Origin of the sequence: Pannus brasiliensis CCIBt3594, from assembly GCF_036688125.1 — a bacterium.
Lineage (GTDB): Bacteria > Cyanobacteriota > Cyanobacteriia > Cyanobacteriales > Microcystaceae > Pannus > Pannus brasiliensis.
Map to the genome: position 1 here is coordinate 1 of NZ_JBAFSM010000037.1, position 54,474 is coordinate 54,474.

The window sequence follows — 54,474 nt, forward strand, 5'->3', positions numbered from 1 at the left end:
TATCATTTTAGAGGCTTTTTTTATCGCTTTGTTTCTATCGTTCAACACTTCTGGGAAATTATATCAATTATAAACGTTATTGGGAAGGCACGATTTTTGCCGTACAGACGATAGACTTCAATATTCTCTCGCACACGCTTCCCATGAAGCTATCCCGCTTATTACTCGATGGAAATAAACAGGAGCTACAGAGGACGCTCGACAGTAACTTTGGTAAGTTCGGATTGGTTGTTACCGATTGTCAAGAAGCGACCGTCGAGTGTGACGGCCAGAAGATGATCGCTTCTACCGACTCGAAGGAACGGTGGAAAAGCGAGTTAACGATAGAGTTGTTAAAAGAATATGATTACGATATTCTTCGCGATCCGCCGCCCCTATTAGCGGAAAAAAACTATCGAAGCCCCCGAAGCGATCGAGGAGAGATTACCGGTTGGAAAAATCAAGGGACGATTATCGGACGCGTGTATTACGTCCGAGGAATTTATCCCACCTTCCCAGAGTCTTTAAGAAATTGGTTAGGACGGCCGTTCGGAGCAGGTACGAATAATATTTATACGATGATGGCTCTCATTAGCCTTTTCGGGGTCGTCGCTTCCGCTTTGAGTATCGAGTTCGTTTTGTATAGAAAACGTTTACGACTAGAGCGGGAAGAATCGGAAAAACGGCTCTTAGAAAACGAGTCCGAAAAACTTAAACGGGAGTTGGAAGAACGTTCCAATCAGATTTCCGCTTTAATCAAGTCCGAACAAAGTTTACTAACTCGATTGCAAGACTACGCCTCTCGCCAGCGAGAACGTGAATCCCGCCTACAACAGGAACTAAATTCTCTCGAAAATGAAGTCGGTACGAGTCGAGAATTATTGAGCGAGAGAGAACGAGAGCTTGAAATAATCCGACAAAGCCTTCGAGAAACCGAAAGAACGATCGAGGAGCAGAGACAATCGATATCAGTTCACGAAGCGGAGAAAGAAAGCGTAAAGCGAGACTTAAAGCGAACCGAACAAGAATATATCGATAAAGTAAACGCTATACGCGAGAAAACCAAGGAAAATGTTAACTTTTACCGAATATACGCTGAAGATGTCGATCGGAATTCGAGTAATTTACGACGGGAAAAAGAGCGATTACAATCCGAGAACGAGCGATTACAATCCGAGAACGAGCGATTACAATCCGAGAATGAATCTTTAAGAGGAGAGCGAGCGGAATTCGATCCCGATTCCACTACCGCTCGAACCGGGATCGATATGTCCTCTATCACTCTCGTTCTCGCGGGCGGAGGCTCGAGTATGCGTTTGAAAATTATTTCAACATTGAAACAAGATTATAATTTGAAGGAGGCGATCGAGATTCCCTCTTCTGATGAAAGAAGACTTGATAAAAGAACGATCAAGCGAACAGCGCGTCGAGGAGATCTGATAGTAGTAATCACGAGATTGACTGGACACGATCTTTCCGAGCCTATCGCTCAATTAAAACGTCAAAGAGCTATATCTGGAAAAGTTTTAATGTTGCAAAGTCCAGGCGTGCCGAGCGCAGTTAATGAAATCGTCAATTATCTCGCTAGACAGAATGATGAACCCCTCGTCAGATAAATGCTCATGATAGTTACACTTCGGAGTAATTTTTGATAATTTACGCTAATTTACCGTAAACTGTATTAAAACTTGTCGGTAAGCTCCGAAGGTAAATAAATCCAGCCGATCGAGTAGGTTGGTTTGACGGTTGGAAACCCAACAACATCTCATGAAATTCACGAGATGCTACTATTATTAATAGTGCGATCGCCGATCGGGTAGCACTTGCCGTAAGGGTTAGCCAATCAACATCATCCCTACTCTTTGTCGGTTAAAGGTGGTAGGATTGTAATGATGCTCTCTGAATCATTATCTTTTCGTCAAAAACGATTCATTAGGGGAAACTAACATGGCACCCAACATTTCTGTAGAGGAACGCCTTGCCGCGGTAGAAGCGGCGATCGCCGAGTTACAGAAGCAAATCGCGACCCCTCAACCGACGAATTGGTTACAACAAATTACAGGGTCTTTCAAAGGTGAACCGGCCTTTGAGGAAGTAATCGCTTACGGACAGGCGATTCGCCGAGGGGATGAGTCTATCCTCGAAGCACGAGACGAACTATGAAATATTTGCTGGATACAGACCATTTGAGCGTTCTTCAGCGCCAAGCGGGGCAAGATTTCCGCAACCTTTCAACGCGAATGGCCCGGTATCCGCTATCAGACTTTGCTGTATCAACCGTGACGTTTCACGAACAGATGCTCGGTAGCCACGCTTACATTAATCGCGCTCGTAACCTAAATGACGTAGTGAAAGGATATGAAATGATGGCGCGACTCGTCACCGACTTTCAGGTGTTGCCTCTCATTTCATTTGATGCGGGTGCGGCTACGACATTCGATCGATTACAGTCACAACGAATTCAACTAGCAAAGATGGACGCGCGGATCGCGGCGATCGCGCTGTTCCGTGGATTGATTTTGTTGACCCGTAATCATCGAGATTTTGGCAAAGTGGCAGGTTTACCGATCGAGGATTGGACAGTTTGAAGCATCTATAAAAATACTCGTGATGACTAGCGGCCGAACAACTTCACGGTTATACCGAAGCGACGATTCGGTTAAGGTTGTCTGTTTTTAGCCGAGATTAGGCGATCGAAAAGGGTCGCTTTCGTTGTCGAGTTCGGGGAAGCGATCGCCGCCGGGGTACGCCAAACCGCTAATCTTGATGAGTTTGATTCTAACTCTCCTTCTCATCGGCTAGAATGGCTGAACTCCTTCGACGGGCGATCGAGAAAATCTCTCCGGCGGGGGGGTCGATCGAGTTCGGGAATTTCTAACATGAAAGTCAGAATAGAAAATCCTGAATAAAAATCGGAAAACGGCTTATGTCCCTGCATAAAATTCAAGATTTCGATCCCGATTATCACGATCGTTTCGAGGGAAAAGATGTGATCGGCTATCCCGTGTACGCGCGGGATGAAAAAGTCGGCTCGGTGGAAGATATTTTAATCGAGGATAATGGAGAGTTTCGCTATCTCGTCATCCATACCGGTCTCTGGGTGTTCGGGAAAAAGATTCTCCTCCCGATCGGTTGCACTCGAATTAATTACGAGCGCAAAGAAGTTCACGCCGATACTCTCGATGAAGAACAGGTAAAAGCTTTACCGGAATATAACGAGGGAATGACCGTCGATTTCGACCACGAAGAAACGGTTAGAAACGTGTATCGATCGCGCGGTTCCTCTTCCGCGGTGGGGGTTCCCGCGGGTATGGGAGTGGGCTACGGTGGTGCGGATACCGCCCCGACGACGAACAATACTCCCCCGCGGGTCGATACGAGTGTCGGTTATGACGGGTACGATCGAGATACCTATTGCTACGATCGAGATCCCGATCTCTATACCCTAGACGATCACTATCATTCGGGATTTAAAAAATATAAAACCCGTTATCAAGAGTCGCGGGCTACCGGTTCTAGCGTGTGTTAAAGGTCGTTTTAGCCGGTTCGATTTAATCCGAGATTTATGGGGACGCGAGCCTCGCGCCCCCACGATATTATTCCTTCTTCTTAGGTTCCCACACCCTACACCCCACACCCTTATGAATGTTTCCGCGCTGACACGACAAACGGCCTTTCGATCGATCGAGGGGTATCAGAAATATATTTCGCCGAAAAAGGGGTTTTCCTGTCCCCATCGACTGCTACACGGGGGGGTATCGTGTTCCGATTACGTCAAAGAACGGATTCTATCGGATAATTTGGGCGATATCGTTCGTTTTTCGGTGCGGCGGTTTCAAGACTGCGCTAAAACCGGTAGAGCCTTAAAATCTTCCGCGTCGGGGGGGTGTATTATCGTTCCCTGCTGTCTGCCGATCCCGCTTTAGGCGGGAGGTTTCCGTAAGCCCGCGCATTTCGGTTTTTTGCCGTGTTCTCGGTAGGATCGCCACTCGGTCTGTGGAAGAACCCGTGAAGAGGTTGTCCCCTCACAGCCATTCGCGAGGGGTTTCGACTTCTGACTTTATCTAGTGTTCTTGGATGCCAAGAGCCGGAATTGAACCGGCGACACGAGGATTTTCAGTCCTCTGCTCTACCAACTGAGCTATCTCGGCGCTTTTTTTTGTCCTTGTCTAGAATAACACGCGCCCCCGAGAATTGCAAGCGATTTTCTAGTAACTCGAAAACTTTATTCGATCGACCGGCAACAAATCGACCTCTACTTTACTAATCCACGAGGATTTTCAGTCCTCTGCTCTACTACAGGGGCAAAGTGAGGGTGAATACCGTCAGGCGATCGAGACTGGAAACCCCGATCGAGGCGTTTAGGCGATCGACCAATTTGCGGACGAGGGCTAACCCTAACCCCGTTCCCCCGTAGCGCCAGGGATCGCGCTTGGGAACCCGATAGAAGGGGTCGAAAATCCGCGATAACTCGTCCGCGGGAATTTCCGCGCCCCAGTTCCGCACCTCGATCGAGATCCCGTCCGGCACCCGACTCGCCACCAGGGCGATCGCTCCCCCCGACGGCGTGTATTTACAAGCGTTGGTGAGCAATTCCCGCAAAACCCGATCGAGCGTGACGATATCCGTCCGAATACAGGGCAGATCCGCCGCGATATCGATCACTAACTCCTGTTCCCGTTCCCGCGCCATCTCCCGGAACCCCTTCGCTAACGGGGGAAGCCACGAGAGTAAATCCGCCTCCTCCCGCACGATCGAGACGGTTTCCGCGTCCAGATACGTCAACGTCAGTAAATCCTCGATGATCTTGCCCTGTCGCCCGCATTCTTGATGGAGAATCCGCAACAGTTCGCCGATCGAATCGTCCTCGTCCGGAAGAATCCCCTTCAGTTCGAGAAAACTCTCTAACGTTTCGGCCGCTAACCGGATACTGGTGATCGGGGTTCGCAATTCGTGGGAGATGGTTTTCAAAAACTCGTTCTTCAATCGTTCCAGCTTTTCTAACTCCCGGAGTTGGGTTCGCGAGGACTCGTAGAGACGCGCCTGCCGGATGGCGATCGCGCACTCGTCCGCGATCTGCCGGACTAACTGAATCTCCAGATCGTTAAAAATCATCGCCGCCGGTCGAACCAGCCAGAGATTGCCCAAAAATCCCCGATCGTCGAACATCGGACAGGCTAACCACGTCACCCGATCGAGATCCGGATGATCGAACGGCGAGAGGTTGACGAACTGTAACACCTCTTTGCGGAGGAGCGAGCGATAGATTTCCGGACAATCCGCCACCTGTCGCGTGATTCCCTGACAGGAAGGCGGTTTTAAAATGGTCTCGTAGGCGATCGTCGCGGTGGCCCGATCGGGGCTGTAGAGTTCGATGCGCGCCCGTTCCACCTGGAGAACCTGTACCAACTCCCGCGTCGCCGTTTGCAGGATCTGCCGCTCGTCGAGACTATCGCGAATTCTCTCGGTGATCCGTTTCACCATCGCCTCGTATTTCCAGCGCATCTGGATTTCGGCCGTTCTCTGCTGTACCCGAGACTCCAGCGCCACGTTCAAACATTTCGCGCGGTGGTGTAATTCCGCGTGTCGGATGGCGATCGCTACCTGAAGCGCCAACTGTTGCAGGAGATCGATCTCCGGTTGTTGCCACTGTCGCGGTTCCCGACAGTTTTGGGCGATCAGTAACCCCCATAGATGCGGGTTCGCCGCGTCCGTTTCTAGATATCCCTCCAGATCCGAGACGATGGGAACCACCAGATTCGCGCGCACCTGAAGGGAGGTTAAAAAGTCCCGATAACAGGGATGCAATCCCGCGACGCGCACGTCCTCGATCGCCTGGATATGCCGTTTCCGGTAACTATCCACCCGATCGACGGAGAGACTGAAACAGGGATCTTGAACGGTGGTTCCCAACACCGAACGCGCCTGAATATCGTGAGATTCGACGACGATCGCCCCGCTACCGTCGGGAAAAAACCGGTAGATCAACACCCGATCGCAGTTGAGAAACTGCCGCACTTCCTTCACCGTTCTCTGCAAGATGCGATCGAGATCCAACGATTGCCGGATTCTCTCCTGCATCACCCCCAGTAATTGTTCCCGTCGCGCTTGTAGTCGTAATACTTCTTCGGCTCGCTTCCGTTCGGTGATGTTGATACTGGTTCCCACCAATCGGTAAACGCGTCCGCGCGCGTCCGGGAGAGGGGTTAGGGTAGTCAGCCACCACTGGGGAATCCCCCGCACGGGTAAATACTGTTCGTAGGAGATCGCCGTCCCGAAGCGGAGACAATCGTTGTAGTGTTGCCGTACCGCGCGCGCCGGTTCGGGGGGGAGGATCTGTTCCGGGGTTTTGCCCTTGATCTCGCTCGATCGCTGTCCCGTCCAGCGTTCGTGTGTCGGGTTGGCGCTCGCGTAGCGGAAATCCCGATTTTCCAGCACGTCCACCACGACGATCGATGCCTCTACCGCGTTAAAAATACTCTGGAGAAATGCCGCGCTATCTTCTTCCTCTCTCTGTTCCCGGAAATTCCGGCCGGTGTCGGATGGATACTGTTGCATGAAAACATCCCCGCTTTCGCTAACTCCTGAATAATCACGGACATTCGCGCGAATTGCCGGAATTCAGAAATCATCGTCGAGAAAGGAGTCAGGAGTCGGAGTTTAGAATTGTTTTACGCCGAGAAATTCCATAATTTCGGTAGCTGACCGTAAAAACCCTAGATCGTGACTTTTCTGTCAAGGATTTATGAATCGCGCGCTCCGCCCATCGATTCGATCGACCCCCCCGAAAAATTAACATTTTTTTAAGATTTTCTCATAAAACCTCTCGCCCGCGTCGGTTTTTACATATTTCTTTGCACGAACACGGGAGCGATCCCGGAACACCGAGATCGCTATTTTTCGGGATATTCTGCCAAAAACACCGGCGATTAGGCTTCTTGGTTAACGAACGGCAGTAAAGCCACGATCCGGGCGCGTTTAACGGCCGCGGTCAGATCTCTCTGCTGTTTCGCCGTCAGGCCGGTAATGCGTCTAGGGAGAATTTTGCCGCGCTCGGTGATAAATTTACGGAGCAGTTCGGTATCCTTGTAGTCGATCGGCTGACTGGGGGGGATGGGAGAAAGACGTTTACGGTAGTAACTCATAGGTTTCGGGGGATTGGGTTGACAATTCGGCTAAAGGGCGCTTACTTAATTTCTTTGTGAGTCGTGTGCTTGTTGCAGTGGGGGCAAAACTTTTTCAGTTCTAATCTAGCGGTGGTGTTGCGACGGTTTTTGCTCGTCGTGTACCGGGAAACGCCGGGGGAACGCTTGTCCGGATTGCTCCGGCATTCCGTACATTCTAGGGTGATGATCAGGCGAACGCCTTTTTTACTGGCCATAACAGGAAAGGTCGGTTGGATTTAAACGCGATCTCTCATTATCGCGTATCGATCGCCTTTCTCGCAAGACCGCCCGTACAGAAGTCAGGAGTCAGGAGGGAGAACCCGGAATAATCCGTTCCAAAACTCTTCCTAAAACCGATCTAGCTTGGTAAACCGTGATTTTTCGCTTTTTTAGATTATCAAGCCCGAAGGACGCGAGAAATCTATTTTCGACCTCTTCTTTAGAAAACAACGGGAATACGGCAGGGGTAGCCCGGTAGGATCGCGCCCTCTCGCGGTTACGGGTGCCGGGTAATTCCGTTGGCCGGGAAAAAGCGAGGGGGAGAGAATCCATCCATCGGACGCGACCGAATAAGACTTCTCCCGTTCGGTAACTTTTCCGTCTCGGTTCAACCGAAACCTTCCTAAAAGTCGAGCTTAGGTTATGACTTTTGTAGTCGCTCGTTCCGGTCGGAAAATCTCCCCTTCGACTCTCGATCGATAATCGGAAATCGCTTTTCGCTCTATCGGCTAAAATTTGCCGAATATTATCGCTCGATCGTGCTGAACGCGGGGAACGTGTCGGATCGTTATCTTTTTCGGGAAAATCTTTTCTTTTTGACCGTGATATTCTATCTCAGGCTCTGGTTTTAGCTCATGCAAAAGCGGTAACTCCCCGTTGTACCGAGTCTTCGACTAATACAAAGGCAATAGAACTAGAGCGATGTATTCATTTATTTCTTTAGGGGGAAACTATTAATATCTCGGCTTTTAAAACCTCACAAAAACTTCACATTTTTTTCTAGAGATCGCATATTTAATAAACTTTGGTGTATTTTAAAAATAGCGAGCGTAAAATGGCGTTTACAAAAGTGTATAGGCAAAAATCTCGAAAAATAGACTATTCAACTCCAAGCACTTTGTTTCAAGACAAAGTAAAAATCTGCCAAAATGGCAGACTGGAAAAAACAAAACCGTTTATGTTGTATGAGACCACCGAATTAGTTCGATCAATATTCAAAAAATAGAGAGAAAACTATGATGATTAACGACCCGTTTTCTGTTGAATTTGCTGACACGAATAAGGTCAAGGTCGGATTATTATCTCTATATTTACGCGTCCTAGCTATTCCTATACAATCTCCGCTTTCTATAAGGATCGGCAACACCGCGTTAGACCGCGACTAGCCCGGCCACGATAACCGAAGACAGGAGCGATTTAATTAAACACCCTTTACCTAAAACCGGACGAATGTTTTCTCGGACAGCCGGAACGACGATCGCTCGATCGCCCCGACAATCGAGAGTCGATCGATATTTAAAATCCCTTATCCCTTTATCCTTAACTTCGCTCTTACTTTATCGAAAATGACCGATCCGATCTCCTCTAACTACAATAATCACCGGCCCGCTTTTTTCGCGAGCGATCGCGCGAGAGCGTGTTGATTGATGATGACCGCGCTTTCCCTCGATCGAGTACCTTTCTAGCGCGAGAACTTCAGGAACCGAAATCGAGTGTATCGTTCGAGCGATCGATAGTTCTTCGATCTAAATAGATCGGTTAGTTCTCGGTTGACTCTCCAATTCGATACCAAACCGAACTTCGATCGATGGGGACTCCTCACGAAAATCTTTCGATCGAGCGCCCTAGTGACAAAAACGAGTATTAAATCAAGCGAACTTGTCTACAGTTTTCGCTTAAAAACTGGCATTATAATAGGTATTGCCCCTTAAGTGGTGTGATAAATAATCGTAGAATTTTGCCGATCGAAAGCGTTTCAAAGCGGTCTTTCGAGGGAAAGATAACGAGGTGAATAATCTTATCCGACACGTATATAGAAAAGATTTCCCGTCGATCTATCTTTCGATAACAACCGCAAGAATATTGATAGATCGAGAAAATTTTTGAGGTCGACGAGAATCTATTTAACGAGCTAGATATAGCTCGTGTACGTTTAAATACCAGTAAATTTTCAGGCTAGAGATTCAAAACCTTAGCTAAAATTTACTCATTTAAAAACCTCTAGGATTTTCAGGAAATCATTTGATTCTTTTAAATGACAAACATCTAACAGATCGAGCTTGATAAAAATTCAGATCCGTTAAAAGTATGTATCGAGAGATCCATAAAAATAACTTATAAATATTCGATGATTTTTTCCGAATAAAAAAACTGAAATCTGCCAAAATGGCAACCACGTAAAAGCAAAAATATTTATGATATAAACATCAACTGAATCACAGTTGTAAACACCAAAAACTACAAGGAGAAAAAAATCATGTTTATTTCTGATCTCAGCCACTTACAAACCGTCGAAACCAACGAAGTTCAAGGTAGCGGTCGCTCCCGCTTAAACGTCGGTGTCAACGTCGATGTCTCTAACGTTACCCAAGTCCAAAACGCTGTTGCTAATTCTGTGGCTTTATTCGGTAGTGCATCGTTAGCCGCAATTGGACAGAGTCAGGAGACGACTATCCGCCAATAGCGATCGCTTAAGAATCGACAGTAATCACGACTTGGCAATTTTTCTGGTTATTCCAAAAAAATGATCGTTCCCGTCACGAATACAATCATCTAAAACCCGATTGTTTCGTGATGGGTAATGGATAAACCTTGCCAAGTCGTGTTTCTCTCCGATTCTCGTACTTTTCCCAAGAAAAACCTTTTTTAACCGAAGGTTCGCGGACGGTCTGTATTTCCAGATGTTAGAAGTGCGGTAAATATTGATTCTCCCGATCGAACGATCGCGATCGAACGTTTTTCGAGCTAAATCGCGCTGTCAGTTACGGCTCGCCTCTCCAGAGCGATACCCGATCGAATCGCGAGAGGTTAAAGTTTCCACCAAGTTCTGGCTCCGGGTATTTCTAGTAAAAGTTTACTTTTTCCTAGAATCTCCTGATTGGGGCGTTTTTCGATCGAGAAAGGAACACTCGAACGGCCGGGGTGTCCTCGCTTTCCCGAAAAACGCTCTTTTTCCTCGATCGATCCCGGAAACCCCGGATCATTTTCCCGGAGAACTTCCGCTCGATTCCCGATTTCCGTCGGGAAGTTTTTCGCTATCAACTTTCAGGGAGAGAATTTTCGCGGGTTCGTTAACCGATAAGGGTTATGGACGGATGGCACCCGGAAAGGTCGGTGGGTGGGAAACGAGCGATCGCTTTTCCCGCGAGCGTTCGGCGATCGATTCCCCTACAATAACGGAAGACCTTTTCGCGGAGATGGAAAGTTGCGTCGATTCCTCGGTTTCTTGGTTCTGTTCCTACTGCTTCTCGGGTTAGGAACACCGGCAAGAGCGGACAAACCCTTTATTCTGGGCTGGTTCGCTTTAATATTCTACGGCGGTGAGGGAAAAACCTATGACACGACCATACCCGCCCGGGCCGCGGCGGAGGGGTATAATACCCTTTTCGTGTACTACGCGCAGATCGTCTCGGAGGGAACCTTTACCGGGGTTTCCGCGGACAAGCTGGACGAACTTTTAGAAAACGCTCGAATATCGGGGGTTACGCTGTACCTAGAAATCTCCCGAGATGCCATTTTGTCCGGGAAAAACCTGGAAGGGATCGTCAGTTTCGTCCGCAAATACAAGAATCATCCCGCCGTTGGCGGTTGGTATTTAATAGACGAACCGGAATTACAAGAAGTAAACGGGGAACACGTCCTCCGAAAAAATCCGCAATACGTGTCGGACGCTTACCGGGCGATCCAAGCGGAAGACCCCGATCACCCGGTAATTATCGCGTTTTACGGACGTTCGATTCGATCGGGCATCAATATCGGGCCTTTCGTTAACTCGGCGGATCTACTGGCCGTAGATTACTACCCGATCTTGATCCCGCCGTACTGCTCGAATACCCGAGAGTTCGCCTGTGACTTATTCCTTTCCCAAATGTACCCGGATCTACAGCAAATGTCGGGGCTTTTCGAGCGCGAGAAAAAGCCGCCCATGTTTCTCATCCTACAGGGAAGCGGGTACAAAAAGTACGACCAGCGCGAGCCTACGGTAGCGGAAACCCGTTACTACGTGTTGACGAGTCTACAAATTCCTACTTCCGGTGTTTTCTTTTTCATGTGGGAACTTTCTTCCCCCGCTTGGCGAAACGAGGTACTGAATCCGATCGTGGCCCAAGTGAAACCGTATTTACCGTACCTATCCCAACGGGTGAACACTGGGATTAAAACGAATAACTCGAATCTCGCGTATCAGGTATTCCGGAAAGAGAACGAGTATTTCATGTTCGTGACTAACCCGAACAAGACGAGTAAAAGTACCACCTTCACCTTCACCGGTAGCCCGTTCCAAAAAGTGCCGAGTACCGTAACTTGCGACGGCAAAACCATTCCGGTGAAGAGAAAACAATTTACTTTAAATCACACTAAGTTCGGGGCGAACATTTGCACTTTTTAGGAGCGAGCGACCGCGACCCATTCGCGGAATTTCCGAACCAGAGTTAAATAATCCGTATCCGCGACCCGCTCTAGAAATGTCCGAACTTCTAGTATCGGTATATTCGGAAAAATTGCACTTTCCGTCGTCTGACAATATCCTCCTTCCCCTAGCTGAAAAAGTCGCGATCGCGTTCCATCGTCAACCCAAACTTCCCGAACTCCTAATTCCGCGTACACATCCAGACGAAGTTTAGAACCGCTCGTAATATCGATTTCTAGAACTAAATCGGGCGCGGGGTCGCGTTCGAGGTCGATTCTCTTTTTCCCGCGAATGAGCGCGATATTTTTCGGGTTCGTATAGAAACATTCATCGGGTTCGTCCCCGCTCGAACTTGGACGTTTAAAAGTCGTGGAACCGAGGGGATGAATTTCTACCTCGAATTCTTCGGCTAATGTCTCCACGAAGCGCCCGAACACGGTTTTATAGAGTTCGTGTTCGGGGGAGGGGGCTATTATTTCTAGAATTCCATGATAGTAGGTGAGGCGAAAACGTCGATCGCTCAGTTCCTCTAGAAGTGTCTCGTAGGTTTCTCCAACTAATCCCCGAGAGGAGGATTTTTTCCTCCGGCGGGGTGAGAACAACGCCTGTCATGGAAATCGCCTCCCGTTCGGAACTTCACCCGAAAGTTCCCGTGAGTTCAGGATTATTCTAACGGAACCGCGGTGATCCAATCGCGATACTCCGGTACTTGATTGTTGACGATCGCTGTTAATTTTTCTTTCAATTTTTGCGTGATCGGCTTCTCTTGCGGTAAGACAAAAGTTTCGATCTGTTTGACGGGGGTAATTTTCGCCGCCGTCCCGCTTAAAAAAACCTCATCGGCCACGAATAATTCCGTTTTATCGACCGGTCTTTCCACCACCGGAATCCCGAGATCCCGCGCCACGGTGAGAATACTATCGCGGGTGATCCCCTCTAAAATATCCTGATCGAATCCGGGGGTAATTAACTGTCCGTTTCTAACCACGAAAATATTCATCCCCGTGGCCTCGCAGATTTTGCCCTGGGTATTCATCAGAATCGCTTCATCGAAACCCGATTCCACCGCCTCCGTTTTCGCCAGCGCCGAGGTAATATACGCCGCGCTAATTTTTCCGCGCAGGGGTAAACTTCTATCCTCCTGCCGGTACCAAGAACTAATCCGACATTTCACCCCGTTCTCGTCGAGATAATCGCCCATTTGTAAGCCGTAAACGAGAAAATCTTTCTCGATATTATGGAGGCGGGGAGCGATTCCCAAGCCAGAACTATAGGCGAGCGGACGGATATAAAAAGGAACCCGACATTTATTGATTTTGACAAAATCGAGAATAATCTGATAGATTTTGTCGGCGGGAAGATCGAAATTGAGATACTTCGCGCTCTGGCTCAATCGTTTAGAATGTCGATCGAGACGGAATAAAAGAACTCGATCGCTATTTTCCGGGTCGGGTGTCCCTCTCAAACCCCCGAAAGCCGCCGTCCCGTAGTGTAACGCGTGGGTAGCGACCGATAATTTCGCATCATCGAAAGGGACGAACTTACTCTCGAAATAGGCGTAAGGAAGAAAAGGAATCTTGTTACTAGACATTTTTTTAGACAGTTTAGGCGATAGTTTAGAGGGATTTCACCCATTCCGAAAAGTTCTGTTTCTGACGATTCGACGGGTTCTCTATCGAAACGATCTCGTAGCGAGCCGGTCGCGGTTCGGCTAACGTTACCGGAACCGTTCGCAGTTCATCGAGATGAAAGACGGTAACTTGAATAATATCACCACTCCGGTAGTCTTTGAGCCTTTCGGGTAATTGTTCCGCCGTCACCCGCAGTCCGTCGAGCGCCAGTAACTCGTCATCGGCCCAGATTCCCGCGATTCGCGCCGGGGAATCCATCTCGACGAATTTAACGATCTCTTTCCCCTTCTCGCTCTGTACCCGCGCGCCCCAATAGGGAACCGTGTCCCCGTTCGTCACGCCTTTTAAATACAAGCCAAATGGTTCTAGATACTCGTTAAACGGCAATTCTTCCAAACCATCGATATAACGGTCGTAAAAATCGCTTAAATCCGTCCCCGCGACCGATTCGATCGCCGTTTTTAACTCCGCGTCCGTATAACCGATCTCTTCTTTCCCGAAATTCTCCCACATCGCGCGGAGAACATCATCGAGGGAACGTCGGTTCTCGCTTCGCGCGCGGATGAGTAAATCGAGGAGAAGGGAAACGAGTTCACCCTTGAGATAGTAGGAAATCTGATTATTATCGCTATTGTTGTCCCGGCGATAGAGTTTAATCCACGCGTCGAAACTCGATTCGCTCAACGGCTGGACTTTTCGCCCCGGCGTGGCTAGATAGCGGCTAATTTCCTTGCTTACAAGGTCTAAAAACGTCTTAGTATCGTAAATTCTCGCGCGCAGGGGAATCACCATATCGTAATAGCTGGTCGTCCCTTCCGCGAACCAGAGGGCGTTCGTATAGTTCTCCGCCTCGTAATCGAAGCTTTCGAGGGCTTTCGGGCGAATTCGCTTGATATTCCAGAGGTGAAAGAACTCGTGGGCGACTAATTGCAGGAAACGGTTATATTTTTCCCGATCGCGCAGTCCGAAGCGCGCGTAGTTCAGGGTACAGGAATTTTTATGTTCCAGTCCCCCGTATCCTCCCGCGGATAGATGCAGGAGAAATAGATAGTCATCGTAGGGTAAATCGCCGAATAACGCCGATTCTACCTCGATAATGCTCTTGGTATCGTTCAGGAGTTTCGGCACGTTGGCGTTATTGCCCTTGCCCCAGATCGCGAACCGATGGGGTTTTCCCTCGACCTCGAACTGGTGTACGTCGTGAATGCCGACCTCGACGGGACTATCGACGAGGGTATCGAAATCGGCGACATGAAAGGTGTTTTCCCGGCCGGGTACGGGGGGTAACGCGGTGGCGACGCGCCAATCGGGACGCGGGGGAACGATCTGTAGGGTGAGGGGTTGTCTCTCGAAACCGGGGATAAAGAAGAATAGCGCCGCGCCGTTAAAATAACCGTGGGTATCGTCGAGATGGTTGGTTCTGACGGTGAGATCGTTGGCGAAAACGCGGTATTTCACGGTAATTTCGCTCGTGTCGTCGGTTTCGATCTGCCAGTGATTTTTGCTAATTTTTTTACTTTTCAGCCCGATCGCTTGAAAATCTTGGACTAGGCGCGAGTATTCCCGGACGAGATACGATCCGGGTGTCCAGACGGGCATTTTTAGGTCTAAAACGGGGGATTGCCAACCGCGAACCTCTAGCGTGACTTCAAACAGATGCGAGGTCGGTTCGGGCATTGCTACCTGATAGGTGAGCGCGACGCGGGAGGAGGGGATAGAAGGCCGGGGAATAAGACTGGTCATCGGGGATCGATCGAGCTTTCCGATACATTATAGGCGATCGCTCCCCGTTCAGTCCCGCTCTCGTTTCCGTCCTCGATCGCGTCCGGTCGGTTACTGTCGGGGAGTTTCGGGGGATTATTAGCGGTTCGATCGTTTTCTACCGATTCTAGAATTTTTTTTACAAGTTTCTCGGTCGATTGCCTGAAAAATCTTTTCTAGTAGCTCGATCGCCAAAATCTAGAATAACGAGCTAAACTATCATATATATCGGAACTCGATTCCCGATCTGTAATCGATCAGTCACTTGCCCTACCTAATCTAATTGGAGTTTGTGAAATGAGATATACCTCGTTCACCATTTGTAATTTTAAAGGAATTCGAGAACTAACACTAGATCTTGGTGGAAATCCAGCATCTAAAGTATTTATATTGGTTGGTCTAAACGAGAGCGGAAAGACAACTATCATGGAAGCTCTTTCATTTTTTTATGAAAACATCAAAAACATAGACGAAGAATACTTAACCCTTTGTCCTAGCGGAGTCATTAGCAAAGATTCATTGATCCCTAAAAACAGAAAAGACAATTTTACAGACAAAACAAGTATTAAAGCACATTTTGAGCTTGACAAAGAAGATTTAGAGTTTTCCAGAAAAACCCTTAAAGAACATGGATTTGTTTGTGAAGAATTCCATCCAAGAATGAGCATAGAACTGAAATTAAATTTCGAGAATTCTTTGTTTAAGAATACGGTTTTTCGCTGGGAAACTAATATTTTTGGAAAAGAATCCAAAAAAAGAAATCAACAAAAATTAAATCCAGAATGTAAAGCATGGAATTCTTTTTCTAGTTTTATTAGAAAGAATATTCCGCCTATTATTTACTATCCTAATTTTCTATTTAATTTTCCAGATGTTATATATTTAGAAGAATCGGATGGAGAGGGTATAGAGCAAGCTTTTTATCGGAGGCTTGTTCAAGATATTCTCGATTCGTTGCCGAATCAACTTAATGTAAAAACACATATAATAGATAGGGTTGGGCAGGGAACTCGTCAGCAAAAAGAGGCCGTAAACAGTGTTCTAAATAAAATGGGATCGCAAATCACAAAGCTTGTTTTTTCAGAGAACCTTAGTGTTTTTAGAACAGATATAACTAACAAGTCAATTATTGTCAGTTATCCAGAAATAGATGAAGAACATGGTATTTTTATAGAATTACAACTCAAGGATGGTGAAGACAGCTATTATATTCGTGAAAGAAGTTTGGGTTTTCGATGGTTCTTCACGTTTTTGCTTTTCACTCAATTTCGAGTTCTTAGATCACAAGGTAATACAAATTTAGTTTTTTTGTTTGATGAGCCAGCTTCTAATTTACATCAGGCGGCTCAACAAAGGCTTGTAGGTGCCCTCGAAAAATTAACGAAATCTGGGGTGTCTGTAATTTATTCGACTCATAGCCATCATTTAATTAATCCAAAATGGCTCGAAAATACTTATATTGTCAGAAACAAAGCTCTTGAATACGAAAAGGATGATATTGACAATTTTGAGCCAACTAATATTGAGGTGGCAAAATATAGGAATTTTGTTACTAATCACCCCGATCAATATACTTATTTTCAGCCAATTCTAGACATTCTAGAATATCGACCTAGTAATCTTGAGCCAATACAAGATGTTGTTATGGTAGAAGGGAAAAACGATTTTTATACTTTGAGTTACTTTCAAGATGTAATTTTACAGTCAGAGAAAAAACTGGCACTTCTTCCGGGTATGGGTTCAAGTGGTCTCGATACCGTGATTCGACTCTATTACGCGTGGGGTAAGAAATTCACGATATTACTAGATAGTGATAAAGAGGGACACAGACAGAAAAAGCGTTATCAGGAACTTTTTGAAAATATTGTTAAAGATCGTTTATTCGTTCTTGAAGATGTTGATCCATCGTGGTCAGGTTATGCTACAGAAAAGCTTTTTGATGATCGAGATCGAATCGCCATTCAAAATTCAATCGATGTAACCAAGGATAAATTCGATAAAAAATACTTCAATTTAGCCATCCAAGAAAATCTTGCTAAAGCTCATCCTGTTTCTATTTCTCAATCGACAAAAGACCGATTCAAAAAGTTATTGAATGTTCTTCGCGATTCTTTAGAGGCACAAAAATGATCTAAACAAAAGTTGGAACCCTCGCGAGTCCCAACTTTTGAAAAATCGAAAAACGATCGCCCTACATTTATCGTCGGGTCATCGCGCCATCGGCGGCGGCGCGGAAAGGTTCCACGGCTTCGCTAAAATCGATCGGTAGGATGGCGACCACGTTATCGTGGGGACGGGGGATAATCACCCACGTCTCTAGAGCGGCACCTTCGGTTTTATTGACCGCTTCGATACCCGCGGCCATCGCGGTTTTCACCTCTTGCACGTCACCGCGGATATTGAGGGTGAAACGGGCGCTACCCGCTCTCAGATAACCGACGATCGTGATCCGTCCCGCTTTTACCATCGCGTCAGCGGCCGCTAAAATTCCAGGAAAGCCTTTTGTCTCGATCGATCCCACGGCGGGTTGGGCTGGCATAAGAAACTCCTATAACGACAATCGAATACGCTTAATTGATAGATTTCAATCTCTTTTTCAGTCTTTCACTATAATCTAGTTCGCGCCCGATCGCTATAGGCACTAACTCCGAAACGGCGCGGACTTATCCGTGTACTGCACCGGTAGAACCGCGAGAACGTTTTCCGGGGGGTTGGGAACGATGTAATGGCTGACCACGTTACCGCCGTAGCCCTCCTGTGCCGCCGCTAATCCCGCCTCGACCGCCATATTCACCTCGGACACGGGACCGCGAACGGCGACGAGAAATTCCCCTCTCTCGGCGAGGTCGAAATAAACTAGCGTCACGCGTCCCCCTTTCACCATCGCGTCAGCCGCCGCTAGAACCGGGGGAAAACCTAGCGTTTGAATCACTCCGACCGCCTCGGGCATCGTTTTTATCTCTCCTGTGAAAGCAAGCCCTAATTATACCGGTTTAGGGGGATGGGGAAATGAGGGGATGGGGAGGTGAGAGAGATGGGGAGGTGGGTATCCTAGAAATCCCTTAGACTTTGTGAAGTTCCCGAAGGCTCCACGGGGATATACGGAGATAAAGTACCTGCCAGGAGATTGTAACCCTCGATCGGGATCGGAAAACCGCGCGCGAGTCGCGCCTCGCTCGGAGATCTTGCCGGCGGCGCACTAACTTTGCACTCTTTCCCGTGTGTGCGAGTGCGGGGCTTCCTGTGACGAGATTTCTAGGCAATTATGCAGGGAAGTTCCCTGAATAACGACCCATAACCCGGTTTTCGGGTCTCGATAACTTAAAAAAGGATTTGGCTGTAAGGGTTTCCCGGACACTTTCGCCATAACGTTTATCTTCGATCGATTCATTAAAATATATTGTAGGGCAAGCGATTCGACGGATCGTGATCGGTTCCCCGAAAAAAAGGTGATCTAGATCACCACCCGCTTTCGAGATCGGTAGAAACACGTACACGGCCAGCGATCGCCGCTAATCCCAAAAATTTCTTTAAAATCCGCGAATCGATCGAAAAAAGCGGGTGATTATATCATGTAATTGACTTGATTGTTCCGAACTAGCGAAGGAGTTTTCATTTGGTCTACCCCCGCGTTTCTAGCCGAATTTACTGTTTTCGAGCCGATTACGTGGTATCGAGCGCGTTTAATCGCCAGAATCTTCCCGCCTGGCTCTCCCTGGAAACCGATTGGCGAGGTTATCGCATCTATACCCTCCCGTGGGTCGCGGACGTGGCTAGGGTCTTGGGGTTACTCTCGATCGAGGACACGATCGAGGATTGGATCGAGTACCTACAAAGTCTCGGACTGGAGGCGATTACCCCCATCGATAGCGAGGAGTTTTTCGAGGACAAGTTCTCGTCGGGATGCTAACCGAACCGTTATAATCATCGATCGCAAACCCATCCCCCGCTCGAATATGGCCTATCAATTACTGTTCGTCTGTCTGGGAAACATCTGTCGATCGCCCTCCGCGGAAAATATCATGAATTACCTGATCGAGAAAGAGGGACTCGGCGATCGGATTCACTGCGATTCCGCGGGGACTTCCAGTTATCACATCGGTTCACCTCCCGATTCCCGCATGAACGAGGCCGCCGCCCGACGGGGAATCCCGTTAAAAGGACAGGCCAGACAGTTTATCAAGGAGGATTTCGAGGAATTCGACCTGATTCTGGCGATGGATAAGAGTAATTACGACGATATTCTCTCCCTCGATCGAGCGGGAAAATACCGCGATAAGGTGAAATTGATGTGCGACTACGCGCGTCACCACCGGGAAAAGGAAGTTCCCGATCCCTATTATGGCGGTCGCGAGGGATTCGATCGGGTGATCGAACTTCTCCTCGATGCCTGCGGGGGACTCTTAGAAGAGGTGAAGGAAAAAATCTAGAAAAAACCGGTCAGCGGATCGCTCTTAAATAGTAGCTAACGCTGAAAAACTAGCGCCTTGAAAGCTGATAGCTGAACGCTGATAGCTAAGCCTCCTGCCTCCTGCCTCCTGCCTCCTGCCTCCTGACTCCTGACTCCTGCCTCCTGCCTCCTGCCTCCTGACTCCTGACTCCTGACTCCTGCCTCCTGACTCCTGACTCCTGCCTCCTACTCGATCAACCCGTGTTCGATCGAGTAGCGAACCAATTCCGCTCGATTCCCGGTCAGGGTTTTTCTAAATAAGCTACTGACGTATTTCTCGACGGTTCTCGGACTTAGATGCAGTTGATGACCGATATCGACGTTCGAGAGTCCCCGCGCGAGATGTTCTAACACGTCCCGCTCGCGATTGGTGAGCGTGATTTCCTCCAGTACGGGGGTGGAAACGCCGGCACTCCTGCCGGGAATCTGTACGGGATCTTTTTTATATTGCCACTCGCTCTGAATGATCTGCGATCGCTCCAGAAGATTCCGGATCACCGCTTTCAACTCCTCCATCTCGAAGGGTTTCGGTAAATACACGTCACAACCCACCTGATAGCCGCGAATCCGTTCCTCCGTCGTCCCCCTCTCGGTGAGAAAGATCACCGGTAAGAGCCGGAATTCGGGACGTTGACGCACCCTAGAGACCAAAGTATAACCGTCCATCCGGGGCATCTTGATATCCGATACCAACAGATGGGGATGATAGGTATCTAATCGGGATAAAGCCTCCTCACCATTACTCGCCGCCACTACGGAATAGCCCGCTAGTTCTAAATAGTCTTTAATCGCCAGACGGATGCCGGGATCGTCATCGGCGATCAGGATCAAAAGAGGCATGGTAAGTCATGAGAACAGGAACTTTCACTACTATTAGCCTATCACTCCCGACTAGATCCGTTCGCGATCGACGATCGACCGGCCCGACAGAATTCCCGATCGCTCGCCGGTAACGATCGGGAGTTTCGACGCGGGAAAACAACCCGGTTCGCTCTAACGCGCTACCGGGACGGACGCGAGCGCGTGACATCGCGCCAAAACCTCGCGCGCGGCCGCCAGATCGTAGGGAAAGGGCGGTTTCATCGGTCGGTAATCTTTGGAAATCGTTTCTCCGTGGCGGATCACGGCGTTAACGAGAAAACAGGGCTTATTTTCTAGGTTAATCGCCCCGTGGGGAACTCCCGGCGGGATGGTGACGACTTGGGGTTTATGCTCGCCGAGGGGAATGTAGCGGTAGCGTCGATCGCTTAAAATAACGAGGACGAAACTGCCGCGCGCCACCAGTAACTGATCGGTTTGGTTGCGATGGACGAACAGATCGTCGATCGTTCCCGCGGGAATCTGTACCAACATCGTTTCGTTACAGGATTGGGGCGTGTAGAATCTCGCCATTCCTCCCTGAATCGATTCTAGTGGACGGAGGGCAATGTCTTTTACCAAGCTCATCGTCGCTATCCTCGGGCTAGTTTATGATTATCCTTACCTTCATTTTACGGAAACTTTTATAAACAAATGTAATGCAAACGACATAATTACACCAAAGTGTGATATAGAGAAAAAACCCGATCGAGCGAGGTTGCATGACGGATTATCTGGTTTCACTGACGATTTGGGCGGGACTGTACGCCATTTTCGCGCTCGGGTTGAACCTACAATGGGGATTCACGGGCTTAATTAACTTCGGTCACGTCGCTTTCGCCACCCTGGGAGCCTACACGACGGTTCTCTTGACCTTACAGGGCGTACCGATCCCGATCGCCGCGATCGCCGGGGCGATTCTGGCGGCCTTGCTGGGACTGGCGATCGGCGTTTCTACCCTGCGATTGCGGGAGGATTATCTAGCGATCGTGACGATCGGCGTGTCCGAGGTGATCCGTCTGGTGGTTTTGAACGAGGAATGGCTAACGAAAGGAGCGTTCGGGGTGCAACGCTATCCCCTGCCCCTCGATTTCACCCCGAATCTCTTCACGAAACTGGTAATTATCGCCCTGTTCACCGGGATCGCCATTTTCGCGAACTGGCAGTTATGGCGGGGTATCCGGCGACAGTGGCGCGAGAGCGGGGAAATCGCGGGGAAAAGCTATCAACCGCGAACCCCGATCGCGTTAATCGTCTGGGGAGTGCTGGCGGCGATCGCTATCCTCGCTCTCTACATTAACGGGACGATCGCCCTGAGCGATTACGACTACAAAGCCGGGTTAATGGTCGCGGTGTTAACGGTTCTCGTTCTCGTGTTCAGTGGCTTGGAATTTCTCGCTCGATCGCCCTGGGGACGCGTTCTCAAAGCGATCCGGGAAGACGAGCAGATCCCTAGGGCGCTGGGAAAAAATGTCTTCTGGTACAAACTACAATCGTTCATGCTGGGGGGCGCGATCGCGGGGTTAGCGGGCGCGTTTCTGGCGTGGCAGTTAACCACCATTTACCCGACCAATTTCGAGCCGTTATTGACCTTTAACGCCTGGATTATCGTTATTCTCGGCGGATCGGGGTCGAACGCGGGAACGCTCCTCGGCGCGGTTATTTACTGGGCTTACGACTCGTTAACCCGTTTTATCCTGCCCCAGTTGACGATTTTCAACGATAGCCAATTAGGAGCCTTACGCGTCATGATTATCGGCCTGATCCTGATGGTCTTGATGATCTGGCGACCGCAAGGGATTCTCGGCAAGAAAGAGGAATTGACGTTAGGGAAGTAGGGGAGTGGGGAGATGGGCGATTTTTTGGGGGAAAAGGGGAAGGGGGAAAGGGAAAAGGCGGCTTTTCATTCCTTTACCCTTGGCCTTATTCTCGTGCCTCTTGTTGTGTGGTGGGTTACGCTTCGCTAACCCACCCTACGGTCTGCTTCACACCGCGAAAATTGTTGATTTTTAGAAAAAAACTTTATGACACAGGAATTATTGCTATCGGCGAAGGGATTATATAAGAGTTTCGGCGGGATTCGGGCGGTGAATGATGCCTGTCTGGACGTGCCGAGGGGGAGTATTACCGGACTGATCGGGCCGAACGGGGCGGGAAAGACGACTTTATTTAACCTGCTCTCGAATTTTATCCGGCCCGATCGAGGGGAAGTGTATCTCGAAGGCCATTCTATCCAGAATCTGCCGCCGCACCGGATCGCGCTTCAGGGATGCGTGAGAACCTTTCAGGTGGCGCGGGTGTTGTCGCGGTTGACGGTGTTGGAGAATATGCTGATCGCCGCCCCGCACCAGACAGGAGAGGATTTCCTACAACTGTGGTTACAGCGGCCGCGGGTTCGGCGGGAGGAACGGGAAAATAAGGAGAAGGCGCTGGAAATTCTGGAATCGATCGGATTATCGGCGAAAGCGATGGATTACGCGGGCGCTTTATCCGGGGGACAGCGGAAGTTATTGGAAATCGGCCGGGCGTTGATGACCGATCCGAAGTTGATTTTACTCGATGAACCGGCGGCGGGAGTGAATCCCACGCTAATCGGGCAGATCTGCGAACATATTACCGAATGGAACCGTCAGGGGTTAACTTTCCTGATTATCGAGCATAATATGGACGTGATCATGTCCCTGTGTCATCACGTTTGGGTTCTCGCGGAGGGGACGAACCTCGCGGACGGAACCCCGGAGGAAATCCAGCGGAACGATCGAGTTTTGGAGGCTTATCTAGGAGAGTAGGCGAGTTCGCGCACCCCGTTGACGAAGTTGGCGAGGATCTGTAAGCCGTTTTCCGAGGATTTTTCGGGGTGGAATTGGACGGCGACGAGGTTATCGCGGGCGATCGCGGCGGTAACGGTCTGACTGCCGTGGGTGACGGTAGCGGCGGTTACGCGGGGATCGAGGGGATCGACGTAGTAGGAATGGACGAAATAGACGCGGGGATCGATCGCCAGTCCGCGCCACAGGGGATGATCCGGCCCGGTGAAGTGTAATTGATTCCAACCCATGTGGGGGATAGTGATGCCGGGTTCCGATCGAAATCGCCGGACTTTCCCCGGAATGATGCCTAAACCGGGTTCCTCGCCTTCTTCGGACGCGTCGAAAAGAATCTGTAACCCTAGACAGATGCCGAGAAAGGGTTTTCCGCTCTCGATCGCCTTTTTAATCGGTTCTTCGAGATGACGGGCGCGAATCTGCCGGACGGCGGGATCGAACGATCCGACACCGGGGAGAACGATCGCGTCGGCTTTTTCTAAATCCGCGAGGGAATCGGTGATTTTTGGAGTCGCGCCGACTTTTTCCAGTCCTTTACAGGCGGAGTGGAGATTGCCCATGTCATAGTCGATGACGGCGATCGAGGTCATGGTTACGGGATTGGTAGGTGAATCGGTGAATATTTTTATTGTACTGTTTGACCGGGGTTTCCCGTCCTCTCTGTATTTTTCGATCGAGATAGATCGCGTTACCGTGAAAGGATACGATCCTTTACCCCGAACGCTCATGGTTCTTCATTTCTCGAATACCTCCCGCGAGACAGAAACGATCGAGCTACGCTACGTGATAGAAAAGACCGAATCCGGACAGATTAGTGCTTACGCGCTGGAATTTCCGGAATATCGGGTAGAGGCGGACACGGAAGAGGAGGCGATCGAAAAACTGGACGCTTATCTCGATTCTTTTCTGTCCGAGAGAAAAATTATTTTCCGACAATTTCAAATCCCGCCCGCGAAACCCGAAAATCCGTGGATGAAATTCGCGGGTGTTTTTAAAGATAGCCCGATTTTCGCGGAAATCGCCGAGGAGATCAGAGCGGAAAGAAGATCGATCGAAAATGATGTAGAGGATGAATAGACTCTATGAGTATTTGGATTTTAGCCCTCTTTCATCAGAGTAGGATCGGTTCCTGTTGGCAATCCGAGCCGAAACGATTGTCTATCAATGGTTTCACGAGAATTGAGCGTTGTTACGACCCGATCGAGGGAAACTGTCAGCAACTCAATCCCGAAATCCTTGCCCAGTAAGGGAATCGTTCGATCGCGGGATCGACGGCATTCCACCTCTGACAGAAAAGGGTTAGATACCGATCACGTTACGGAATTTTTGGCGGGAGACCGGAAGGTTATGGCTAGGCTCGCCACGCTCGATCCGAACGAGATAGCGACTACCATTATCACCGTACAAGAGATATTCAATGGTTGGATTCCTAGAATTAATGATTGTAAACAGGATGCTCAACTACCCTATCTTTATGGAGAGCTACTGACCTCGATGAATTTTTTTAAAGCGATCGAGATATTACCCTTTGACGATCGTGCGCTTCTTCATCAACAACGATTATTAGCGCTCAACTCTCGATTAAGTAGAAATAGATTACAAAAAGATTTACGGATCGCCTCGATCGCTCTCTCGGTAGACGCGATTCTAGTCACTCGAAATCGGCGTGACTTTTCACAAATCCCCGATTTAAGAATCGAAAACTGGCTAGACTAAAGTAATGTCTTCTATAAACAGGTTAAACGTGGCTAATTTGTAAGAGACTCGTACAGGATTTTTATAAATAGGAGATGTGATAGAGCGGATTTTCGCTATCACGATTTCCCGACAAATACATCGATCGACATAGGCAATTATTTCCCCGTCTATCTCCCAAAGTCTACACAAAAGTGAAAAGATTAGCCTTAAGCGATATTCAAAGGAAGTTCTAGTTGGTATACCTCGCTGTCAAGAGAGGTTTTTGGTGAAGTTGTAGAACTGGGAATCGTATAATGTGTTATTCCATTTCTTTTGTAGCTTTGTAGCAAATTCGCAAACAATATCCAAGAGGTGAATCTAGATCGATAATCACTTAAAGTTTTATCTTTTCTATCTTCTTTAGAATTCAATAGGTTCGATTGGTCGTTTATTTTCTGCATAATTTCCTGTAAGCGCCATTGGGTAATAACTTTTTCAATCTCTAAAGACTTATAGATTTCTTGTACGAGAATATGATCTTTTAACACCTCGTGTAAATAGTTCGCTATATCACTTTCGCCCGTATCTAAAAGATCAGGATGAACAGTTACTCGATTTCTAGAATATGACGCAATCTGAAACTTCTCTAGATCTAGAATAATACTTTGAGTAGTTTTCTCGGTCTTTCCAAGCTTATTAGAAAAATCATTCCTACTTATACCTTTGAATCCCTCTGCTTTAAGAATTTTAACGGCCAAGAGTATTACGGGAATAGTATTTCGGATCATAAAGCTTAAATGTTTTTTCTTTTCAGGCCATAAAGATAATTGTTGGTATCGCTCACGAGAATACGATCCTGCATTAGAAGAATAGGCTCGATCCAGACGATAGCGATGGAGGAAATTCTCTATTGTCCAGATTGGAATGCTATTTTCAATACCAGTATATTTTTGAGGCAAGTGAGTGACAATAGCATCAACCTTAAGTTCACGACCACACTCGATTTCGAGTGCAGATTCAAAGTCTAAGTCATATCGTCGAGCTTTTTCAAGAATATCGCGCGATATTTCCCCTATCTTAAACTGAAAACGTTTTAGATAATCGTATAGATCCTTTTCCTCGGAGTCTGGCAACATTACCTGTTTGATGTCAATAAGGTTTTTAAAACATCGGATAGTTATGTAAGGTTGTATTCTAGGATTCTCTTGCCTCGCGTAAATTGTGTTGAATAGTTGCTGTACAGACGAGGACACATCACTTTGACGACCTAATAACCAATCTTCAAGTATACCAGATACAATTAAAACCTTCATTAGTTACATTCCTCCATATCGGGACATTCTGAATTAGATTTTTTCTTGATTACTTGAACTTGTTCTTTGAAACCCATCAGTTCCCAGGGTTTATCCTGACTTTTTGTTTCTTCAGAATAAGAATCGACAACTCTAAGCTCTTGACCCGAAATATTAGGCAATAGTCTGGCAACAGCGTCCAGATACTCCGCTAATTCCATACCGTGAGCTTTCGCTAATAATTCGAGCGTATTTACTTTTGTTCTCTCTCCAGATTCGATGCGTCTAACCTGTCGTTCTGATAGCCCGGCTATCTCGGATTGTTTCAATTGATGTTGTTGGCGTAAAGCTTTAATTGCCTGACCGAAAAGCTTATCGTGATTGAGTCGTAAAGCCTCGAATCTCTGTTTTTCCACGGGATCTATCACGCTACGAAAAGCATCTATATCGAGATGGATATCCGCTCCCTGCCAGTAAATATAGCCACCTTCTTCCGAGATAATAAAATCATCACGCTCGTTTTCTGGAATACATTGTAAGGCTGGCATTGCCTGAAAAGGGATCTCGAATTCCTCCATACTACAGCTTACTACTAACAAACGATCGCCGAGAACGGTAGCCTTGGCAATTAAATGATCCTGAGCGCCGATTCGCCAAGCTTCAAACACTCTTTTAGGAATCTCCGAATCTGTATGCACTATCGTATTTCTCATCGTCCGCAAATTAGCCTGATCGAAGATCTGCGGTAGCCATTGAGAATCGATATCTTCCCGAATAAACAAGACACGCAGATGATGCTTTTGATTGGCCGTTCTCACGATATCGGCTACCTCCGCTAAACCGGTTAGAGAAGTAAGGATAAATAAATATTTCGTGGATTCAAGGTTTTCTAAATTATCTTTTAAATTAGGAAAATTTATCGTCTTCAAAGATTTCGATCGAGGGATAACTCCTTGGCTGTCTCGATCGTGAAGTAAGATAAACATGGGCTGTTTCTCTAACATTAGTAGTTCTCCCTAACGCGAACTTTGTTCTCCCATTCGATCAGGAGAGCGGCACGATATTCTAAAACGTACTTTAGTATTTGCTTTTTTTCCTTACTGGATAGAGCGGGATCGGGTGGCCATTTAGGCTCGAAATCTAATCCTTTTTCCTGACTGCAACTGAGAAAAAAGACTCGGATTTCCCATGCACCGCGCTTATAAGCGTGAAAGTGGGGTGGCTTATGATCGTGGGAGTTAAAGAATAGCTCTAAGCCGTCTATTTTAAAAGCATCCACCTTACCCAAGCGGTCACCTCACTACCCGAAACTCGATCGACTCTACCCCCACTATACACTCGATCGGACATTTTTGCAATAAAGTCTGAAATAAAAAATGTCCGCCATCGAAGTTCGATCGAACCCTTCCCTATCGCCCGCGAGGACACGCTACAGACGGCAAAATTCCCCCGGTTGTCACGTTTCACCTCGTTTCACGCGACCTACGAGAAAAGATTTCGTCAGTTAGTAAGATGTTAGGTTAAGCGGCCGTCTTCCATGTTGACGATACGATCGGCTATGTCCAGAATCCGATTATCGTGAGTGACGAGGAGGATGGTGCATCCCTGTTCTTTCGCGAGTTTCTGCATGATTTCCACCACGTCGCGACCGGATTGTTTATCTAGTGCCGCGGTCGGTTCGTCGGCGAGAACGATTTTCGGGTGACTGACTAGCGCGCGCGCGATCGCTACCCGTTGTTTCTGTCCCCCGGAAAGATCGTGGGGGTAATAATCCACGCGATTTCCCAATCCCACGGCCTCTAACATTTCGGTGGCTTTCGCGTTCATATCCCCCCGTAGATACTCGTCGTGGAGTTCGAGGGACATCCGAACATTCTGTTTCGCGGTGAGGAATTTTAATAGGTTGTGCGCTTGGAAAATATAACCGATTTTCCGGCGCACTTTGAGCATCTTTCCCTTCCCGATGCCGTGCATTTCCTGCCCGAGAATCTTGAGACTGCCTTCTTGCACCGATCGCAATCCCCCCATCAGACTCAATAAAGTCGTTTTCCCCGATCCGGAAGGCCCCGTCATGATCACCACTTCCCCGGCTTGAATTTCGAGGTTTATATCGTATAAAACCTGTTTTTTCAGATCTCCCTCGCCGAAATAGTGATTCAATCCCCGGATAGCGATCGCCGGTTCATTCTCGGCAAAGGAAACGCGTTCTCGATCGGTTTTAAAAATCTGCATGGTTCGCCCCTTTTTTACATAACTTTGACGGTAATTCCTGCCTTCTGTCCCCTGCCTCCTAAAAAATATCGGCGGGGTCGGCGGTTTGTAGGCGACGCATCGCGACGATCCCGGAGGCGCCGCACATGATCACCGTGAGAACGAACACATCGATCGCCCGTTTTGTCGTCATGGCGATGGGGAGTAACGTCCCGGCCGCGGCGAGATTGTATACCCCTACCGAGACGATAAATCCGGGGATAAATCCTAAAATCGCCAGTAATAACGCTTCCTGCATTAAAACGCCGATGAGATAACTATTCCCGTAGCCCATCGCCTTCAAGGTCGCGTATTCGGGCAGGTGATCGGACACGTCGGAATAGAGGATCTGGTACACGATAACGATCCCGACAATGAACCCGACCGCGGTTCCCAATCCGAAAATAAACCCGATCGCCGTCCCGTTTTCCCAGTATTTTTTCTCCCGTCCCGCGAATTCTGCCAGCGTGAGAACTAGAACTTCGTCTTTTGGAAAAAGGGATTGTAATTGGCTTTTTATCCCCTCGATATCCGCGCCGGGTTGGACTTTGATTAACCCGATATCGACCTCGTGGGGTTGGCGATCGGGAAACAGGTTTAAAAAGGTAGAATCGCTGACGATCGCGTTTCCGTCCGCCGCGAACGACGCACCGAGACTGAAAATTCCCACCACGCGAACTTCTTTCTGGCTGAGTTGGACGGTGAGATCCGGATCTTTTTTGAGTAAATCGGCGATCGGCCCGAATTCCGGTCTACCAGCCCTGTCGTACAAAACGGTATTCAACATCTTTAAATCGTTGAGATGTTGATTCACTTCCGGGATTTTGAAAACCGGACGACTCGGATCGAAACCGAAGACTAAAATCGTTCTTTCTAGTTTCGTTTCCGGGTTGCGCCATTGAGCGGAACCGATATACAACGCGTCGAGCGATCGAATTCCCGCCACCCGTTCGGCTTGGTACAGTCGATCGCGCGAGAAACTTTTCACCGCGAACAGGGTATTAAATTGGGGGTTGATCATCACCAGATCCGTATCGATCGCGTAATGGGGGAGGACGGAGGCATCGAATAGCGCGTCCCGGAATCCCAATTGGGTAAAGATGAGAAAGTCGGCGAAGGCGATCCCGGCGAGGGCGACGAGGAGACGGGTTTTCTCCCGCGTGACCTGTAGCCAGGAAAGGGGCGTTTTTTTGAAAAAATTTAGCATTTTTATTTATTTGTCGCTGGCTGGCTAGGGCTGGGGCGGGAAGAATCCGACTCTACGGATTTATCGATCGATACCGTCACTTGGGAATTCGTCAATCCGGCGACTTTCTGACTGCTTTCCGGGGTGAGCGCGATGCGGACGGGGATGACTTTGCGATCGAAGTTTTCCCCCGGCTGATTGCTGAACACGTCCTGTCGATCGACCTGTAACCCGATCAACCGAACGTTACCTTTTACCTCGCCCGCGAAGGCCGATCCTCTCACCGTGGCGGTTTGTCCCACGCGCACGTCGCGGATATCGGTCTGGTAGATCTCGGCGATCACTTCCATGCGATCGGTCTCGGCTAGGTCGAAAATGCCGTTATCGCTGATTTTCTCGCCGACCCGGGTACGCACTTTCACCACCCTCCCGGATAGGGGCGATCGAATATAGGCCTGTTCCAATTCCGTCCGCGCCTTTTTCACCGCAACTTTAGCCGAGTCCACTTCCGCGAGCGCCGCTCTCACGTCCACCCCGCGCACTTCCGAAACCTGGTTTAAAGTGGATCGCGCCTCGCTCACCTGTTGCCGGCCGGTGGACTCGATGCGCGCGAGGGTGGTTTTCGCCTCCTTAATCTGCTGGCGGCCGGTTCGATCGATCCGCTCTAGGGTAGCTTTCGCCTCGTTTACCTGTTGGAGAGTGGTTTCTAAACTTAACCGTTTCGCGTCGAAACCGGACGCGGAGATCGCGCCTTCCTCGTATAACTGTTTATTGCGATCGAATTCCGCCCCGGCGTTACGGTATTCGGCGGTTAATTTAGCGATCGTCGCCTTCTGCGCCGCGATATCTCCCTCTAACTGCGCCTCTAACCGTCGGATCGTCGCCTGTTGCGTGTCCCGATCGCCGAACCACTGCGCCTCTAATTTCCGCACGTTCGCGGCGTTCGCCTCGATCTCTCCCTCTTTCGCCCCCGCGCGCACCTGTTCGAGCTTCGATTCGGCTACTTTCACCTGTTCCTCGGCCTGCCGGAGATTATCCTCCAAACGATCGCGACTCTCTAAAATGGCGAGAACCTGACCGGTTTTGACGCTATCCCCTTCATCCACGAGTAATTTCGCCACTCGATCGGAATTCAGTAACATCGGCGCGGAAACGCTGACGATCTCGCTTCTCGGTTCGATCCGTCCTAAAGCCGTGATCTGTTTCGGCGCGGTGACGGCGGGCGCGACCGGCGCGGGTTCGGGTTTCTGACTCGCCCTAGATAGGCTATATAACACCGTAGCCCCGGATACCGTCGCTCCCACGAGAACGAGCGCGATTATCAGCCGATTGGGGGATTTAAAAGAAATTTTGCTGGTCATACGGTCTTTTTCCTATCGCGGTTAGGGGGGATGGGAAAGGGAATCATTCGATCGATGGCGTTTTAACCGCTCCGGACGGGAAAACCCCGCTCCTACGGTTGATTCTGGGTTTCGAGATAGGGGGTGAGAATTTTGCCGAGAAGTTCCAACTGAGAGTCGGGGGAAATCGCTTCATTGCACCAGAGGCGCTCTAGCAGTAACCCGTTGATCACGCTCACCACTAACCAGGCGACCTCGGGATCTTGGATGCCCAAAAGCTCGATCACCGCTCGTTGGTAGCGTCGATCGATCCGCTCGAAAAAGCGACTCCGGCGTAATTCTTCCCGGCCTTGCTGTTGGCAATAGTCGATCGAGAGAAACAGTTGTTTGATACAGGTGTCCTCCCGCTCGGCCATGAATCGCGCGAGGATGGTTAGCTTTTCGATCAGCGTTTTCCCCCGATCGATCTGCGCTTTCGCGACCAGGACATCCTGTAAGCACATTTCCTCGACTAATTGCTCGAAAAGGGCTTCTTTGCTGGGAAAGTAGTGGTATAGCGTCCCCGTGGACACTCCCAGACCCCGCGCCAGTTCCCTCGTCGTCAGATCGGCGTAGCCTTTCTCGGCGAAGAGTTCGGCGCTTTTGAGGAGGAGTTCTTTGCGGTACTGCTCTACATCTACGATCTTGGGCATCGGTTTTATATCGAACGCTCGTTATGTTTAATCTAACATAACTTCATAAAGTTTCGTGCGGCGATCGGGAGTCGGGAGTCAGGAAGCGATTCACTTTTCCGTTCGCGTTTCCGGGATCGATACCGGGGTAAAAGCCACGATCGGGAGGGTATGGTGGAAATCGGGACGAGAAAAGAGGTACCGGGAACGAATGGAAAGCCTCCCGATCGGCGAAAACTCGCCCCCTGCCTCCCGCCCTCTCTAACGGTAGAGCGATCGAAAGAGAGATTTCGCTGTATAATAGAATTGAGGTAGTATTCGCCTTAAAAAAGCTAATTTACAGTCAAATTTTTCCCATGAGCGATATTAAAAGCCAATTAACCGAGGAACTGGCGGAAGTGGCGTGGAGCGATCTGGTCCCTCACGCGCGGAGGGACGCGCTGATCGTGGTTTCCGAGTCGCTAGATCTGTTGGAAGTGGGAGAGGCGATCGCCCGCGATAACGTTCCCGTCGTGCAGGGGTGGATCGGGGAACGACTGATCGGCAAACCGACGACGGATCAGTTAAGCGAGTGGAACGATCGACCGACTAGCTCGTTTAACGCGCTGATCGTTCAGCCTTTCGTGTTGATCCAAACGCTCTAGATATAGTACATCAAACCTTTTTGGCGGTACGCTTCCCGTTCCTGATACAAAGACTGAAGGGTGTGTTGTTCAAGAACGGCCTGAGCGGCGAGATTGGCTTTCTGCCAGGTTTCCCGGATCAGTTGCATCTCGATCGTCGTGTCGTCGCCGTGGTCGAGGGCTTCCCGATCGCCCTCGATCGAGGTCACGACATCGAGTAAAGTGATCTCTTCCGGAGCCTTAGCGAGAATATACCCCCCTTTCGCCCCTCTCTGACTTTTTAACAGACCCCCGCGCCGTAGATTGGCGAGAATCTGTTCGAGATAGCGTTCGGGGATGGGGTGTTTCGCGGTGATCTCGTTGACGGTGACGGGGGTTTTGCCGTCCGCTTGACCGGCCATTTCCAGCAGGGCGAGTAAAGCGTACTCCACTTTAGAGGGAAGTTCTAACAGGATATAGTGTAGAGACTTCAAGGGCGACCTCTCGGTAAACGATAGCTCCATTTCCACTGTAGCCTGTTTGGTGTCGTTTCCCATCCCCGCGGGTTCGGTCTCGCGTTCCGTCGCGGGGGTGGAAAGGGTTATCAGGAAGAGAGCGCGAGAGAATTCACCCTTTCAGGGCCACGATCGCTGATAGTGTCGCTCGATCGCCCCGACCGCTTCGAGTAAGGGAGAGTCGAGAGCATCGATCCAGTCGGCCACGTCCCTAGTCAAACCGAGGGTGGTGGTTCCCCCCGAGGGTTCGAGTTGACCGGCCAGAACCCGTTCCCGGAGTGTCCCTAGGACGCGGATGAGGTTTTCTAATCGATCGGGCTGTTCCGTGGTCACGCGTTCGGCCACCTCGATCGCCCGATCGATCGATCGGATAAATTCGGCTGTTTTCGGTTCCATACAATCCTATGGGCAACTAAAAGGTTGAATCCCCATATCCGGCCCGTCCGTCCATTGTATGGCCGAATCTTTGGAGTTCACGATAAAGGTTTGTTGACCGCCACCGGGATAACAGGAGGCCGGTTCTTGAGGGGCGACAATCCCCTGATACACTACCGTACCCGCGGGCAAGGTCGCGGATAACATTTTTTCGGCCTTGTTTCCCCAGGCTTGGTTCAGGGCTAATTGGGCGATCGCTTCTACATTCGTTTGATATTGATTCGTGGTTAAATACCGACCGAATTTATTATTATCGGCATTGTAATAGCGATAAAATGTCTGGGGCATTCGTAGGGTAACTTTCTGACATTTCCCGTTGAGAAAAGTGGCGGCGATGCTCGGATCGACATCGGCGGGAAGGGGACAGTCGGGATTGACAGTTTGCGCGTTGATCGTTCGCGGATCGCTTTGGGATAGGGCGATCGCTAATAAGCTACCGCAAATCCCGAGACCGAGATACTTGGGAAATCGTTGGGCTGTCATGGTAGATGAAAAGTTTTTCGAGAATGATACGCTCTTTATTCTAGAGTTTGATAATTACTCATTCTCTCGGAATTCATGATTCTTTAAAATTGTCTATATCTCGAAAAAAGAAAGTATCGGAATAATAAGCGATTCCTTCCTTCCCTCGAATTCGATAGCGATCGGGCGCGGGAGAGAACGATAAATATCTATTTTTCCCGTCGATCTTTTCGGCCCGATCGTGATGCCGATCTTCTTTCGGTGTCGATCGAGGTAATCTTAACCCGTCCGTCGATCGCGCGGGGGATCGATCGAACGGGTCTTTTTCGGTTCCCTCGCGCTCAACGCGGTAGGGAGACGAATTGATAGCCCGAAGAAGAGGGCTGAACCTGGAGTAAAACCGGTTGACCGACCCGATCGCCCGTACCGGGATCGAAGCGGATCGTTCCCGTCGCGCCGTCCGCTCGGAAGTTCGGGGAGCGGAGGACGGATTGTAAACCCCCTCGGGTGGGATTCTGTTTCAGCCCGGCCGCGATCGTCTTGGTAGTGTCGAAACTGGTGGCGGTGCGCCAACTGACGGGGCCGCGCCATTGTTCCTTCATCTGGTTGGCGAAAGTGGGATTCACCGAGGGATGCCAGGGAGCGACGAGGGTTAATCCTTTGGCGGCCTCCCCTCCTTCCTGTAGGGTTTTGATGTTGTAAAGGGTGGGACTGCTAAAGAGGGCTAACCGCCCGCGATCGGCCTGGATGACCTTGAAGACGGGATCGAGTCGATCGACGTGCGCGCTGACGAATAATCCGGTCGCGCCGGCGGAAATCGCTTTCTCGACGGCATCGCTCGCGTCGAAATTGGGCGCGGTGACATCGCAGACGATCGGCACGATCTGACCGCCTTTTTTCGCCACGGAAGCCATTAATTCATCCTTGAAGGAGACATTATCCGCCGCCTGGGAATCGTAGCAGAAAGCGATTTTCCGGATCTTGGCGGTATTGACGATGCGGGCGCCCAGGGCATCGGCGATCGTGCTACTCGGCGGGACGACACGAAAGATATAGTTTCCCGCGCCGGAGAGATTATTGGCGAAAGAGGTGGGGGAAACCATTACCAGACCGCCTTTTTGATAGACGGGAGCGGCCGCCAGGCTGGCATCGGAGGCGTTATGACCGATGACGGCGACAATATCGGGATCTTGGACGAGTTTTCCGGCCATCTCCCGCGCGATGTCGGGATTGTTATCGTCGTTGACGATCGTGACCGCGAGTTTTCGCCCGTTGATTCCCCCCTGGGCGTTAATCTGTCCCTGCGCGGAGGCGACCCCGCGTAACATCTCCCGCGCGATATTGCTATTATTACCTACGGGGACAACGACAGCGATTTTTAGTGGATTATCGCCAGTTTGCAGGTTATTGAGATAGATAACGCTCTCGGGATCGTTGGGATCGCGGGCGAGGGATTTTTGTAGGAATTCCTCGCCTTGTTTCGTGTCTCCCTTGGCGATCGCGGCGATCGCTCTCTCTTTGTCCGGATTGGTGTTGTTTTTATCCAGTTGAAGAGCGCCGGTACTGACGCGGGGATCGTTCCCGGAAAGGGGAAGCAGTCCCCCGAGTTTCGGCACGAGAATAAAGAGTAATAATCCCGCGAAAAGATAGAAGATAGGCGGTAATCCCGCTTTTTGGGAAGACATGGTTTTCGTCATCGGTTTGGCTCCTAGTTGTTTCCACTAAGTTCGGCTAAACGACGGGTGATTTCATCGTCGAGGGTTAATTCATCGAGTTGAAGGCTGATTTTCTCGCTCTGGTTCTCGCCCAGTTCCGCGCGCGCGTTTTCCTGGAGATAACGGCTCTGGATCGCTTCCCCCGCGTCCTCGAAGCGATCGCGCGCGCCCCCGAGATCGAGGCTACTGTCGAAGTCGTTAATGCTGGTCAGTGCCTCGTTAATCGAACCCATCGCTTTTAGGTTGCTCATTTCTAGCTTATAAAGCTCGATTTTTTCCTGTTCCCGCCGTAATTTATCTCTCGCCGCTTTCACCACCGCTTCCGCTTTACTCACTCGCTCTTGCATCGGGGGAAGGATTTTTTCGACGGCGATCGCTTTGGTCATCGCCAGTCGCGCGGCTTCCGGGTGGCCTTTCTGGTGGGCGAGCGTGGCTTGTTGCAGTAATTCGGTATGTTCTTTCTGTTTCTCGCCGTATTTCGCCAGCGCGGACTTGTGGGCGGCTTCTACCTTGGCGACGGACTCGGTTAACTCGGCCACGGCTCTCTGCATCGATTCGAGGGATTCTTTCGCGGCTTCGACGGCGATCTTACCCCCGGATTCGATGGGAATGCCCCAGAGCCACTTCCAGACGGCGACGAGGGTGGTGCCGGCTTTCGCCCCGAGTAACCAGTAGACTAGGGCTTTCGGGTTCAGTTCACGCGTGAGTTTCATGGTTTCTCTCTCCGTAGTCGGGATACCCGCTTATTCGGAGAGAAACGCGATTTGATGCAGGGGGGAAAAGATTACTTTTTGTGAAGCGATCGGGGATCGCCGGGTGTACAGTTCCGCGAACTCTTCCCGAGGGGGACGAATTGCCCGTCGCAGATCTGTAGGAGGAGAAAACGGCGATCGGGATTATTGTCCATTTTTCGGATGCCGTCCCGGGTGAATTGCACGGTTCCCGTCATTCCTTCGATTTTAAAAGCGGGATGCCGCAGAACCTCCGCTAAAGATTCTCGATCGAGAACTTTCTGGACTTTATCCTTGGAAGCTCGATCGGCGGAACTCTCCGGCGAGGATAATTTTTTCAATCCCTCAACAATTACTTCGGTAGCGTCATAAGAGGAGGGAGTACGCCAGACATTAAATCTCTGTCTACATTCTCGCTCTTTTCGAGGATCGCTGTTCTTACAATAAGTATTTTCTTCCTTCAGTTCGTACCAGGGGACGGAAGTTACTAAACCCTCCACGTTCTTCTGTCCCTTTTCGAGCGTTAGATTGGTTTGAAAAGTCGGGGAACCGATCAGAACTAGATCGCGTAAATCGGACGGGCGTTTTACGAGAAGGTCGATCGCTCGGTCGAGATCGTTGACATAGGGAGCGATCATAAAAACATTAACTCGATTCGCTTTCATGCTTTCATACACATTCTCGTAATTGATTCTCGTTTTCGGATCGATATTACAATCAGAAAATTCATCTTCAATAATGCTTTGAAAATTCTGACCTAAAATAATACTCCTATAAGTACCCGCGAGATTGTAATTATCTCCAGAACGACCGTCATAACAGATAAAAGTCCTAGGATTAACCACGTTTGACTTTTCTCGAATATACTCGCTGAGAGTGGCGGCAAAAGTTCCGATATTGGGAACCATTTTATAAATATATCGCTCTCCCTTTACTTCCTCGGAAAAACTAGTCGGACTGATCGCGACGATTCCTCCCTGATAATAAATATCTCTCGCCGCTTCACTCGCGTCGGAGGCATTATGGCCGATTACCGCCAAGATCGATTTATCTTTAACGAATTTACCCGCTATATCCTTAGCCATCTCTCGGTTATTATTATCATTCGCGATCACGACAAGAAGAGAATGGAAATCGGGATTTTTGGATTGCTCTTCGTTTAGTTCCTGTTGGAACAGCGCGACACCTCGCAGGATTTCCCGCGCGATCTCCGGATTGTTTCCGAGAGGAACACTGACCGCGATTTTCAAGGGATCTTTATCTTGGAGCGCGCGAGCGTTATTATAATAAATCCGAATTTCCGGATTATCGGGGAAATCTTCGAGGGCTAGAATAAAATAACGCGTCGCCTCTTTATAATCCTTCCTCTTAAAAGCTTGGATTCCCTTCTCGATCGTCGAGTTACTCCTGTTGAGATTTCTCTTATCATCAAATAAGATTTCCTCCCCTACACTAATTCCTCGCGATCTACTGGCATCGAAAGATTCGGTAGGGATAGGATTGAGACCGGGATAAGCCAGAAAGCCGAGAGTAAATCCCCCGGCCACTAATCCTATTGTTTTCAGAGATTTTACGATTTTTTTGCCGATCGATCTCCTAGATTTTCCTCCTAAAGATTCCCAGGTTAACAGAGGAACGGTCGCGTTCTGGCAGAGAACCGGTAGCCAGGTCGCGTAAGGGTATTCGTGTTCTAATCCTTCTAAACTCTCGCGCGATCTTCGTAGGGCGATCGGTAAAGAATCCCCGCGAGCGAACGCGTCTAAAAAATGTTTTAAAAATTCTACCGCCACTTCATTGGGAACTTCCTCGCGCATGACGATCGCCCGCGGTAAGTTCCAGTCTAATAGTTTTCGCGCGAGACCGATTCCATTACAACTATTAAAAATCGCTAATTGTAGCCCATTTTTAATACTATTTCTTAACGCGGTTTCAATTCTCGTCAGTCGCAAAGGGGTATCGGGATCGAGTTGAATGATCTCGTTATCCGAATCCGATGTCACTTCCGATGAGCTACTATGCCCCGCGAAAAAAAGGACAGACCATCCCATCCTATCCCGTAGAGCCTCGACGATGGAACGGACATCTAGAGCCTTGACGTTCAATTTCTTTTTCAAGTCGAGATAGTCTACCCCGCGCTTTTTCAACCGCTCTAAAAGGATACTATCTCTCTCGGTATCTATTCCCGTATCATCCCCGAAAATAGCCAGTAATCGGATGCGATTCCTTTTCGGAAAGGTAACGGAAATATTTTTCAAGGGACTCAAAATCACTTCAGCGCGTCGGAAATCCTCTAGAAAATTCCATCGCGGCCAGGGTAAAAACCATAAGTTCGGATCGTCGGTTTGAATATTGATGAGAATATCCTCGTCGGTATTTAAATAACTGCGGAGGGAGAGATCGATCGCCGCGAACGAGGTTTCCCCCAACCAGCGATCGAGTTCCTGTTTCAAATTCTTCCAGAGATCGTCGAACTCGGTGTGGGATACATTCGTGATTCCCGATTCATCGATCGCGATACCCTCGTTAGACGAGCGAGAGCGATGAAAGAAGACTTGATAGAGAGCTTTCCAGCGACGATAAGTGTCGAATACCGAGCTTCCTAAGGATAAAGTTCCTTGCAATTGGAGAATTTGGCTATTATCAACCCATAATTCCGCCAAAACTCGATATCCTTCCCCATTATTGTTCAGAAATTTCAGCAAGATCCATTTATTCATCGTCACTGGAAACATCTAGCTAAAGAGGTATGTTTCCTGATTTTAGACGATAAACTCCTCGACGACACTGAAATCGTTCCAGAAGACCTTCAGGGTGAATTTTTGTCCCTCGTGACAGTGAAACGGACGTAGTTGAATCCAGTTATCGTATTGTCGGGAGATAACGGTCTGTAATTCTTGCCCCGACGGGAGGAATTGCGCGATCCCCAAGTTCGGGGGTAACACGCTATTCGCGGAGACGGGGTAAATCTGCGCGATAATCCGATAGGTTCCATTGTCTTGAGAGGCGATCGCGATTAACAATAAGACGGAAACTTTTTTCAACTGCACCTGTAGATCGATCAGTTTTATTCTTTTTTTCATATCTCCCGTTCGTTTCCGGATCTCCCGCGATCTCACCGGTTCTCGTTGCAGAAATTGTTCGACATCTAACCATTCTTTCTCGAACTGTTCTTCTAACCAGTTCCGCAGGAAGATAAATCGCGATTGAATTCGCGAGCGATAAAGTTCCTCGCGCCATTTTTTATCGTTCAATAACGCTCCCCATTTTTCAAAATGAACTTGTAAACGAGGAGAGTAAAGGGAAGGGATACTAAGAGATTGTATTAACTCGCGAGCCTCGGTTTCCGATAGCGCCGGCAACGGTTCGATCGCTCCCTTCTCGCTCTCCCCGAATCGGCAACTATCCCACAGGATATCGAGGCTATCGATCGGCCGATCTTGATCGAGTAAATACTGACGGTAAAGCGGCTCTAGTTCGGCGAACTCTCGAACTTCCTCTCTAGAGATAAATCCCCAAAAGTGTAGTATTTTTTCGTCTAGATCTACCTGTATCGCTAGGTAAAAATCCGCCGCGAGATCGGGAATATCGACCCATTCCCGCTGAACGGTAAATCCCTCTAGATCGTTAGAATCGCTCGGGATCGCGACGATCCGCTTATCCTCTACTTGAAGAATAAAACCGTGAATAAATTCCCATAATTCGGAAGACTTATCGGGAATATCGACCCGATCGAACCCCGCTCGATCGAGTAGCCATTTCTTCAGGGAATTCCGACACAGGGAATTCAAAAAAGCTTGCTGTCTAGCGATAGAATTCGAGTAATCCGATGCGAGCGATCGAGCTTCCTCGATCTCGTTTTCCGATACTTCTAACCAGAGGTGATTAGGATGGATACTTCGTAAAATGGTCGGGTTGAATTTCATAATTTTTTCGAGTAAACTAGCCTGGAAATTAGGAATAATAACATTCGAGATAATCATTGATATCTTTCCTTTGCCTCGCGGTCAATCTGATTTTCTCGGATGTATTCGGATCTCGATCCTCATTCCACGCGAGGGTTGTTAGATATACTTGTTTTCGGAAGGCATCGAGACGATGGCTGATCGTCGATTGATCGATCGAGAGCTTTTCTTCTATCCTAGCTTGCGCCATTCTCCGTTGGTAGTAAAATTCTACAATTTGTCGCGTTTCTTCCGGTAGCGCGTCAATGATTGTTTGAATTTTCTCCCGAATTTCCTCAAGCGATCGAGCGGTTTCTCCCCCGCTTACCGGAAGATTTTCCCAGATCTCCTTTTTTCCATCTTCCCCGAGCGGAGGCTCGAATTTCCGAAACGGTGGATCGAGATAATTCCTAATCTCCCGCCCGATCCGATCGAGCGTTTCGGTAAGCTCTTCAATGGTGATCTCCCGCTCGTTTTGAATTTCCCGATACCGCGTTAACACCGCTAAAAAATGCTCCTCTTTCCACCGATCGATCGGCAGTTTCCCGGCGTTCCTCACCTCTTTAAAACAACTCACCAAAGCGAGAGAATCCGCGCGATCGAGTTCCGAACCCCGCGAGATTTCCCGAATCATCGAAAGGCTAGAAATCGCCACCAAACCGAGATTCGATCGACCGATCGACCGATAGTTTTTCCGAAGAGAATTATAGAGAATATGTCTTAATTTCGTGTCCGTCCAATTCAGAAGCGTCGGGTAGAAAAATTCGGCTTTCGGTCGATCGCTATCGAACTCGCGAAAAAACTCGATCGGTTTGGCGATTCGCGGATCTGCGATGAGTTTATAGAAAACCGTCTCGTAATCGGGGATAATCGCTCGATTCTGTTCGTAAATCGGTTTCGCTACCCGATCGCAACGACGCTGTAAAAAAGCCCACCAATGACAGAGTATCGAAGATCGATCGTTCGCGACGGGCAAGGAATCGAATAAATAGCGGTAAATAGCCCTCGGTTCGCTTATTTTCTCCCGGATCGACTCGATCGAGCGTCGTAATCGCGGAACCTCGATCCAGTTCACCCGATCGCCCTCGATCCGTTCTTTAATGGTATAAAAATACTCTAGGTGCATAGAGTCCGCGCGGTGACAGTGCCAACTATGGATTCGGATCGATCGATCGATCTTACGCGTCCGGGTTGGAAATTTCTAGTCGGGAAAAACTCGCACCGTTTCCGGCATCACCGATAGTGTAACCCGCGCGCCGATCGCCAGTCGCGTGTTTATCGTCGCGCGCGCGTGGAGTCGCTTACCGGAGGGAGTCTGTAGACAATACCGATATTCCCGACCGAGAAACTGTCGATCCACGACCGCCACCTCGCCCCGATCGTCCGGTTTTAAACCGATATCTTCCTCTCTCAGCATCAACTCGCCTTTTTCTATCTCCAACTCGTCGGAAATCTCCCAATCGCCGATCTCCGTCTGCCAGCGGGTTCCCTCCCGTCTCGCGGGGAGAAAGTTCGCCTGAGTGACGAACTCTGCCACGAAACGCGACGCGGGAGCGCTATAAATCTCCTCGGGTGTGTTAATTTGCTCTAATTTTCCCCGACAGATCACCGCGATCCTATCGCAGATCGCCATCGCTTCCTCTCGATCGTGGGTTACGAAAATCGCCGAAATTCCCGTCGCTTTCAGAATCTGCCGGATCTCGTGACGCAGACGTTGCCGCACCTGAACATCGAGATTGCTTAACGGTTCATCTAGGAGGATTAAAGACGGTTTCGGGGCGAGAGCGCGGGCTAGGGCTACCCTTTGCTGTTGTCCTCCCGATAGCTGGTGCGGGTAGCGTTTTTCGAGTCCATCCAATCCGACGAGATGCAGGATCTCCCCGACGCGCTTTTGAATTTCCACTTTCGATAACCGTTCGCGTTTATTTTTCAACCCGAACGCGATATTCTCCGCGATAGTTAAATGGGGGAATAAAGCGTAATCTTGAAAAACCATCCCCGTATCCCGTTTTTCCGGGGGAATAAAGCTTTTCCCGTCGGCTACCACCCTTCCGGCTAATTCGATCGAACCGCTAGACGGTTTCTCGAATCCCGCGATCATCCGTAATAACGTCGTTTTCCCGCAACCGGACGGACCCAAGAATCCGAGAATTTCGCCCTCGTCGAGCGTGAAACTGACGCTATCGACGGCGGGATAGGTAGAAGACGGAAAACGCTTACTTACCTCGGATAATTCTAGAATCGGGGGCTTTTTCATGGTTCGCGATTGCTCGTCCCGAACTCGATCGAGACGGTCTATTTAAGAATAATTCCTATTAATGGACTCCTATTCGTTATATCATTAAATCCGGTAATCAGGAAATTCTCTCGAAGGCTATGTTGAGATCGCGGGATATCATTCTCGTCCCCAAGGGCGCGGAATACGGCGCGGTGTGTCGGGGTGTCGCGCGACGGACGGCGGAAAAACCGCGGGTAGTCGCCATCGCCATCGGTTCGATCGCCCTACGGGATTTCCTCCAGGAATGGAAACAATCTATAGATTTTCTTGATAAGCCGGAGCGACAGATCGTGCTAGTGGGGTTGGCGGGAAGTTTATCCGATCGCTACGGGGTGGGGGAAGTGGTGAGTTATCGAGGCTGTGGACGGGAAAACGGCGAATATTTCCCCTGTAGCGCGGAATGGACGGAATACCCGAGGGTAAAGGGACTGACGGGCGATCGGGTAATCGATCGAGCGATCGAGAAACGGGAACTCGGACAGCGCGCCGGCTACGATGTGGTCGATATGGAGGGATCGATCGTTCTAGAAGCGTTAAACGGCTTAAATGTGGGCGTGATTCGGGTAATTAGCGACGCGGTGGGACAGGATCTCCCCGATCTCCAGGGCGCGATCGACGCGAACGGCGATTTACAGCCGATTCCCCTAGCTATCGCGATGATACAACGCCCGATCGCCGCCTTTCACCTGATCCGTGGTTCCCTCCGCGCTTTAAAGGTTTTAGAAGAGGTCGCGAGAATTCTTTAAAAAATTCTCTTGCATTTTATTTATCCCCGTGTTATGATGGATAAGCTGAAAATCAAGCGGATGTGGTGGAATTGGTAGACACGCACGTTTGAGGGGCGTGTGGCTTACGCCTTGCGAGTTCGATTCTCGCCATCCGCATTTTTAATTACCTCGACAATCCTCGAAAAATCCCGATCGATCGCGGGAAAGTTATTATCCCTCAGTAGGGGAACGTGGAGGAAAAGCGCGCGCCGGTGATGTTTTAGGGTTTGGTAGTACAATCCCTCGCAGACGAATCGCCCCGCGTCGTGACTGATACTCGTGTATTCCAGTTTCGCGATGAGGTTTTCTAGCGCGATCGGGGGGTGGAGTCGATCGAGATCGCCGCGCGCGTTCGATTCCAGGCTCAGCCGATAGCGATCTTCCGCCATGCCACAACAGAGAACGAAATCGATAGTTAAACGATCGATCGCTTTGAGTACCCTTTCACTCGATCGCGCGATATCCACCGGGAGACGACGCAGGTAAAACAAGGATTCACTCGATCGACCCTGCCAATAGGCTAACAGATCGTCGGACGCGTTCGAGGAATGGTGGGGCAACCAAGTATCGAAAGAAGTTAAGAGAACACGAGAATTCATTCAAATTCGGGATTTCTAAGCGAGATAGAGCCTGATTTATTCATTGTAGGGCAGAAGATGGTCGGGAACCGGTTGTCATGCCGTGGCGACAAAACTTGATAGACTGCCTTAGAGCGATCGGGATTTTCTCGAAATTCCTCCTGACTCCTATCTCCTGACTCCTGACTCCTGACTCCACAAAATATGAAACGCCGAAAATTTATCTTTATCAGTGGAATGCTGGGCGGTTTCGGATTAGTAGCCTGCGCGCGCCAGCTATCGCCCACTTCTTCCGTATTGTCAACCGTTGCGACTTCTCCCGCGACGAAAGAAAAAGTCCGGATCGCCGTGATTAGCGATTTGAACAGTCAATACGGTTCCACCGAATACGATCCGGAAGTGGATAAAGGAATCGCCCGAATTCTCGCGGATAAGCCCGATCTCGTCCTCTGCGGGGGGGATATGGTGGCCGGACAGAAAACGACGCTGACGGAAGGGCAAATTCGGGCGATGTGGGACGCGTTCGATCGACATATCGCCGCCCCTCTGCGAAAAGCGGGAATTCCCTTCGGTTTTACCATCGGCAATCACGACGCGTCCGGCGCGTTATCCGGGGGGAAATTCACCTTCGCGCGCGAACGCGATCTCGCCTCCGCTTACTGGCAAGCCCCCGAACACGATACCGGGCTAAATTTTATCGATAAAGAGAACTTTCCTTTCTCTTACACCTTCTCGCGAGACGGGATTTTCTATCTCGTTTGGGACGCGTCCACCCATCTGATCTCGCCGGAACAACTCGCTTGGGCGGAAAAAAGTTTGCAGGGCGAGGCGGCGAAAAACGCGAAAATGAGGATAGCGATCGGTCATTTGCCCCTCTACGGCATCGCGGTGGGAAGAAATCGACCGGGGGACTACCTCGCGGACGCGGAAAAATTACGGGCTTTTCTGGAAGGCCATCGGGTGCATACTTATATTAGCGGTCACGATCACGCCTATTATCCCGGTAAGCGCGGTCAACTGGAATTACTACACACCGGCGCGCTCGGCAGTGGCCCCCGTCGGTTATTAGACAGCGAGATGTCCCCGCGCAAAACCCTGACGATGATCGATATCGATCTCGCGTCCGGGACGACAATCTATACTACCTACGATATGAAAACCGAGTCGGCGATCGATATCCGAACCCTACCCCGTTTTATTATGGCTCCTAACGGCAAGATTTTCCGTCGTGATCTGGCAACTGTCCAATAGAAAGGAATCCATTCGATGGCTACCGTTATCAGCACCGTTAATATGAAGGGAGGGGTCGGAAAAACGACTCTGACGGTTAATCTCGCCACCTGTTTAGCCAAATACCACGGAAAAAAGGTTCTCGTCCTCGATCTCGACGCGCAGATCAGCGCCACGTTAAGCCTGATGTCGCCCCACGAGTTCGCCGGGGTTCGCCGGAAAAAACGCACCCTCAGCTATTTAATCGACGCGATTATTAAACCCAATCCCTACAATAAATTATCGATCGACGACATTATCTGTCCCGGTGTCTGCGAGATTCCGGGGTTGGATTTATTGCCCGGAGATATCGAACTATACGATGAGTATGTCGTCTCGGAAACGCTTCACCACCAAGCCTTACTTCAGGAGGAGTTAGGATTCGATAATGCCTGGAATAATTTAGAGAGAGTGTTAATCGAGAAAGTGATCGATCCCGTCAAAGATCGCTATGATTATATTATCATGGATTGCGCGCCGGGATATAATTTAATGACCCGAAGCGGACTGTGTACCAGTGATTTTTATCTCCTGCCCGCGCGTCCGGAACCGCTCTCGATCGTCGGCATTCAACTCTTAGAAAGAAGGATCGCCAAACTGAAAACCAGCCATCAGGAAACGCGACCGATTAATCCGACGTTACTCGGGATCGTTTTCATTCTCTCCGGTGGCGGTTTGATGAGTCGTTATTACAATCAGGTGATGCGACGGGTACATCAGGATTTTCAACCCCAACAGATTTTTACGAACGCGATCCCGATGGATGTCAATGTCGCGAAAGCCGTCGATATGTTCGTCCCCGCGGTCGCCGCGATGCCCACGTCTAGCGGGTCGAAAGCGTTCATGAAATTAACGGAAGAATTCTTTGTAAAAGCGAGAAGATAGGCTATGGTTATCGAGTGGTTAAAGTTCCGAGTGAAACCGGAAGCGCGGCAGAAATTCATCCAGAAAGACGCGGAGATCTGGACGGAATTTCTCACGCGACAGGATGGACATTTAGGCAAAGAAATCTGGATCAATCCCGCGGTCGATGACGAGGTAATCGCGATCAGTCACTGGCAGACGCGGGAACAATGGCACTCGATCGAACAAAAACTACTGGATGAAACGGAGGAGAGATTTCGATCGGCGATGGGCGATGGAATTTACGAATTAGTGGAATGCAAGGAATATCAAGTTAGGAAGTTTCTCGATCGAAAAAAATAAATGAGAAAACTAGGGATTCGGGAAAAAAACAATTTTAGCGATCGCACCGAGCAGGGTTAGAAATAAACCCGATATTAACAACCATAGTCGATTATCTTGCTTTTCAGACTGTTTTTTTTAATCGGCGATCGTTTCCTTCACGTATTCTAGCTTCTCGTCGGCTTTCGCGAGATCGGGAATCGTCGCGATGGCCGGTTTCCACTCTTCTAAACGAGTCTCCACGCTCGTAATAGCGGGAATTTTCTCGATCGCCGGTTTCCACTCTTCCAGACGGGTTTCGATCGCCGTCAATCGCTTATCGAGTCCGTGGACATTCTCGGTAAGCTCGTCAAATTTTTGGTCAATTCTGTCAAATCTTTGATTAATTCCGTCAAATTTCCGATCGATCTCGTCAAAACGCTGGTTAATTCGATTAGATTGACCGTTAATCAGGTCTTTTAACTCTTGGATATCCGATTCTGTAAAAGCCGTCATCGTTTTATCCTCCTTCGTCGAGTCCCGTTCCTCGATCCTAATCCATTCTCTAAAAAAGGGATAATCTCGAAAGATTATCCCTCCATCTCGGCAAAACAGCTTTTTTAACCGAATATCGGCTGGAATTTCGCGCTTACTTCACTTCATCCCCACTATATCCGGCGATCCTGTCAATAAAACCGCCGCTTGGGGTTCACTCCAGCGCACCATCCAATTCGGTTGTAAACCCAGGACGATGATAAATAACGCCAGGACGAAGGAGGGAAATCTTTCCGGCCAGGTACTTCGCGGGATACGGGCTAATTCCGGAGTCAACCGACCGAAGAACACGCGATTGATCATCAACAGGAAATAAACCGCCGTTAAACCGCTCCCGATTAAACAGAAAAGCGTTTGAATCGGAAAGATCGGGAAACTTCCCCGGAAAACCAGAAATTCGGCGATAAATCCGACCATACCCGGAATCCCGGCGCTGGCCATCGCCGCCAAAATCATCAGCGTCCCGGTAATCGGTAAACCTCTCTCCGGGTTCAACAGTCCACGCAGGTAATCCACGTCGCGACTGCCGGTTTTCTTGTACACGACACCGACGAGAAGGAAGAGTAACGCGGAGATCAAACCGTGACTGATCATCTGGAGAATCGCCGCGGTGATGCTTAAACGCGTCGTGGCCGCCGCCGCGAGGAGAATATAGGCCATGTGGGCGATCGAGGAGTACGCGACCACTTTTTTCATGTCTTTTTGGGCGATCGCGCAGGAAGCCCCGTACAGTGCGCTAACCGCCGCCAGTGTCGCCATCCACGGGGCGATCGATACCCACGCGTCGAGGAATAATCCCACCCCGAAGCGCAGGAGTCCGTAAGTTCCCAATTTTAATAAAACTCCCGCCAATAAGACCGAAACCGGCGTGGAAGCCTCGACGTGGGCATCCGGCAACCAGGTATGGAAGGGGAAAATCGGCGTTTTGATGGCTAACCCGATCAGTAACGGGATTAAGAGAAGTAATTGACTTTGTACGGGGAGACTGTTCGATAGAGCGGGATCGTAGGCGAAACTATTCCCCCCGGTGAGCCAGAACAGTCCTAAAAAGGAAATTAATACTAAAAATCCGGATAACGCGGTATAAAGGAGGAATTTCATGGCGGCGTAACCGCGTCTGGCCCCTCCCCAAATGGCGATCAGGAAGTAGAGGGGAACGATCTCCAGTTCGTAGAAAAGGAAAAATAGTAATAGGTCCCGCGAGAGAAACGCGCCCGCGACCCCGGCGTTGAGGAGTAGGATCAGCGCGTAATAAAAACGGGATCGCTGGAGATCTTTGTTAGTCGCATAGATAGCGATTACTGTCAATAGACTATTGAGAAAAAGTAGGGGAAAAGATAAGCCGTCGATTCCTAGGGAATAATGGAGACCGATCGAGGGAATCCAGGGCAGATCGATCGTCATCTGCATCAGGGGGTTCGCGGGATCGAATTGAAACCCTACAACAATATTGAGCGGGAGTAAAACACCGGCGAGGAGTAAAGCGAGTCCCCTCGTCCGATTCGCCTCCAATGGCGCGAAACCCAGCACGATCGCCCCGATAATCGGTATCCAGATGAAAGCGTTCAGCATCGATGACGGTATATAGTTTTGATAAACCTTTTTATTATTGCTCGATCGGGGAATCCCCGCAAGCTTACGGGGACGGGCTTTCGGGATCGATCGATCTCGATCCCCCCGGCCGGTCATTAAACCGCTAAAAATCTTTGGATTACGTCTTGGCTTAATTCTTTGGTCGGGCCGGACGCGACGATCCCGCCTTTTTGCATCGCGTAATATCTATCCGCTTGTCGGACGAAATGTAAATGCTGTTCGACGAGTAAAACGGCGATTCCCTTCGTCTCGACGATGCGACGGACGGCGGCTTCGATTTCCAGAATAATCGACGGTTGAATGCCTTCCGTGGGTTCGTCTAAAAGTAATAATTTCGGTTCGCCGATCAGCGCGCGGGCGATCGCTAACTGTTGTTGTTGTCCGCCGCTTAAATCCCCTCCCATGCGCGATAACATGGTTTTCAAAACGGGGAATAGCTCGAAAATCTCTTCGGGGATGGTGGCGTTTTTTCGCTTTTTCGGGAGGGCTTCTAAACCGAGAATTAAATTTTCCTTAACCGTTAACCGGGGAATCACGTCCCGGCCTTGGGGAACGTAACCGATACCCATTCTCGCTCGTCGATCGGTCGTTCTGGCGAGTAGGTTCTGATGCTCGTAGTCGATCGAACCCGATCGAGGTTTTAAAATCCCCATCAATGTCTTTAATAAGGTCGTTTTTCCCACGCCATTGCGACCGATCAAACAAACCATCTCGCCTGGGTGGATGTTGAGATCGACATTCCGTAAAATGTGACTTTCTCCGTAGTAAACGTTTAAACTGGAAACGTGCAACATTGTCAAGTCCTTTTAATTAAATTTAGAATCTACTTCTCGTTCGATTCGAGTTACTGTCTCTTCCGATAAATCGAGCGATCGGATTAAATTTCGATAGGCGATGAACTCTTCCCGATTGATATTCGGTTCCCCCGTGTTTCTCGGACTGGCGGCGATCGTTTCGTAACAGAGTTTCACCACCTCTTCCTTCTCCGAGGGATCGGTAATCTCGGCGATTAGCGGCTCGATATCTACCGATTGATAGAGGTAATCCCGCAACTCCTCTTTCAATTGTTCCTGTTCGTGATGTTCGTCCGCGAAACCTTTACTGAGACGGGTTAACATGACTTCTTTTTCCTCCTCGGAGAGTTCGCCATCCGACCAGGCGATCGAGGCCACGATCCGCAGAACTTTCATCTGGTGGGGAGTGAGGCTAGATTGTTGACCGAGATACACTTCTATTACCCGCGGGTCATTCTGTACCTCGTCCATCGATCCCTCGCACAACACCGAACCCTGATGCAGTACCGTCACTTTCCGGGCGATCTGACGCACGAATTCCATATCGTGTTCGATAACGATAATCGAGTGACTTTCCGCGAGGGAAAGTAACAGGGAACCGACGTTTTCCGTCTCTTCATCGGTTAATCCCGCCACCGGTTCATCTACTAGCAATAAATCGGGAGATTGTGCCACCAACATCCCGATCTCTAAGCGTTGTTTCTCCCCGTGGGAGAGTAAAGACGCGCTAAGATCGGCTTTCGCGGTTAATCCCACCGTTTCCAGTAACCCTTTTACCGTCAATGAATCCTCTTTCGGGGGACGACCGAAAAGCGTCGAGAAAACATTTTTATTGCGATTGGTCACGAGGTCGAGATTTTCCCGTACCGTGAGATTGAGATAAACCCGCGGGGTTTGGAACTTGCGACCGATACCCGATCGAGCGATCGCGTATTCCGGGGTTCCCCGCAGATCCCGACCTTTAAATAATACCCGGCCGATCGTCGGTTGAACCTTGCCGGTGATCACGTCGAGAAAGGTGGTTTTTCCCGCGCCGTTCGGGCCGATAATCACCCGCAGTTCCCCCGCGTCCATGCTGAAGTTCAGGTTATTGAGGGCTTTAAATCCATCGAAATTAACCGTGAGATTCTCGATCTCTAGAATTTTTCCCATCATATTATTTCTGTCCTAACTCTTCTTTCTCTCGCTGAACTTCGGGATCGAGATCGATTTCCGGGTAGGCGATCAATTTCTCGCGGTAGCCGAATCTCGATCGCAACTGCTGTAAACCGCCGAGAATTCCCTTCGGTAAAACGGTAACGACGATCAGGAATAACGCCCCTTGAAAGAACACCCAAACCTCGGGCAATTGTTCGCTTAAAAATGTCTGCGCCAACCGAACGAGTAGTGTACCGATAATCGCGCCGACGAGGGTTGCCCGACCGCCGACCGCGACCCAGATCACCATCTCGATCGAGAAAGCCACGTCCATAATATTCGGGTTAATAATCCCCGTCTGTACCGTGTATAACGCGCCCGCGACCCCGGCGATCGCCCCGGAAATCGCGAAAACCAACACTTTAAACCAAGTGGGATCGTAGCCGGAAAAACGCACCCGGATTTCATCATCGCGAATCGCCACCAATAAGCGCCCGAACCGTCCACTGGTTAACCAGCGACAGAGAAGATAGATCGCTCCTAAACAGACGATCGTGAGTAGATAAAAACCCATCTGCACTGAATCGGAACTGACCAACATCCCGAAAATTTTCTCCGTGTCCGTTTTCAGTCCGTTCGTACCGTTAATTAATTTCTGTTGACCGTTAAAGAAATTAAAAAATACCAGTAACGCCGCTTGGGTGAGGATGGAGAAATACACCCCTTTAATCCGGTTGCGGAAGATTAAATACCCCAACAATCCCGCCACGATCGCCGGGACGATCAGGATCGCCAGAATCGTCACCGGTAGGGAATAGAACGGTTTCCAAATTAAGGGTAATTCCGTCACCCCGTAGAGGGTGAAAAACTCCGGCAGTTGACCCGCGGGTAACTGGAGATTGAGATACATGGCCAGCGCGTAACCCCCGAGGGCGAAAAAGATACCGTGACCGAGACTCAATAACCCCGTGTACCCCCAGATCAGATCGATACCCAACGCCACGATCGAAAGGGAGAGAAACCGCCCTAGCGTTCGCAGACGGAAGGCGGGCAGGAGCAACGGCATCAATACGGCTAGAATCAGACCGACACCGATAACGATCGCGATTTCCGTGACGATTTTCTTTTTCCGCGAGGCGCGAACTTCACTCCTCGTGACGGTTTCCACGTTCATATATAAACCTCTTGGAGAAAGGAGTCAGTTGTAGGGTGGGTTAGTTGTAGGGTGGGTTAGCGAAGCGTAACCCACCGAGAATCCGGAGGCAGAAGAAGAGGGTAAAGGTGCGAGGCTGAAAAGTTGTTTTTTCCCTTTTCTCCTTCCCCTTTTCCCCAAAAACTCCATCACCCCTACAACTCGGCGGTACGTCCCTTGGGCGCGAAGATGCCCGCGGGTTTGAACTGTAAGAAGGCGATGATCAGGGCGAACACCATCACCTTGGCCATACTGGTAGTGGCGAAGAAGTTGAAGAAGTCGGTGATCGGTTGTAGCGCGGCGATCGAACTCGACATCAGCGCGAAAGTTCCCGAACCGATGAGGTAGTTAGTAACCCCGATCGCCATCGCCGCGATAATCGTTCCCAGCAGATTCCCCACGCCGCCGACGACCACCACCATAAAGGTATCGACGATGTAATTCTGTCCCACGTTCGGCCCCACCGAACCGAGGAAACTGATCGCGCATCCCGCGATTCCCGCCAATCCCGAGCCGAGGGCGAAGGTTAACGCGTCCACCTGATTGGTGGGGATACCCAGACAGGCGCTCATCTGGCGGTTTTGGGTGACGGCGCGAATCCGGAGTCCCCAGGAAGATTTATTGAGAAACCAGTAGGTTCCCAAGAGACAGAGCGCGGTTAAAACGATGATAAATAGACGCGTGTAGGGCAGTTGGAAGCCTCCGAGGGGTAAACCGCCCCGTAACCACGCGGGAGCCGTTACATCGACGTTTCTGGCGCTAAACCAGGGTCGCGCGAGGACGGGATTGGAGTATAGGAAATAGCCCAGTAAAGCGGCGATCGCTAAAGATAGCGGTAGGAGGATAGCGATCGCTTTCCCCCGAATTCTCTCCCACTCCGAACGGCGTTGCAGAACCTGTAAACCGCCGAAGAAGAGGAGACAGAAAACCGCGAGGGCGATCGCTAACATCCCGTTCACACTGCGAACGAACTGTTGCAGGATCAAACTCACCCCCCACGTCGCTAGTAGGGTTTCTAACGGTCGTCCGTAGAGAAACCGGATCACCCCCCTTTCTAGGAGTAACCCTACCAATCCCGACACGAGAAACGCCATCGGTAACGCGAAGAAAATATAAGTATCGAATAGGGGGCTACCGAAACCTTTGAAGACGTTCTGCACGACAAAGGTGGTATAAGCCCCCAACATCATTAATTCCCCGTGAGCGAGATTGATCACGCCCATCAATCCGAAGACGATCGCCAATCCCAACGCCGCGATCAACAGCACCGCGCCGATACTGACCCCGTTGAATAAACCTTCCAATAATGCTGACACGGTACGTTAGCCTTTATTCAATAACTCATGAATCCCGAAATAATTAATAGTCAATAGTTAGAAATAAGGAACGATCTCTAACTATTAACTATTAACTATTAACTACCCATTCTCAACGATTAGCTTTTCTCCATCTTGTACTTACCGCCTTTTTTCGGGTCGGTCCAATCGCAAGCGTAACCCTTCGTTTCGGGAACGAATTGGTTCCAGGGAATCGGGGCGACCGGGCCCGGAGTGGACCAGACGATATCGAATAACCCATCCTCCCTAACCTGACCGATACGGACGGTTTTCGAGATGTGGTGGTTCGGGTACATCTGAACCGGGCCTTCCGGCGCGTCGAATTTCTGACCGACCGCCGCGGCGCGGACTTTTTCGAGATCGTCGGCGGTTCCCGCTTTCTCTACGGCCTGTTTCCACAGGTACACCATGATATAAGCGGCTTCCATCGGGTCGTTGGTCACGCGATCTTGACCGTATTTCGCTTTAAACGCCTCGACGAATTTTTTGTTCGCGGGGGTATCGACGGTTTGGAAATAGTTCCAACACGCGTACTGACCTTTCAGATATTCCACGCCGATCTGCTTGACCTCTTCTTCGGCAACGCTCACCGACATGACGGGGTATTTATCCGGGGTTAAACCCGCCGCTTGGATCTGTTTGAAGAAGGCGACGTTACTATCTCCGTTGAGGGTGTTGAAAATCACGCCCCCGTTGGGTAACGCCTGTTTGATCTTGGTGATAATCGGGGTAACTTCCGTGTTTCCGAGCGGTAAATAATCTTCTCCGACCGTTTTACCGCCTTCCACTTTTAACTGCTCTTTAATAATCGTGTTGGCGGTACGGGGGAAAACGTAGTCGGAACCCACGAGGAAGAATTCTTTCCCTTTATTTTTCAACAACCAACTTACCGCGGGTTCGATCTGTTGGTTCGGGGCCGCGCCCGTGTAGAAAATATTCTTGGAACACTCTTGACCCTCGTACTGTACGGGATACCAGAGCATATGGTTTTTCGCCTCGAACACGGGTAAAACCGCTTTCCGGCTCGCGGAAGTCCAACACCCGAAGATCGTGGCTACTTTATCGTTGTCGATCAGTTTGGTGGCTTTTTCGGCGAAGGTCGGCCAGTCGGAAGCTCCATCCTCGACGATCGCCTCGATCTGTTTGCCGAGTACGCCACCCGCCGCGTTAATTTCTTCAATGGCGAGTTTTTCCGCGTCCACGACGGTCGTCTCGCTAATGGCCATCGTGCCACTGAGGGAGTGTAAAATCCCTACCTTGATGGTTTCTCCGCCGGCCGTCGCGGGGCTGGCGGCGGGACTGGCACCGGGACTGGCGGTAGGCGCGCTACCGGTATTATTACCGCAGGCTTTTAACAGGAGACTGGTACTTAACGCGGCGGAGCCGTATAGGAGAAATTTGCGTCGTCCTAAATTTGACATGGTGGTTTTGAGTTAACCTCGCTTACAATGTAGCTACTTCACGCGGATAGAGTGTTGAGGGGAGTCTCTGATCATAGTTAGGCTGTGTGTGATAGTAAAGCCAGGCACGACGAATTATTGTTATCTTTGATACTTTTTCACAGAGAATTTACAATTTCCGTATTTTGACGGATGCGGAATGTTCTGGCGGGAGGTATAGGGTGGGAAGATGGGGAAGATGGGGAAGATGGGGAAGATGGGGAAGATGGGGAAGATGGGGAAGATGGGGAAGATGG

The 54,474-nt window shown here is 49.6% G+C and carries 54 protein-coding genes, 2 tRNA genes and 1 pseudogene; 20 read left to right on the top strand and 37 right to left on the bottom strand.

Going from position 1 to position 54,474, the window contains the following annotated elements; genetic code table 11:
• Positions 1-143 precede the first annotated feature (143 nt).
• The 5 genes from V0288_RS17210 to yidD all read left to right on the top strand — a co-directional run bounded on the left by V0288_RS17210 (position 144) and on the right by yidD (position 3,905).
• Positions 144-1,595 (top strand): hypothetical protein, encoded by a 1,452-nt coding sequence (locus V0288_RS17210; protein WP_332866377.1) that lies wholly within the window; start codon positions 144-146, stop codon positions 1,593-1,595.
• Between the two features lie 331 nt (positions 1,596-1,926).
• Entirely contained in the window at positions 1,927-2,142 is a 216-nt protein-coding gene (locus V0288_RS17215) for a hypothetical protein (protein WP_332866378.1), read from the top strand.
• Positions 2,139-2,567, top strand: coding sequence for a type II toxin-antitoxin system VapC family toxin (locus V0288_RS17220; RefSeq protein ID WP_332866379.1), 429 nt, complete (start codon positions 2,139-2,141; stop codon positions 2,565-2,567). The genes V0288_RS17215 and V0288_RS17220 overlap by 4 nt, the downstream gene beginning before the upstream one ends.
• Before the next feature lie 338 nt (positions 2,568-2,905).
• Positions 2,906-3,508, top strand: a complete 603-nt coding sequence (locus V0288_RS17225) for a PRC-barrel domain-containing protein (protein ID WP_332866380.1) — start codon at positions 2,906-2,908, stop codon at positions 3,506-3,508.
• A 112-nt stretch (positions 3,509-3,620) separates the two neighbouring features.
• Positions 3,621-3,905 (top strand): membrane protein insertion efficiency factor YidD, encoded by a 285-nt coding sequence (gene yidD / locus V0288_RS17230; RefSeq protein WP_332866381.1) that lies wholly within the window; start codon positions 3,621-3,623, stop codon positions 3,903-3,905.
• Positions 3,906-4,057: 152 nt separating this feature from the next.
• Here yidD and V0288_RS17235 read toward each other — a convergent pair.
• From V0288_RS17235 to rpmG, 4 genes are all read right to left on the bottom strand, one after another.
• A tRNA-Phe gene (locus V0288_RS17235) sits at positions 4,058-4,130 on the bottom strand.
• Between the two features lie 145 nt (positions 4,131-4,275).
• Positions 4,276-6,537, bottom strand: a complete 2,262-nt coding sequence (locus V0288_RS17240; protein WP_332866382.1) for a sensor histidine kinase — start codon at positions 6,535-6,537, stop codon at positions 4,276-4,278.
• A 371-nt stretch (positions 6,538-6,908) separates the two neighbouring features.
• On the bottom strand, positions 6,909-7,124 hold the full coding sequence (gene rpsR / locus V0288_RS17245; protein WP_332866383.1) for a 30S ribosomal protein S18: 216 nt from the start codon (positions 7,122-7,124) through the stop codon (positions 6,909-6,911).
• Positions 7,125-7,165: 41 nt separating this feature from the next.
• Positions 7,166-7,360 (bottom strand): 50S ribosomal protein L33, encoded by a 195-nt coding sequence (rpmG, locus tag V0288_RS17250; protein ID WP_332866384.1) that lies wholly within the window; start codon positions 7,358-7,360, stop codon positions 7,166-7,168.
• Between the two features lie 3,209 nt (positions 7,361-10,569).
• Here rpmG and V0288_RS17255 point away from each other — a divergent pair.
• Positions 10,570-11,751: a hypothetical protein gene (locus V0288_RS17255; protein WP_332866385.1), complete on the top strand. Its 1,182-nt coding sequence runs from the start codon at positions 10,570-10,572 to the stop codon at positions 11,749-11,751.
• On the opposite strand, the gene V0288_RS17260 is transcribed toward V0288_RS17255, so the two are convergent.
• The 3 genes from V0288_RS17260 to V0288_RS17270 form a co-directional block, all read right to left on the bottom strand.
• Positions 11,748-12,374: a Uma2 family endonuclease gene (locus V0288_RS17260; protein ID WP_332866386.1), complete on the bottom strand. Its 627-nt coding sequence runs from the start codon at positions 12,372-12,374 to the stop codon at positions 11,748-11,750. The two genes, V0288_RS17255 and V0288_RS17260, sit on opposite strands and share 4 nt — an antisense overlap.
• 62 nt (positions 12,375-12,436) lie before the next feature.
• Positions 12,437-13,363 (bottom strand): branched-chain amino acid transaminase, encoded by a 927-nt coding sequence (locus tag V0288_RS17265; protein ID WP_332866387.1) that lies wholly within the window; start codon positions 13,361-13,363, stop codon positions 12,437-12,439.
• Between the two features lie 25 nt (positions 13,364-13,388).
• Positions 13,389-15,146 (bottom strand): M61 family metallopeptidase, encoded by a 1,758-nt coding sequence (locus V0288_RS17270; protein ID WP_332866388.1) that lies wholly within the window; start codon positions 15,144-15,146, stop codon positions 13,389-13,391.
• 315 nt (positions 15,147-15,461) lie between these two features.
• Here V0288_RS17270 and V0288_RS17275 point away from each other — a divergent pair, with 315 nt between their 5' ends.
• Positions 15,462-17,294 carry an ATP-dependent nuclease gene (locus tag V0288_RS17275; RefSeq protein ID WP_332866389.1) on the top strand — a complete coding sequence of 611 codons (1,833 nt, stop codon included), beginning with the start codon at positions 15,462-15,464 and terminating at the stop codon, positions 17,292-17,294.
• Positions 17,295-17,361: 67 nt separating this feature from the next.
• On the opposite strand, the gene V0288_RS17280 is transcribed toward V0288_RS17275, so the two are convergent.
• The 3 genes from V0288_RS17280 to V0288_RS17290 all read right to left on the bottom strand — a co-directional run bounded on the left by V0288_RS17280 (position 17,362) and on the right by V0288_RS17290 (position 18,531).
• Complete coding sequence (locus tag V0288_RS17280) at positions 17,362-17,703, bottom strand: carbon dioxide-concentrating mechanism protein CcmK (protein WP_332866391.1); 342 nt, start codon at positions 17,701-17,703, stop codon at positions 17,362-17,364.
• A gap of 102 nt (positions 17,704-17,805) precedes the next feature.
• Entirely contained in the window at positions 17,806-18,114 is a 309-nt protein-coding gene (locus tag V0288_RS17285; protein ID WP_332866392.1) for a carbon dioxide-concentrating mechanism protein CcmK, read from the bottom strand.
• Between the two features lie 249 nt (positions 18,115-18,363).
• Positions 18,364-18,531: a hypothetical protein gene (locus V0288_RS17290; RefSeq protein WP_332866393.1), complete on the bottom strand. Its 168-nt coding sequence runs from the start codon at positions 18,529-18,531 to the stop codon at positions 18,364-18,366.
• A gap of 249 nt (positions 18,532-18,780) precedes the next feature.
• Between V0288_RS17290 and V0288_RS17295 the strand changes: the two genes are divergently transcribed.
• A complete protein-coding gene (locus V0288_RS17295; protein ID WP_332866394.1) occupies positions 18,781-19,074 on the top strand; it encodes a hypothetical protein in 294 nt (97 codons plus the stop codon).
• Between the two features lie 46 nt (positions 19,075-19,120).
• A complete protein-coding gene (locus V0288_RS17300) occupies positions 19,121-19,594 on the top strand; it encodes a low molecular weight protein-tyrosine-phosphatase (RefSeq protein WP_332866395.1) in 474 nt (157 codons plus the stop codon).
• Positions 19,595-19,800: 206 nt separating this feature from the next.
• Here the strand turns inward: V0288_RS17300 and V0288_RS17305 are convergent, their stop codons facing one another.
• Complete coding sequence (locus V0288_RS17305; protein WP_332866396.1) at positions 19,801-20,454, bottom strand: response regulator transcription factor; 654 nt, start codon at positions 20,452-20,454, stop codon at positions 19,801-19,803.
• A gap of 153 nt (positions 20,455-20,607) precedes the next feature.
• Positions 20,608-21,060: a cupin domain-containing protein gene (locus V0288_RS17310; RefSeq protein ID WP_332866397.1), complete on the bottom strand. Its 453-nt coding sequence runs from the start codon at positions 21,058-21,060 to the stop codon at positions 20,608-20,610.
• 134 nt (positions 21,061-21,194) lie between these two features.
• On the opposite strand from V0288_RS17310, the gene V0288_RS17315 reads away from it, so the two are divergent.
• Positions 21,195-22,310 (top strand): branched-chain amino acid ABC transporter permease, encoded by a 1,116-nt coding sequence (locus tag V0288_RS17315; RefSeq protein ID WP_332866398.1) that lies wholly within the window; start codon positions 21,195-21,197, stop codon positions 22,308-22,310.
• A 186-nt stretch (positions 22,311-22,496) separates the two neighbouring features.
• Positions 22,497-23,261 (top strand): ABC transporter ATP-binding protein, encoded by a 765-nt coding sequence (locus tag V0288_RS17320; RefSeq protein ID WP_332866399.1) that lies wholly within the window; start codon positions 22,497-22,499, stop codon positions 23,259-23,261.
• On the opposite strand, the gene hisH is transcribed toward V0288_RS17320, so the two are convergent.
• Positions 23,246-23,887, bottom strand: a complete 642-nt coding sequence (hisH, locus tag V0288_RS17325) for an imidazole glycerol phosphate synthase subunit HisH (protein ID WP_332866400.1) — start codon at positions 23,885-23,887, stop codon at positions 23,246-23,248. The genes V0288_RS17320 and hisH overlap by 16 nt on opposite strands.
• Between hisH and V0288_RS17330 the strand changes: the two genes are divergently transcribed.
• From V0288_RS17330 to V0288_RS17340, 3 genes are read left to right on the top strand one after another with little or no spacing between them, the layout of a single operon-like run.
• Complete coding sequence (locus tag V0288_RS17330) at positions 23,868-24,374, top strand: hypothetical protein (protein ID WP_332866401.1); 507 nt, start codon at positions 23,868-23,870, stop codon at positions 24,372-24,374. The two genes, hisH and V0288_RS17330, sit on opposite strands and share 20 nt — an antisense overlap.
• A gap of 5 nt (positions 24,375-24,379) precedes the next feature.
• Entirely contained in the window at positions 24,380-24,544 is a 165-nt protein-coding gene (locus tag V0288_RS17335) for a hypothetical protein (RefSeq protein ID WP_332866402.1), read from the top strand.
• Positions 24,534-25,013, top strand: coding sequence for a type II toxin-antitoxin system VapC family toxin (locus V0288_RS17340; RefSeq protein ID WP_332866403.1), 480 nt, complete (start codon positions 24,534-24,536; stop codon positions 25,011-25,013). Before V0288_RS17335 ends, V0288_RS17340 begins: the two co-directional genes overlap by 11 nt.
• Before the next feature lie 188 nt (positions 25,014-25,201).
• Here V0288_RS17340 and V0288_RS17345 read toward each other — a convergent pair whose 3' ends face one another.
• The 7 genes from V0288_RS17345 to V0288_RS17370 all read right to left on the bottom strand — a co-directional run bounded on the left by V0288_RS17345 (position 25,202) and on the right by V0288_RS17370 (position 31,734).
• The gene (locus tag V0288_RS17345) at positions 25,202-26,287 is read right to left on the bottom strand and encodes a hypothetical protein (protein WP_332866404.1); all 1,086 of its coding nucleotides are present in this window, start codon (positions 26,285-26,287) and stop codon (positions 25,202-25,204) included.
• On the bottom strand, positions 26,287-27,270 hold the full coding sequence (locus V0288_RS17350) for a helix-turn-helix domain-containing protein (protein WP_332866405.1): 984 nt from the start codon (positions 27,268-27,270) through the stop codon (positions 26,287-26,289). Before V0288_RS17350 ends, V0288_RS17345 begins: the two co-directional genes overlap by 1 nt.
• Positions 27,270-27,545, bottom strand: coding sequence for a DUF4160 domain-containing protein (locus V0288_RS25165; protein ID WP_422662007.1), 276 nt, complete (start codon positions 27,543-27,545; stop codon positions 27,270-27,272). Before V0288_RS25165 ends, V0288_RS17350 begins: the two co-directional genes overlap by 1 nt.
• A 236-nt stretch (positions 27,546-27,781) precedes the next feature.
• A complete protein-coding gene (locus V0288_RS17355; RefSeq protein ID WP_332866406.1) occupies positions 27,782-28,498 on the bottom strand; it encodes a DevA family ABC transporter ATP-binding protein in 717 nt (238 codons plus the stop codon).
• A gap of 58 nt (positions 28,499-28,556) precedes the next feature.
• On the bottom strand, positions 28,557-29,723 hold the full coding sequence (gene devC / locus V0288_RS17360) for an ABC transporter permease DevC (protein WP_332866407.1): 1,167 nt from the start codon (positions 29,721-29,723) through the stop codon (positions 28,557-28,559).
• 2 nt (positions 29,724-29,725) lie between these two features.
• Positions 29,726-31,063 (bottom strand): efflux RND transporter periplasmic adaptor subunit, encoded by a 1,338-nt coding sequence (locus V0288_RS17365; protein WP_332866408.1) that lies wholly within the window; start codon positions 31,061-31,063, stop codon positions 29,726-29,728.
• A 92-nt stretch (positions 31,064-31,155) separates the two neighbouring features.
• Entirely contained in the window at positions 31,156-31,734 is a 579-nt protein-coding gene (locus V0288_RS17370) for a TetR/AcrR family transcriptional regulator (protein WP_332866409.1), read from the bottom strand.
• A 335-nt stretch (positions 31,735-32,069) separates the two neighbouring features.
• On the opposite strand from V0288_RS17370, the gene V0288_RS17375 reads away from it, so the two are divergent.
• Positions 32,070-32,357 (top strand): DUF2288 domain-containing protein, encoded by a 288-nt coding sequence (locus tag V0288_RS17375; RefSeq protein ID WP_332866411.1) that lies wholly within the window; start codon positions 32,070-32,072, stop codon positions 32,355-32,357.
• Here the strand turns inward: V0288_RS17375 and V0288_RS17380 are convergent.
• The 9 genes from V0288_RS17380 to V0288_RS17420 form a co-directional block, all read right to left on the bottom strand.
• On the bottom strand, positions 32,354-32,809 hold the full coding sequence (locus V0288_RS17380; protein WP_332866412.1) for an RrF2 family transcriptional regulator: 456 nt from the start codon (positions 32,807-32,809) through the stop codon (positions 32,354-32,356). The two genes, V0288_RS17375 and V0288_RS17380, sit on opposite strands and share 4 nt — an antisense overlap.
• Before the next feature lie 141 nt (positions 32,810-32,950).
• The gene (locus tag V0288_RS17385) at positions 32,951-33,226 is read right to left on the bottom strand and encodes a hypothetical protein (protein ID WP_332866413.1); all 276 of its coding nucleotides are present in this window, start codon (positions 33,224-33,226) and stop codon (positions 32,951-32,953) included.
• 6 nt (positions 33,227-33,232) lie between these two features.
• A complete protein-coding gene (locus V0288_RS17390; protein ID WP_332866414.1) occupies positions 33,233-33,748 on the bottom strand; it encodes a hypothetical protein in 516 nt (171 codons plus the stop codon).
• 320 nt (positions 33,749-34,068) lie between these two features.
• Positions 34,069-35,412, bottom strand: a complete 1,344-nt coding sequence (locus V0288_RS17395; RefSeq protein ID WP_332866415.1) for an ABC transporter substrate-binding protein — start codon at positions 35,410-35,412, stop codon at positions 34,069-34,071.
• A gap of 23 nt (positions 35,413-35,435) precedes the next feature.
• A complete protein-coding gene (locus tag V0288_RS17400) occupies positions 35,436-36,155 on the bottom strand; it encodes a PspA/IM30 family protein (RefSeq protein ID WP_332866416.1) in 720 nt (239 codons plus the stop codon).
• 71 nt (positions 36,156-36,226) lie between these two features.
• Positions 36,227-38,890, bottom strand: coding sequence for an ABC transporter substrate-binding protein (locus V0288_RS17405; RefSeq protein ID WP_332866417.1), 2,664 nt, complete (start codon positions 38,888-38,890; stop codon positions 36,227-36,229).
• A gap of 42 nt (positions 38,891-38,932) precedes the next feature.
• The gene (locus V0288_RS17410; protein WP_332866418.1) at positions 38,933-40,096 is read right to left on the bottom strand and encodes a DUF1822 family protein; all 1,164 of its coding nucleotides are present in this window, start codon (positions 40,094-40,096) and stop codon (positions 38,933-38,935) included.
• 28 nt (positions 40,097-40,124) lie between these two features.
• On the bottom strand, positions 40,125-41,240 hold the full coding sequence (locus V0288_RS17415; RefSeq protein ID WP_332866419.1) for a sigma-70 family RNA polymerase sigma factor: 1,116 nt from the start codon (positions 41,238-41,240) through the stop codon (positions 40,125-40,127).
• 75 nt (positions 41,241-41,315) lie between these two features.
• Positions 41,316-42,371 (bottom strand): ABC transporter ATP-binding protein, encoded by a 1,056-nt coding sequence (locus V0288_RS17420; protein WP_332866420.1) that lies wholly within the window; start codon positions 42,369-42,371, stop codon positions 41,316-41,318.
• 119 nt (positions 42,372-42,490) lie between these two features.
• On the opposite strand from V0288_RS17420, the gene V0288_RS17425 reads away from it, so the two are divergent.
• The gene (locus V0288_RS17425; protein ID WP_332866421.1) at positions 42,491-43,138 is read left to right on the top strand and encodes a hypothetical protein; all 648 of its coding nucleotides are present in this window, start codon (positions 42,491-42,493) and stop codon (positions 43,136-43,138) included.
• Positions 43,139-43,194: 56 nt separating this feature from the next.
• A tRNA-Leu gene (locus tag V0288_RS17430) sits at positions 43,195-43,276 on the top strand.
• Here V0288_RS17430 and V0288_RS17435 read toward each other — a convergent pair.
• Complete coding sequence (locus V0288_RS17435; protein WP_332866422.1) at positions 43,243-43,758, bottom strand: peptidase C15; 516 nt, start codon at positions 43,756-43,758, stop codon at positions 43,243-43,245. The two genes, V0288_RS17430 and V0288_RS17435, sit on opposite strands and share 34 nt — an antisense overlap.
• A 183-nt stretch (positions 43,759-43,941) precedes the next feature.
• On the opposite strand from V0288_RS17435, the gene V0288_RS17440 reads away from it, so the two are divergent.
• Genes V0288_RS17440 through V0288_RS17450 form a run of 3 tightly spaced genes read left to right on the top strand, consistent with a single transcriptional unit; the run spans position 43,942 to position 46,212 of the window.
• A complete protein-coding gene (locus tag V0288_RS17440; protein WP_332866423.1) occupies positions 43,942-44,988 on the top strand; it encodes a metallophosphoesterase in 1,047 nt (348 codons plus the stop codon).
• Between the two features lie 15 nt (positions 44,989-45,003).
• A complete protein-coding gene (locus V0288_RS17445) occupies positions 45,004-45,891 on the top strand; it encodes a ParA family protein (protein WP_332866424.1) in 888 nt (295 codons plus the stop codon).
• A gap of 3 nt (positions 45,892-45,894) precedes the next feature.
• Positions 45,895-46,212 (top strand): TIGR03792 family protein, encoded by a 318-nt coding sequence (locus tag V0288_RS17450; protein WP_332866425.1) that lies wholly within the window; start codon positions 45,895-45,897, stop codon positions 46,210-46,212.
• Positions 46,213-46,329: 117 nt separating this feature from the next.
• Here the strand turns inward: V0288_RS17450 and V0288_RS17455 are convergent, their stop codons facing one another.
• The 7 genes and pseudogenes from V0288_RS17455 to urtA all read right to left on the bottom strand — a co-directional run bounded on the left by V0288_RS17455 (position 46,330) and on the right by urtA (position 54,199).
• Positions 46,330-46,686 carry a hypothetical protein gene (locus V0288_RS17455; RefSeq protein ID WP_332866426.1) on the bottom strand — a complete coding sequence of 119 codons (357 nt, stop codon included), beginning with the start codon at positions 46,684-46,686 and terminating at the stop codon, positions 46,330-46,332.
• Between the two features lie 138 nt (positions 46,687-46,824).
• Positions 46,825-48,297 carry an NADH-quinone oxidoreductase subunit M gene (locus V0288_RS17460; protein ID WP_332866431.1) on the bottom strand — a complete coding sequence of 491 codons (1,473 nt, stop codon included), beginning with the start codon at positions 48,295-48,297 and terminating at the stop codon, positions 46,825-46,827.
• Between the two features lie 116 nt (positions 48,298-48,413).
• Positions 48,414-49,112 carry an urea ABC transporter ATP-binding subunit UrtE gene (urtE, locus tag V0288_RS17465; protein WP_332866427.1) on the bottom strand — a complete coding sequence of 233 codons (699 nt, stop codon included), beginning with the start codon at positions 49,110-49,112 and terminating at the stop codon, positions 48,414-48,416.
• A 423-nt stretch (positions 49,113-49,535) separates the two neighbouring features.
• A pseudogene (gene urtD / locus V0288_RS17470) lies at positions 49,536-50,267 on the bottom strand (urea ABC transporter ATP-binding protein UrtD); the annotation flags it as partial.
• Position 50,268: 1 nt separating this feature from the next.
• The gene (urtC, locus tag V0288_RS17475) at positions 50,269-51,423 is read right to left on the bottom strand and encodes an urea ABC transporter permease subunit UrtC (protein ID WP_332866428.1); all 1,155 of its coding nucleotides are present in this window, start codon (positions 51,421-51,423) and stop codon (positions 50,269-50,271) included.
• Positions 51,424-51,596: 173 nt separating this feature from the next.
• A complete protein-coding gene (gene urtB, locus V0288_RS17480; RefSeq protein WP_332866429.1) occupies positions 51,597-52,757 on the bottom strand; it encodes an urea ABC transporter permease subunit UrtB in 1,161 nt (386 codons plus the stop codon).
• 119 nt (positions 52,758-52,876) lie between these two features.
• Entirely contained in the window at positions 52,877-54,199 is a 1,323-nt protein-coding gene (urtA, locus tag V0288_RS17485; protein ID WP_332866430.1) for an urea ABC transporter substrate-binding protein, read from the bottom strand.
• Positions 54,200-54,474: the final 275 nt, after the last annotated feature.

Coding starts and splice junctions, on each gene's coding strand:
- V0288_RS17330 (WP_332866401.1), top strand. CDS start 23,868: ATGACGGCGATCGAGGTCATGGTTACGGGATTGGTAGGTGAATCGGTG.
- V0288_RS17335 (WP_332866402.1), top strand. CDS start 24,380: ATGAGTATTTGGATTTTAGCCCTCTTTCATCAGAGTAGGATCGGTTCC.
- V0288_RS17210 (WP_332866377.1), top strand. CDS start 144: ATGAAGCTATCCCGCTTATTACTCGATGGAAATAAACAGGAGCTACAG.
- V0288_RS17450 (WP_332866425.1), top strand. CDS start 45,895: ATGGTTATCGAGTGGTTAAAGTTCCGAGTGAAACCGGAAGCGCGGCAG.
- V0288_RS17390 (WP_332866414.1), bottom strand. CDS start 33,748: ATGACAGCCCAACGATTTCCCAAGTATCTCGGTCTCGGGATTTGCGGT.
- V0288_RS17315 (WP_332866398.1), top strand. CDS start 21,195: ATGACGGATTATCTGGTTTCACTGACGATTTGGGCGGGACTGTACGCC.
- V0288_RS17310 (WP_332866397.1), bottom strand. CDS start 21,060: ATGAGCTTGGTAAAAGACATTGCCCTCCGTCCACTAGAATCGATTCAG.
- devC (WP_332866407.1), bottom strand. CDS start 29,723: ATGCTAAATTTTTTCAAAAAAACGCCCCTTTCCTGGCTACAGGTCACG.
- V0288_RS17460 (WP_332866431.1), bottom strand. CDS start 48,297: ATGCTGAACGCTTTCATCTGGATACCGATTATCGGGGCGATCGTGCTG.
- V0288_RS17275 (WP_332866389.1), top strand. CDS start 15,462: ATGAGATATACCTCGTTCACCATTTGTAATTTTAAAGGAATTCGAGAA.
- V0288_RS17215 (WP_332866378.1), top strand. CDS start 1,927: ATGGCACCCAACATTTCTGTAGAGGAACGCCTTGCCGCGGTAGAAGCG.
- V0288_RS17455 (WP_332866426.1), bottom strand. CDS start 46,686: ATGACGGCTTTTACAGAATCGGATATCCAAGAGTTAAAAGACCTGATT.
- V0288_RS17375 (WP_332866411.1), top strand. CDS start 32,070: ATGAGCGATATTAAAAGCCAATTAACCGAGGAACTGGCGGAAGTGGCG.
- V0288_RS17305 (WP_332866396.1), bottom strand. CDS start 20,454: ATGCCTCTTTTGATCCTGATCGCCGATGACGATCCCGGCATCCGTCTG.
- V0288_RS17395 (WP_332866415.1), bottom strand. CDS start 35,412: ATGTCTTCCCAAAAAGCGGGATTACCGCCTATCTTCTATCTTTTCGCG.
- V0288_RS17280 (WP_332866391.1), bottom strand. CDS start 17,703: ATGCCAGCCCAACCCGCCGTGGGATCGATCGAGACAAAAGGCTTTCCT.
- V0288_RS17445 (WP_332866424.1), top strand. CDS start 45,004: ATGGCTACCGTTATCAGCACCGTTAATATGAAGGGAGGGGTCGGAAAA.
- V0288_RS17265 (WP_332866387.1), bottom strand. CDS start 13,363: ATGTCTAGTAACAAGATTCCTTTTCTTCCTTACGCCTATTTCGAGAGT.
- V0288_RS17405 (WP_332866417.1), bottom strand. CDS start 38,890: ATGAATAAATGGATCTTGCTGAAATTTCTGAACAATAATGGGGAAGGA.
- V0288_RS17240 (WP_332866382.1), bottom strand. CDS start 6,537: ATGCAACAGTATCCATCCGACACCGGCCGGAATTTCCGGGAACAGAGA.
- V0288_RS17285 (WP_332866392.1), bottom strand. CDS start 18,114: ATGCCCGAGGCGGTCGGAGTGATTCAAACGCTAGGTTTTCCCCCGGTT.
- V0288_RS17355 (WP_332866406.1), bottom strand. CDS start 28,498: ATGCAGATTTTTAAAACCGATCGAGAACGCGTTTCCTTTGCCGAGAAT.
- V0288_RS17350 (WP_332866405.1), bottom strand. CDS start 27,270: ATGTTAGAGAAACAGCCCATGTTTATCTTACTTCACGATCGAGACAGC.
- V0288_RS17300 (WP_332866395.1), top strand. CDS start 19,121: ATGGCCTATCAATTACTGTTCGTCTGTCTGGGAAACATCTGTCGATCG.
- V0288_RS17410 (WP_332866418.1), bottom strand. CDS start 40,096: ATGAAATTCAACCCGACCATTTTACGAAGTATCCATCCTAATCACCTC.
- V0288_RS17385 (WP_332866413.1), bottom strand. CDS start 33,226: ATGGAACCGAAAACAGCCGAATTTATCCGATCGATCGATCGGGCGATC.
- V0288_RS17320 (WP_332866399.1), top strand. CDS start 22,497: ATGACACAGGAATTATTGCTATCGGCGAAGGGATTATATAAGAGTTTC.
- V0288_RS17270 (WP_332866388.1), bottom strand. CDS start 15,146: ATGACCAGTCTTATTCCCCGGCCTTCTATCCCCTCCTCCCGCGTCGCG.
- V0288_RS17440 (WP_332866423.1), top strand. CDS start 43,942: ATGAAACGCCGAAAATTTATCTTTATCAGTGGAATGCTGGGCGGTTTC.
- rpmG (WP_332866384.1), bottom strand. CDS start 7,360: ATGGCCAGTAAAAAAGGCGTTCGCCTGATCATCACCCTAGAATGTACG.
- V0288_RS17400 (WP_332866416.1), bottom strand. CDS start 36,155: ATGAAACTCACGCGTGAACTGAACCCGAAAGCCCTAGTCTACTGGTTA.
- V0288_RS17435 (WP_332866422.1), bottom strand. CDS start 43,758: ATGAATTCTCGTGTTCTCTTAACTTCTTTCGATACTTGGTTGCCCCAC.
- V0288_RS17345 (WP_332866404.1), bottom strand. CDS start 26,287: ATGAAGGTTTTAATTGTATCTGGTATACTTGAAGATTGGTTATTAGGT.
- V0288_RS17365 (WP_332866408.1), bottom strand. CDS start 31,063: ATGACCAGCAAAATTTCTTTTAAATCCCCCAATCGGCTGATAATCGCG.
- rpsR (WP_332866383.1), bottom strand. CDS start 7,124: ATGAGTTACTACCGTAAACGTCTTTCTCCCATCCCCCCCAGTCAGCCG.
- urtE (WP_332866427.1), bottom strand. CDS start 49,112: ATGTTGCACGTTTCCAGTTTAAACGTTTACTACGGAGAAAGTCACATT.
- V0288_RS17415 (WP_332866419.1), bottom strand. CDS start 41,240: ATGCACCTAGAGTATTTTTATACCATTAAAGAACGGATCGAGGGCGAT.
- V0288_RS17420 (WP_332866420.1), bottom strand. CDS start 42,371: ATGAAAAAGCCCCCGATTCTAGAATTATCCGAGGTAAGTAAGCGTTTT.
- V0288_RS17220 (WP_332866379.1), top strand. CDS start 2,139: ATGAAATATTTGCTGGATACAGACCATTTGAGCGTTCTTCAGCGCCAA.
- V0288_RS17290 (WP_332866393.1), bottom strand. CDS start 18,531: ATGGCGAAAGTGTCCGGGAAACCCTTACAGCCAAATCCTTTTTTAAGT.
- V0288_RS17370 (WP_332866409.1), bottom strand. CDS start 31,734: ATGCCCAAGATCGTAGATGTAGAGCAGTACCGCAAAGAACTCCTCCTC.
- V0288_RS17225 (WP_332866380.1), top strand. CDS start 2,906: ATGTCCCTGCATAAAATTCAAGATTTCGATCCCGATTATCACGATCGT.
- hisH (WP_332866400.1), bottom strand. CDS start 23,887: ATGACCTCGATCGCCGTCATCGACTATGACATGGGCAATCTCCACTCC.
- V0288_RS17425 (WP_332866421.1), top strand. CDS start 42,491: ATGTTGAGATCGCGGGATATCATTCTCGTCCCCAAGGGCGCGGAATAC.
- yidD (WP_332866381.1), top strand. CDS start 3,621: ATGAATGTTTCCGCGCTGACACGACAAACGGCCTTTCGATCGATCGAG.
- urtC (WP_332866428.1), bottom strand. CDS start 51,423: ATGAACGTGGAAACCGTCACGAGGAGTGAAGTTCGCGCCTCGCGGAAA.
- urtA (WP_332866430.1), bottom strand. CDS start 54,199: ATGTCAAATTTAGGACGACGCAAATTTCTCCTATACGGCTCCGCCGCG.